The organism is Anaerozeibacter quisquiliarum, from assembly GCF_051162045.1.
Taxonomy (GTDB): Bacteria; Bacillota; Clostridia; order Christensenellales; family Aristaeellaceae; genus Anaerozeibacter; species Anaerozeibacter quisquiliarum.
This window is the reverse complement of the sequence record NZ_JBISDI010000015.1, coordinates 1-57,671: the sequence shown is the minus strand read 5'-3', so window position 1 is coordinate 57,671 and position 57,671 is coordinate 1. Positions and strand designations below refer to the sequence as shown.

General features: G+C 65.4%; 50 protein-coding genes (1 of these 50 running past the window's edge). 29 read left to right on the top strand and 21 right to left on the bottom strand.

Annotated elements, in window-relative coordinates; translation table 11 throughout:
* The 16 genes from ACH6CV_RS08560 to ACH6CV_RS08485 form a co-directional block, all read left to right on the top strand.
* A protein-coding gene (locus ACH6CV_RS08560; protein ID WP_456357762.1) for an Hsp70 family protein crosses the window boundary here: on the top strand, positions 1-1,609 show its 3' portion. It extends 329 nt beyond the left edge of the window; 1,609 of the gene's 1,938 nt are visible here — the last part of the coding sequence; its start codon lies off the left edge, out of view; the stop codon is at positions 1,607-1,609.
* A 177-nt stretch (positions 1,610-1,786) separates the two neighbouring features.
* Complete coding sequence (locus tag ACH6CV_RS08555; protein WP_456357761.1) at positions 1,787-3,298, top strand: helicase HerA-like domain-containing protein; 1,512 nt, start codon at positions 1,787-1,789, stop codon at positions 3,296-3,298.
* Between the two features lie 189 nt (positions 3,299-3,487).
* Positions 3,488-4,543 (top strand): ABC transporter substrate-binding protein, encoded by a 1,056-nt coding sequence (locus ACH6CV_RS08550; RefSeq protein WP_456357760.1) that lies wholly within the window; start codon positions 3,488-3,490, stop codon positions 4,541-4,543.
* A 107-nt stretch (positions 4,544-4,650) separates the two neighbouring features.
* On the top strand, positions 4,651-6,666 hold the full coding sequence (locus tag ACH6CV_RS08545) for an ABC transporter permease (protein WP_456357785.1): 2,016 nt from the start codon (positions 4,651-4,653) through the stop codon (positions 6,664-6,666).
* A gap of 10 nt (positions 6,667-6,676) precedes the next feature.
* Entirely contained in the window at positions 6,677-7,756 is a 1,080-nt protein-coding gene (locus tag ACH6CV_RS08540; protein WP_456357759.1) for an ABC transporter ATP-binding protein, read from the top strand.
* 141 nt (positions 7,757-7,897) lie between these two features.
* The gene (locus ACH6CV_RS08535; protein ID WP_456357758.1) at positions 7,898-8,965 is read left to right on the top strand and encodes a M24 family metallopeptidase; all 1,068 of its coding nucleotides are present in this window, start codon (positions 7,898-7,900) and stop codon (positions 8,963-8,965) included.
* A gap of 14 nt (positions 8,966-8,979) precedes the next feature.
* Positions 8,980-9,537 (top strand): elongation factor P, encoded by a 558-nt coding sequence (efp, locus tag ACH6CV_RS08530; RefSeq protein WP_456357757.1) that lies wholly within the window; start codon positions 8,980-8,982, stop codon positions 9,535-9,537.
* 185 nt (positions 9,538-9,722) lie between these two features.
* Positions 9,723-10,265: a CD1247 N-terminal domain-containing protein gene (locus ACH6CV_RS08525; RefSeq protein ID WP_456357756.1), complete on the top strand. Its 543-nt coding sequence runs from the start codon at positions 9,723-9,725 to the stop codon at positions 10,263-10,265.
* 18 nt (positions 10,266-10,283) lie between these two features.
* Positions 10,284-10,631, top strand: coding sequence for a YbaB/EbfC family nucleoid-associated protein (locus ACH6CV_RS08520; RefSeq protein ID WP_456357755.1), 348 nt, complete (start codon positions 10,284-10,286; stop codon positions 10,629-10,631).
* The gene (gene recR, locus ACH6CV_RS08515; RefSeq protein WP_456357754.1) at positions 10,631-11,230 is read left to right on the top strand and encodes a recombination mediator RecR; all 600 of its coding nucleotides are present in this window, start codon (positions 10,631-10,633) and stop codon (positions 11,228-11,230) included. The genes ACH6CV_RS08520 and recR overlap by 1 nt, the downstream gene beginning before the upstream one ends.
* A 1-nt stretch (position 11,231) precedes the next feature.
* Positions 11,232-12,140: an NAD(P)/FAD-dependent oxidoreductase gene (locus tag ACH6CV_RS08510; RefSeq protein WP_456357753.1), complete on the top strand. Its 909-nt coding sequence runs from the start codon at positions 11,232-11,234 to the stop codon at positions 12,138-12,140.
* A gap of 38 nt (positions 12,141-12,178) precedes the next feature.
* Complete coding sequence (locus ACH6CV_RS08505) at positions 12,179-13,966, top strand: ABC transporter ATP-binding protein (protein ID WP_456357752.1); 1,788 nt, start codon at positions 12,179-12,181, stop codon at positions 13,964-13,966.
* 230 nt (positions 13,967-14,196) lie between these two features.
* Positions 14,197-14,715 (top strand): glycosyl-4,4'-diaponeurosporenoate acyltransferase CrtO family protein, encoded by a 519-nt coding sequence (locus ACH6CV_RS08500; RefSeq protein ID WP_456357751.1) that lies wholly within the window; start codon positions 14,197-14,199, stop codon positions 14,713-14,715.
* Positions 14,716-14,796: 81 nt separating this feature from the next.
* Positions 14,797-16,068 (top strand): glycosyltransferase family 2 protein, encoded by a 1,272-nt coding sequence (locus ACH6CV_RS08495; RefSeq protein ID WP_456357750.1) that lies wholly within the window; start codon positions 14,797-14,799, stop codon positions 16,066-16,068.
* A 564-nt stretch (positions 16,069-16,632) separates the two neighbouring features.
* Positions 16,633-17,355: a TetR/AcrR family transcriptional regulator gene (locus ACH6CV_RS08490; RefSeq protein ID WP_456357749.1), complete on the top strand. Its 723-nt coding sequence runs from the start codon at positions 16,633-16,635 to the stop codon at positions 17,353-17,355.
* Between the two features lie 70 nt (positions 17,356-17,425).
* Entirely contained in the window at positions 17,426-18,328 is a 903-nt protein-coding gene (locus ACH6CV_RS08485) for an N-acetylmuramoyl-L-alanine amidase family protein (protein WP_456357748.1), read from the top strand.
* Positions 18,329-18,426: 98 nt separating this feature from the next.
* Here the strand turns inward: ACH6CV_RS08485 and ACH6CV_RS08480 are convergent, their stop codons facing one another.
* From ACH6CV_RS08480 to gdhA, 4 genes are all read right to left on the bottom strand, one after another.
* Positions 18,427-18,987, bottom strand: coding sequence for a histidine phosphatase family protein (locus ACH6CV_RS08480; protein ID WP_456357747.1), 561 nt, complete (start codon positions 18,985-18,987; stop codon positions 18,427-18,429).
* The gene (locus ACH6CV_RS08475) at positions 18,981-19,736 is read right to left on the bottom strand and encodes an adenosylcobinamide-GDP ribazoletransferase (RefSeq protein WP_456357746.1); all 756 of its coding nucleotides are present in this window, start codon (positions 19,734-19,736) and stop codon (positions 18,981-18,983) included. The genes ACH6CV_RS08480 and ACH6CV_RS08475 overlap by 7 nt, the downstream gene beginning before the upstream one ends.
* Before the next feature lie 21 nt (positions 19,737-19,757).
* Positions 19,758-20,801 carry a nicotinate-nucleotide--dimethylbenzimidazole phosphoribosyltransferase gene (gene cobT, locus ACH6CV_RS08470; protein ID WP_456357745.1) on the bottom strand — a complete coding sequence of 348 codons (1,044 nt, stop codon included), beginning with the start codon at positions 20,799-20,801 and terminating at the stop codon, positions 19,758-19,760.
* Positions 20,802-20,880: 79 nt separating this feature from the next.
* Entirely contained in the window at positions 20,881-22,212 is a 1,332-nt protein-coding gene (gdhA, locus tag ACH6CV_RS08465; protein WP_456357744.1) for an NADP-specific glutamate dehydrogenase, read from the bottom strand.
* Positions 22,213-22,495: 283 nt separating this feature from the next.
* Here gdhA and ACH6CV_RS08460 point away from each other — a divergent pair, with 283 nt between their 5' ends.
* The 9 genes from ACH6CV_RS08460 to ACH6CV_RS08420 all read left to right on the top strand — a co-directional run bounded on the left by ACH6CV_RS08460 (position 22,496) and on the right by ACH6CV_RS08420 (position 34,870).
* Positions 22,496-24,304 carry a TIGR03960 family B12-binding radical SAM protein gene (locus ACH6CV_RS08460; protein WP_456357784.1) on the top strand — a complete coding sequence of 603 codons (1,809 nt, stop codon included), beginning with the start codon at positions 22,496-22,498 and terminating at the stop codon, positions 24,302-24,304.
* On the top strand, positions 24,301-24,999 hold the full coding sequence (locus ACH6CV_RS08455) for a TIGR03936 family radical SAM-associated protein (protein ID WP_456357743.1): 699 nt from the start codon (positions 24,301-24,303) through the stop codon (positions 24,997-24,999). Before ACH6CV_RS08460 ends, ACH6CV_RS08455 begins: the two co-directional genes overlap by 4 nt.
* Positions 24,996-26,303, top strand: coding sequence for an Rne/Rng family ribonuclease (locus tag ACH6CV_RS08450; RefSeq protein ID WP_456357742.1), 1,308 nt, complete (start codon positions 24,996-24,998; stop codon positions 26,301-26,303). Before ACH6CV_RS08455 ends, ACH6CV_RS08450 begins: the two co-directional genes overlap by 4 nt.
* A 46-nt stretch (positions 26,304-26,349) precedes the next feature.
* Positions 26,350-27,693: a tRNA (N6-isopentenyl adenosine(37)-C2)-methylthiotransferase MiaB gene (gene miaB, locus ACH6CV_RS08445; RefSeq protein WP_456357783.1), complete on the top strand. Its 1,344-nt coding sequence runs from the start codon at positions 26,350-26,352 to the stop codon at positions 27,691-27,693.
* Between the two features lie 9 nt (positions 27,694-27,702).
* On the top strand, positions 27,703-28,131 hold the full coding sequence (locus ACH6CV_RS08440) for a YlbF family regulator (RefSeq protein WP_456357741.1): 429 nt from the start codon (positions 27,703-27,705) through the stop codon (positions 28,129-28,131).
* Between the two features lie 73 nt (positions 28,132-28,204).
* On the top strand, positions 28,205-30,790 hold the full coding sequence (mutS, locus tag ACH6CV_RS08435) for a DNA mismatch repair protein MutS (protein WP_456357740.1): 2,586 nt from the start codon (positions 28,205-28,207) through the stop codon (positions 30,788-30,790).
* A 1-nt stretch (position 30,791) separates the two neighbouring features.
* Positions 30,792-32,714 carry a DNA mismatch repair endonuclease MutL gene (mutL, locus tag ACH6CV_RS08430; protein WP_456357739.1) on the top strand — a complete coding sequence of 641 codons (1,923 nt, stop codon included), beginning with the start codon at positions 30,792-30,794 and terminating at the stop codon, positions 32,712-32,714.
* A 1-nt stretch (position 32,715) separates the two neighbouring features.
* A complete protein-coding gene (gene miaA, locus ACH6CV_RS08425; protein WP_456357782.1) occupies positions 32,716-33,648 on the top strand; it encodes a tRNA (adenosine(37)-N6)-dimethylallyltransferase MiaA in 933 nt (310 codons plus the stop codon).
* Positions 33,629-34,870: a methionine gamma-lyase family protein gene (locus ACH6CV_RS08420; protein WP_456357738.1), complete on the top strand. Its 1,242-nt coding sequence runs from the start codon at positions 33,629-33,631 to the stop codon at positions 34,868-34,870. Before miaA ends, ACH6CV_RS08420 begins: the two co-directional genes overlap by 20 nt.
* Here ACH6CV_RS08420 and lexA read toward each other — a convergent pair.
* Positions 34,862-35,464, bottom strand: a complete 603-nt coding sequence (gene lexA, locus ACH6CV_RS08415) for a transcriptional repressor LexA (protein ID WP_456357737.1) — start codon at positions 35,462-35,464, stop codon at positions 34,862-34,864. The genes ACH6CV_RS08420 and lexA overlap by 9 nt on opposite strands.
* 291 nt (positions 35,465-35,755) lie before the next feature.
* On the opposite strand from lexA, the gene ACH6CV_RS08410 reads away from it, so the two are divergent.
* The 3 genes from ACH6CV_RS08410 (at position 35,756) to ACH6CV_RS08400 (ending at position 38,428) form a co-directional block, all read left to right on the top strand.
* Complete coding sequence (locus tag ACH6CV_RS08410; RefSeq protein ID WP_456357736.1) at positions 35,756-35,935, top strand: hypothetical protein; 180 nt, start codon at positions 35,756-35,758, stop codon at positions 35,933-35,935.
* Positions 35,936-36,344: 409 nt separating this feature from the next.
* Positions 36,345-37,430 (top strand): tyrosine-type recombinase/integrase, encoded by a 1,086-nt coding sequence (locus ACH6CV_RS08405; protein ID WP_456357735.1) that lies wholly within the window; start codon positions 36,345-36,347, stop codon positions 37,428-37,430.
* Positions 37,427-38,428: an asparaginase gene (locus ACH6CV_RS08400; protein ID WP_456357734.1), complete on the top strand. Its 1,002-nt coding sequence runs from the start codon at positions 37,427-37,429 to the stop codon at positions 38,426-38,428. The genes ACH6CV_RS08405 and ACH6CV_RS08400 overlap by 4 nt, the downstream gene beginning before the upstream one ends.
* On the opposite strand, the gene rpe is transcribed toward ACH6CV_RS08400, so the two are convergent.
* From rpe to ACH6CV_RS08320, 16 genes are all read right to left on the bottom strand, one after another.
* Positions 38,425-39,072 carry a ribulose-phosphate 3-epimerase gene (gene rpe / locus ACH6CV_RS08395; protein ID WP_456357733.1) on the bottom strand — a complete coding sequence of 216 codons (648 nt, stop codon included), beginning with the start codon at positions 39,070-39,072 and terminating at the stop codon, positions 38,425-38,427. The genes ACH6CV_RS08400 and rpe overlap by 4 nt on opposite strands.
* Positions 39,065-39,943: a ribosome small subunit-dependent GTPase A gene (gene rsgA / locus ACH6CV_RS08390; protein WP_456357732.1), complete on the bottom strand. Its 879-nt coding sequence runs from the start codon at positions 39,941-39,943 to the stop codon at positions 39,065-39,067. Before rsgA ends, rpe begins: the two co-directional genes overlap by 8 nt.
* Before the next feature lie 9 nt (positions 39,944-39,952).
* Complete coding sequence (locus tag ACH6CV_RS08385; RefSeq protein WP_456357731.1) at positions 39,953-41,794, bottom strand: protein kinase domain-containing protein; 1,842 nt, start codon at positions 41,792-41,794, stop codon at positions 39,953-39,955.
* A complete protein-coding gene (locus tag ACH6CV_RS08380) occupies positions 41,787-42,518 on the bottom strand; it encodes a Stp1/IreP family PP2C-type Ser/Thr phosphatase (RefSeq protein ID WP_456357730.1) in 732 nt (243 codons plus the stop codon). Before ACH6CV_RS08380 ends, ACH6CV_RS08385 begins: the two co-directional genes overlap by 8 nt.
* Positions 42,515-43,567, bottom strand: coding sequence for a 23S rRNA (adenine(2503)-C(2))-methyltransferase RlmN (gene rlmN / locus ACH6CV_RS08375; protein WP_456357729.1), 1,053 nt, complete (start codon positions 43,565-43,567; stop codon positions 42,515-42,517). Before rlmN ends, ACH6CV_RS08380 begins: the two co-directional genes overlap by 4 nt.
* Positions 43,564-45,147: a 16S rRNA (cytosine(967)-C(5))-methyltransferase RsmB gene (gene rsmB / locus ACH6CV_RS08370; RefSeq protein WP_456357728.1), complete on the bottom strand. Its 1,584-nt coding sequence runs from the start codon at positions 45,145-45,147 to the stop codon at positions 43,564-43,566. The genes rlmN and rsmB overlap by 4 nt, the downstream gene beginning before the upstream one ends.
* Positions 45,140-46,075 carry a methionyl-tRNA formyltransferase gene (gene fmt, locus ACH6CV_RS08365; RefSeq protein WP_456357727.1) on the bottom strand — a complete coding sequence of 312 codons (936 nt, stop codon included), beginning with the start codon at positions 46,073-46,075 and terminating at the stop codon, positions 45,140-45,142. Before fmt ends, rsmB begins: the two co-directional genes overlap by 8 nt.
* On the bottom strand, positions 46,075-46,551 hold the full coding sequence (gene def, locus ACH6CV_RS08360; RefSeq protein ID WP_456357726.1) for a peptide deformylase: 477 nt from the start codon (positions 46,549-46,551) through the stop codon (positions 46,075-46,077). The genes fmt and def overlap by 1 nt, the downstream gene beginning before the upstream one ends.
* An 11-nt stretch (positions 46,552-46,562) precedes the next feature.
* Positions 46,563-48,806, bottom strand: coding sequence for a replication restart helicase PriA (gene priA, locus ACH6CV_RS08355; RefSeq protein ID WP_456357725.1), 2,244 nt, complete (start codon positions 48,804-48,806; stop codon positions 46,563-46,565).
* Positions 48,803-49,993, bottom strand: coding sequence for a bifunctional phosphopantothenoylcysteine decarboxylase/phosphopantothenate--cysteine ligase CoaBC (coaBC, locus tag ACH6CV_RS08350; protein WP_456357724.1), 1,191 nt, complete (start codon positions 49,991-49,993; stop codon positions 48,803-48,805). The genes priA and coaBC overlap by 4 nt, the downstream gene beginning before the upstream one ends.
* Before the next feature lie 164 nt (positions 49,994-50,157).
* Complete coding sequence (gene rpoZ / locus ACH6CV_RS08345; RefSeq protein WP_456357723.1) at positions 50,158-50,364, bottom strand: DNA-directed RNA polymerase subunit omega; 207 nt, start codon at positions 50,362-50,364, stop codon at positions 50,158-50,160.
* A gap of 22 nt (positions 50,365-50,386) precedes the next feature.
* Positions 50,387-51,052 carry a guanylate kinase gene (gene gmk / locus ACH6CV_RS08340; RefSeq protein WP_456357722.1) on the bottom strand — a complete coding sequence of 222 codons (666 nt, stop codon included), beginning with the start codon at positions 51,050-51,052 and terminating at the stop codon, positions 50,387-50,389.
* 13 nt (positions 51,053-51,065) lie between these two features.
* Entirely contained in the window at positions 51,066-51,938 is an 873-nt protein-coding gene (locus ACH6CV_RS08335; protein ID WP_456357721.1) for a YicC/YloC family endoribonuclease, read from the bottom strand.
* Positions 51,939-51,971: 33 nt separating this feature from the next.
* Positions 51,972-53,948 carry an NAD-dependent DNA ligase LigA gene (ligA, locus tag ACH6CV_RS08330; RefSeq protein ID WP_456357781.1) on the bottom strand — a complete coding sequence of 659 codons (1,977 nt, stop codon included), beginning with the start codon at positions 53,946-53,948 and terminating at the stop codon, positions 51,972-51,974.
* A 20-nt stretch (positions 53,949-53,968) separates the two neighbouring features.
* Positions 53,969-56,236: a DNA helicase PcrA gene (gene pcrA / locus ACH6CV_RS08325; protein ID WP_456357720.1), complete on the bottom strand. Its 2,268-nt coding sequence runs from the start codon at positions 56,234-56,236 to the stop codon at positions 53,969-53,971.
* Positions 56,229-56,522 carry a YerC/YecD family TrpR-related protein gene (locus ACH6CV_RS08320; protein WP_456357719.1) on the bottom strand — a complete coding sequence of 98 codons (294 nt, stop codon included), beginning with the start codon at positions 56,520-56,522 and terminating at the stop codon, positions 56,229-56,231. The genes pcrA and ACH6CV_RS08320 overlap by 8 nt, the downstream gene beginning before the upstream one ends.
* Positions 56,523-56,654: 132 nt before the next feature.
* Between ACH6CV_RS08320 and ACH6CV_RS08315 the strand changes: the two genes are divergently transcribed.
* Positions 56,655-57,668, top strand: a complete 1,014-nt coding sequence (locus tag ACH6CV_RS08315) for a 5-bromo-4-chloroindolyl phosphate hydrolysis family protein (protein WP_456357718.1) — start codon at positions 56,655-56,657, stop codon at positions 57,666-57,668.
* The last annotated feature ends 3 nt before the right edge of the window (positions 57,669-57,671 follow it).

Here is a 57,671-nt window from a genome sequence, read left to right as displayed (position 1 = left end):
CTTCGTCGGCTGCCCTTCCGGCTGGCCCGAGGAGGCGCGCGCCGCCTACAGGCGGCTGTTCGAGCAGGCCGGCTTCCACAACGTGTCGGTGATTAGCGAGTCGCGCGCCGCCTTTTTGTACGCGCGCGAATCGGGCGAGCTGGGGCTGTCCGACCAGGCGCTCGCGCGCCCGGCGCTGGTGATCGACGCCGGTTCCTCCACCACCGACTTCACCTTCATCGACCGTCTGACCGCCCGCCCCGCCGTCGATTTCGGCGAGAACGCGTTGGGCGGCGGTCTGATCGACCGGATGCTGCTCAGACGCAACGTGGCGCGCCACCCGAAGCGCGATGGAATCGTCGCCATCTTCAAGGCCTGCCCGCAGTACGCGGCCCTCGCCGAGCTCGAGGCGCGCAAGGTCAAGGAGATGTACTTCACCCGGCGCGCGCAGGCGGGCGAGGGCGGCTACCCGCTGCCCTGCGAGTCGTCGGTCAAGCTGTACTATGACGACCCGCCGATCACGCTCGACATCCGGGCGGACGACGCGGACATGTACGCTGTTTTGAACCAGCCGATCGAGTCGCTCGGCGGCCAGAGCTACCTGTCGGCCTACCGCGCCGCGCTCGAGCGGGCGCAGGCGCAGCTGGCCGACGCCCCGCCCGAGCTGATCATGCTGACCGGCGGCGCGTCGCGCATGGATTTCATGGCGGAAATGGCGCAAAGGGCGTTCCCGCGCGCGCGGCTGGTTATCGGCGTGGAGCCCGAGTTCGCCATCGCGCGCGGGCTGTGCTACGCGTTGCGCGTCGACCGGCGCACCGAGCGGTTCGAGGAGGACGTGCGCGCGCTGATCGATTCGGACGCGGTGGAAGAGGCGGTGCGTGCGGCGCTGCCTCGGCTGATGCGCGCACTCGCGCCCGCAATCGCCGAGGAGATCGTCGCGCGCTGCGGGCCCGACGCGTTCGCGCGCTGGCGCTCGGGCGAGCTGCGCGCGATCGGCGACATCGGCGGGGCGATGACCGACGCGCTCAAGCGCAGCCTCGAGGACGGACCGCTGGGGCGCGCGGCGCAGGAGGTCACCGAGCGATGGATAGAGGGCCTGCGCCCGGTGCTCGAGGAGTTGACCGACCCGATCTGCGCGCGCAGCCAGCTGCCGCCCGCCTCGCTGCGCCTGCCCGGCGGCGCGCCCGAGGCGATCGGGGGCCTCGATGTCGGGCATGTGCCGCTGCTGAACTTGGATTGGGTACAGGCGGTGGTGGACGTGGTCGCGGCCTCGCTCGTGGCGGCGCTGCTGGGCGGCGGCGGCGTGGCGCTGGTCATGGCCGGGCCGATGGGGCTGGTCGTCGGATTTGCGGTGGGGCTGATCGCCAGCCGGATGGGCACGACGCTGGCCAAGAAGCACCTCGACAAGTTCGTGATGCCCGCGTTCATGCGGACGCTGTTCACGCGGCGCGCGTTTGAAAAGACGCTCGAGAAGCGCCGGGGCGAGATCGAGGGCAGCGCCTACGCCCAGCTCAAGGCGCAGTTGGAGGCCCCCGACGAGTCCGCGAAGCAGATGGTCGACCGGATCGCGCAGGCGATCGAGACGCAGCTCGGCGGGATGGCGCGCCAGGCCAGGCTGATGATACACTAGCTAGGTAAGCGCTGATCAAATCCCACGCGCGATGGCGGCTGCCTTTTCGCCATCTCGCGCCCGCAAAATCCTCGACGTAGCGCTGCTACGCCTTCGTCTTTTGCGAACACGATCTGACGAAAATTCAACTCGCCATCGCACGCGCGCTTCAATCAGCGATTACTAGGGGGGGATGGCATGATAGCCGAAGGGAAGTTGTGGATCGGACAGGGCGGGCAAAAGACGTTCCTGTTGCCGTCGATGGCCAACCGCCACGGGTTGATTACCGGCGCGAGCGGCACCGGCAAGACGGTCACGCTCAAGGTGATGGCCGAGTCGTTCAGCATGCTGGGCGTGCCGGTGTTCCTGGCCGACGTCAAGGGGGACCTCGCCGGCATGTGCCGTCCCGGCGACGCGACCGACGCGATCAGAAAGCGGCTCACCTCGATGGGCGTCACGGAGTTCACGCTGACCGATTTCCCCACCTGCTTCTTCGACGTGTACGGCGAGCGCGGCATCCCGGTGCGCACCACGATCAGCGAGATGGGGCCGATGCTGCTGTCGCGGCTGCTCAGGCTGACCGAGGCGCAGGCCGGCGTCATGAACATCGCCTTCCGCGCGGCCGACGAGGCAAGCCTTTTGCTGCTCGACCTCAAGGATCTGCGCGCGATGCTGACATGGGTCGGCGACAACCGCGCGGAGATCTCGCTGCGCTACGGCAATGTATCGGTGCAGTCGGTGGGCGCGATCCTGCGCGCGCTGATCGCGCTCGAGGATCAGGGCGGCGGCCAATTCTTCGGCGAGCCCGCGATCGACCTTAATGACTGGATGCGCGTGGACGGACGGGGCCGGGGCGCGATCAACGTGCTCGATTGCGTGAAGCTGTTCCTGAACCCCGAGCTGTACACGGCGTTCATGCTGTTTTTGCTGTCGGAGCTGTTCGAGCGGCTGCCCGAGGCGGGCGACCTCGACAAACCCAAGATGGTGTTCTTCTTCGACGAGGCGCACCTGCTGTTCTCGGACGCGCCGCAGGCGTTGGTGCGCGAGGTCGAGCGGGTAGCGAAGCTGATCCGCTCGAAGGGCGTGGGCGTCTACTTCATCTCGCAGAGCCCGTCGGACATCCCGAACAGCGTGCTTATGCAGCTGTCGAACCGCGTACAGCACGCGCTGCGCGCCTATACACCGTCCGACCAGAAGGCGGTGCGCGCCGCGGCGCAGAGCTTCCGACCGAATCCCGCGTTCGACACCGCCGAGGTCATCGGAAGCCTGGGCGTCGGCGAGGCGCTGGTGTCCTTCCTCGACGAGCGCGGCGCGCCCCAAATCGTGGAACGCGCGATGATCCTGCCGCCGCAGAGCCGGATGGGCACGATCGACGACGAACTGCGCCGGCAGGTGATCGCGCAAAGCCCGCTCGCCGGCAAGTACGACGCGCCGATCGATCGCTATTCGGCCTATGAACACCTGAATGCCCATGCCGAGGAAGCGGCGCGGGAGGAAGCGCGCAGGCTCGAGGAGGCGGAGGACGAGAAGCGCCGGATCGCCGAGGCCAAAGAAGAGGCGCTCAGGCAGCGGGAAGCGGCGAAGACCGCCCGCACCCGCGCGCAGGCCTTCAAGCCCATCGAGCGCGCCGCGAACAGCGCGATGAGCTCGATCGGGCGGGAACTGGGCAAACAGCTGATGCGCGGGCTATTTGGCACTGGACGGCGGTAGTACCCGCAAACAGGGGCCGCGGAAGCGACGGAAATCGCTCCCGCGGCCTTTTGACATCTCAGCCTAATATTTTCTGCCCGGATTTGGAAAATGATGGTTGACAATTACTTGATGTGTTGATAAACTATTGAAAGCAGTGGTGAAAACCGCTCGGCTTTTTTAGGATTATTTCAACAAGGAGATGTCGTTATGAGGAAACTGTTGGCTCTGGCGCTCATGGTGTTCATGGTGTTCGGTTCTGTGTCGGTGGCGCTGGCCGAGGAAATCGACTGGCGCGCGCAGGAGGGCAGCGAGCTGATGGTGTACGGCGGCAGCGACGAGGAGCATGTGGCCGCGGTTGTGAAGGCATTTGAGGCGAAGACCGGCATCAAGACTTCGTTCATCCGCATGAGCGGCAACGAGTGTTACACCCGCATCCTCGAGGAGCGCGAGAACCCGCAGGCCGACGTGTGGTTCGGCGGCACCTGGGATCCCTACATCGCCGCGGCGATGGAGGGCCTGCTTGAGCAGTATCCCGACTGCAAGAACGCGGCCCAGCTGAAGTCTGCGAAGTACAAGGACGCCGACAACTACTGGTTCGGCATCTACTCGGGCTACATCGGCTTCATCTGCAATAAGGAGATGCTCGACGAGTACGGGGCGCCGGTGCCCACCTCGTGGGAAGACCTGGCCAAGCCCGAATACAAGGGCCTCATCGTCATGGCCAATCCGGGTGCGACCGGCACGGGCGTGATGACCGTGTCCACGCTGTTCCAGGTGTTCGGCGAGGAGAAGGCGCTCGAGCTGATTAAGGCCTATGACCCCAACGTCACCCAGTACGTCAAGACCGGCTCGGCCACCAGCAACCAGGTGGCGCTGGGCGAAGGCGCTGTGGGCGTGGGCTTCCTGCACACGGGCCTGATGTTCATCGAGGACGGCTACGACAACATCGTGCTGAGCGCGCCCAGCGAGGGCACCGGCTACGAGGTGGGCGGCACCGCGATCATCAAGGGCTGCAAGAACCCCGAGGCGGCGAAGCTGTTCATCGAGTTCGCGCTGACCCCCGAGGCGCAAGAAATCGCCCAGACCGTGGGTTCGCTGCAGTTCCTGACCGTCGAAGGCGCGAAAGACCCCGAGGCGGCGCAGCAGCTGCTCGACATGGGCATCAAGCTGATCGACTACGACTCCCAGTGGACCGGGGCGAACAAGAACATGCTGATCGAGAAGTGGACCAAGGCCATTTCGGGCGATAAGATCGCGCAATAACATATTTTTGCCCGCGCAATTTGGGAAAAACCGCCTTGCGGCGGTTTTTCCCAAATTGCGAACCAAACGCAGAGAAATCGCAGAGATGGGGTGTTCGCAACGTGGCGATGACGGCAAAAAGCGCTCGGCTCGACCGCAAGAAGCTGTGGGGAGACCCGATTTTGATGCTCACGATCTTGCTGGTCCTGTTGTTTTTGGTTATGTTCATCCTGTATCCGCTGGGCACCGTGCTGACCCAAAGCATTTCGCGCTCCGAAATCCCGTACATGCAAGAGCTGTCGGACGCGGGTAAGCTGCTCACCGACGGCGCGGACGGCGTGGAGGCGCTCGCGGAGCACCCGGTCACCCTGCTCGGCCGGCGGGCGCTCGACTACCACCGCGAATACAACGTCCGGCGCAAGACCGCCGGACCCGAGATCGAGGCGATCCGGAACGAACTCAATCGCCTGATCGCCGAGGTCGGCGCCAACCCTGCCGTGGTCGCCGCCTACGCGCGGCAAAACGCAAACAAGCTCAGCGAATTCGATGCGATGGGCGCGATTCAGACGGTGGCCGATACCGTGCCGGAGCTCGGCAAGTTCGCGCTGTCGTTTGACGCCTACATGTCGCTGTTCGCCTCGCAGTCGTTCATGCACGTCGTCAAGAACACGCTGGTGCTGGGCGCGCTGAGCGGCCTGCTGTCCACGGCGATCGGCTTTTTGTTCGCCTACGTGCACATGTACACCCGCACGCGGCTCAACCCGATGTTTCAGGTGATTTCGGTGCTGCCGATCGTCGCGCCGCCGTTCGTGCTGTCGCTGTCGGCGATCATGCTGTTTGGCAAGAGCGGCATGATTACCAAGGGCCTGCTCGGCATACGCGGGGCCAACATCTACGGGCTGCATGGCGTGTTGCTGGTGCAGACATTGACCTTCTTCCCGGTGTGCTACCTGATGTTGAAGGGCCTCTTGCTCAACATCGACCCGTCGATCGAGGAGTCGGCGCGCAACATGGGCGCTTCGCGCTGGAAGGTGTTCACCACCGTGACGCTGCCGCTGCTGCTGCCGGGCCTGGGCAACGCCTTCCTCGTGACTTTCATCGAGTCGGTGGCGGACTTCACCAACCCGATGATGATCGGCGGCGACTACTCGACGCTCGCCAGCTACATATACGCCCAGGTCATGAGCAACTACGACATGCGCTCGTCGGCCGCGATGGCCGGCGTGATGCTGACGATCACGGTCATCCTGTTCATCATGGAGAAGTACTGGCTGGAGCGCAAGTCGGTGGCCACGCTGAGCGGCAAGGCTTCGCGTGCGCGGGTGCCGATCGACGATAAATCCGTGGTGGTGCCGCTGAACGCGCTGTGCCTGATCGTGTCGGTGATGGTCATCGGCATGTACGCGCTGGTGCCCATCGGCGCCTTCTTCAAGCAGTGGGGGCGCGACTTTACGCCGGTACTCACCCACTTCCAATATGTGCTCGACCGGGGCCTGCAGCCGTTCGGCGATTCGATGCGCATGTCGCTGATCGCGGCCCCGCTGACCGCGCTTTTGTCGATGGTCATCGCCTACCTCGTGGTCAAGCGCCGCTTCTGGGGGCGCGGACTGATCGAATTTGTGACCATGTTTGCCATGGCGGTGCCGGGCACGGTGCTGGGCATCGCGCTGCTGCGCGGCTACGTGACCGGCATCGGCGGCGGCGGCTTCATGGTGCTCGTGGGCACGAGCGCGATCATCATCATCGCCTTCATCGTGCGCAGCCTGCCGATCGGCACGCGCTCGGGCATCGCGGCGCTTCGGCAGATCGACAAGTCGATCGAGGAGAGCGCCTACGACATGGGCGCGGGCAGCGGCAAGGTGTTCACTTCGATCACGCTGCCGCTCATAAAGGACTCGTTCTTCAGCGGCCTGGTGACCACCTTCGCGCGCAGCGTGACGGCTACCAGCGCGGTCATCTTCCTGATCTCGGCGCGTCACCAGCTGATTACGCCGCAGATCATGACGGTGGTTGACCGCGGCCGGTTCAGCGTCGCCTGCGCCTACGCCACGCTGATGATCGTCATGGTGTACGGCTCCATCGCGGTCATGAACCTGCTGATGCGCTTCTTCGGGGTCAGCCGCCGGCGCAAGGAAGTGATTTGAAGGAGTGAGTATGATGCAATCGAAAAAGGGCGTGCGCCTCGAGCGCGTCAGCAAGATCTATCTGGATCCGAAGACCCACAAACAGTTCAAGGCCGTGGACGCGGTCGATCTCACGATCGAGCCGGGCGAGTTCGTGACGCTGCTCGGCCCGTCGGGCTGCGGCAAGACCACGACACTTCGGATGATCGCCGGGTTTGAAAGCCCCGACGAGGGCGAAATCTACCTGGGCGGGGAGGCGATCAACGCGCTCACGCCCAACAAGCGCGACACGGCGATGGTGTTCCAGAGTTACGCGCTGTTCCCGCATATGAACATCTTCGACAACGTGGCCTACGGGCTCAAACTGCGCAAGGTGCCGCGCGATGAGATCGAGCGCAAGGTGACCGCGATGCTCGACTTGGTAGGCCTGTCCGGCATGGAAAACCGCTACACCAACCAGATGTCGGGTGGTCAGCAGCAGCGGGTGGCGCTGGCGCGCGCGCTGATCGTGGAGCCGGGCGTGCTGCTGTTCGACGAACCGCTCAGCAACCTCGACGCGAAACTGCGCGTCTACATGCGCACCGAAATCCGGCGCATACAGCAGCAGTTCGGGATCACGGCGATCTACGTGACGCACGACCAGTCGGAGGCCATGTCAATCTCCGACCGGATCATCATCATGAACAGGGGCGTGATCGCGCAGGCGGGTACGCCGCGCGAAATCTACTACCATCCGATCAGCGAGTTTGTGGCCGACTTCATCGGCGAGGCCAACTTCCTGCGCGGGCGGGTGGCCGATGTCTCCCAAGGCGTCGTAACCGTGGAGGTGCAGGGCGTCAAGGTGCCGGTCGCCGCGCCCAAGTCGGGCCTCGCGGTCGGCCAGGATGCCACGCTGATGCTGCGCCCCGAGGCCGCGCAGGTGCGCGAGTCGGGCGCGGTGCCCTGTAAGGTGGTGCTCAGCTGCTTCATGGGCTCTTACCAGAGCTACCACGTCACAGTCGGCGACACGCTGCTGCGCATCGCCGACAACTACCCGGTCGGCCGACGCGTGTTCGAGGTCGGGGAAGAGGCCTGCCTCGATTTCGGCCTGCACGACGTGCATGTGATTTGACCGGCGCCTGGCGGCCCCGTTCCCTTATTCACGCGCATGTGGCCGCAGCCAGATGCGCGTGACCCGTTTTCACAATCTTCTCTGGCATTTTCGGGTATCGCGTGCTATAATTGTTTGGATGCTTGTAGGTGGGGGATATTAATGAACGACAGATTGAAGCGGTTTGCGCTGGCGCTGGCTGCGCAGGGGCACGAGGCGGCGCTGATCGCAAGGCCGGAGAACATCCGGTACCTGACCGGCTATACGGGCGAGGGCATGCTGCTGACGGTCGGCATGCAGCCCACGATCCTGACCGATTTTCGCTACGTGGAGCAAGCCGCGCGCCAAGCGCCCGGTTGCTGCTGCGTACGCACCTCCGATCAGAAGAAGCCGCCCGCCTGGGTGGCCGAGCTGATGCGCGAGGCGGATGCGCGCACGCTGGCCTTCGAGGCCGACTACATGACCGTGAGCGCGTTCGAGGCGCTGCAAAGCGCGCTGTTCGGCGTTGCCGTCAAGCCCATGGGCCCGCTGATCGAGGGGCTGCGCCGCGTCAAGGATCAAACGGAACTCGATTCGATCGCGCGCGCGTGCGCCATCGCCGATCAGGCGTTCGAGCAACTGCTGTCCACCATCGCCCTCGGCATGACCGAGCGCGAGGTGGCGATCGAGCTCGACGAGCGGATGCGCCGGTTGGGCTCAGAGGGGCCGGCGTTCGACACGATTGCCGCGGCGGGCGTGAACGGCTCGCTGCCGCACGCGACGCCGTCGGATCATGTGCTTTCGAAGGGCGAGCTGCTCACGCTCGACTTCGGCGCGCGCATCGACGGCTATTGCTCCGACATGACGCGCACCGTCGCGATCGGGCGGCCGGAAGCAAGGCTCGTCGAGCTCTACGACGCGGTGCTCGAGGCGCACGAGGCGGCGCTCCGGGCGGTTGTGGCGGGAGCGAAGGGCCGGACGCTCGACGGCATCGCGCGCAAAATGCTCGACGCGCGCTACCCGGGCGCGTTCGGGCACAGCCTTGGGCATGGCGTGGGGCTGCAAATCCACGAGTCGCCGCGGCTGTCGCAAGCGTCAAGCGACGTGCTCGAAGCGGGCCATGTGGTGACGGTGGAACCGGGCGTATACATCGAAGGCTTGGGCGGATGCCGGATCGAGGATACTGTATTCGTCACCGAGGATGGCTGCATCGATCCGATCAAATCCCCCAAGCGCCTGATTATTTTGTAAGAGGAGGACGGCCCATGATTACGGCAGGAGATTTTCGCAAGGGCATTACGGTGGAGTGGGACAACGGTGTGTGGACGATCGTGGACTTCCAGCACGTCAAGCCGGGCAAGGGCGCGGCATTCGTGCGCACCAAGATCAAGAACATCATGACCGGCGCGGTGCTCGAGCGCACCTTCAATCCCACCGACAAGATGCCCAAGGCCATGATCGAGACCAAGGAGATGCAGTATACCTACTCCGACGGCGACATGTACCACTTCATGGACCTGGAGACCTTCGACGACCTGATGCTGACCGAGGAGCAGTTCGAGGACGCCAAGCCCTTCGTCAAGGAGAACACCAATGTGACGATCCGCTTTTTCAAAGGCTTGCCGTTCTCGGTGGCCGCGCCCAACTTCGTCGAGCTCGAGGTGATCCACACCGAGCCCGGCTTCAAGGGCGACACCGCCTCCAACACCACCAAGCCGGCCACCGTGGAGACCGGCTACACGCTGCAGGTGCCGCTGTTCATCGAGATCGGCGACCGGCTGCAAATCGACACGCGCAACGGCGAATACCTGTCGCGCGCTTGAGGGAAACGATGGCCTATTCTGACGCCGTCTGGCGGGTGCTTTTCCGCCCGCCCGTCCCTGTTCAACCCTTGACGTAGCGCCGCCACGCCTGCGGGTTTCACAGGGGCGACCGGACGAAAAGTTCCCTCGCCAACCGACGTCCGAGCAGACCAACGCTTCCCAACTATTTTCAGGAGGATTCAATCATGAGCGGTTTGAGCGACAAAGTTTCTTACTTGCGGGGCCTGGCGGAGGGTATGAAGCTGGATGAGACGACCAACGAGGGCAAGCTGCTCAGCCAGATCATCGCGGTGCTGGGCGAGGTCAGCGAGAAGATCGACGCGCTGGACGAGGCCTACGAGGAACTGAGCGACTACGTCGAGTGCATCGACGACGACCTCGAGGCGCTGGAACTGCGCGCCGAGGAAGACGACGAGGACGACGAGGACGACGACTTCGCCGGATTCGACGACGATGACGACGACGATGACGACGATGACGACGTCCCCCAGTTGTACCTCGAGGACAGCGAGGATGGAGAGGACGGCGAGGACGACGACGCGCTCGGCATGTACGCCGGCTGCCTGTGCTCGGAGTGCGGCGGCATGTTCAGCGTGGACGTGGGCTACAATGAGGATCAGCTGTTCATCTGCCCCCACTGCGGCAAGCGCGTCAAGGCGGTCGAGATGAACTGCCAGAACGTGCCGGTCGCCGAGGCCACGGGCGAGGATGAGGACGACGACGAATAGCGGTCAGGAGGATGCGATATGGCGAGGGGCGGCGGATTCCCCGGCATGATGGGCGGCGCGCAGATGCAGCAGTTGGCGCGCCAGGCGCAGAAGCTCCAGCAGAACATGGAAAAGCTGCAGGCGGAGCTGGACGCGCGCGAGTTTGAAGCCTCGTCGGGCGGCGGCATGGTGAATGTCAAGGTAAACGGCAAGCGGGAGCTGCTAAGCCTTGCCATCAAGCCCGAGGCGGTCGACCCGGACGACGTCGAAATGCTGCAGGATCTGGTGCTGGCGGCGATCAACGAGGCCATGCGCCAGGCGACCGAGACCGTCGAGCGCGAAATGGGCAAGGTGACCGGCGGGATGAGCATGCCGGGGCTGTTTTGATGGGCGGCGGTATCGAGCCGATACAAAAAATGGTCAACCAGCTCTCGAAGCTGCCCGGTATCGGGCAGAAGACGGCGCAGCGGTTGGCCTATTACATCGTGTCGCTGAATGAGGAGCAGGTGCGGGAACTCGCCGGGGCGATCTACAACGGCAAGAAGAACGTTCATTTTTGCCCGGTCTGCGGCAACTATACCGACAGGGATCCCTGCGCGCTGTGTGCCGACCCGGCGCGCGACGCGTCGATCCTGTGCGTGGTGCGCGATCCGCGCGACGTGGCCGCCATGGAGCGCATGCGCGACTACCGGGGCGCCTACCACGTGCTGCACGGCGTGATCTCGCCGATGGACGGCGTGGGGCCCGACGACATCCGCATACGCGAGCTGATGGCCAGGCTTTCGGACGGCGCGGTCAAGGAAGTGGTGCTGGCCACCAACCCCGACATCGAGGGCGAGGCCACCGCTTCTTACATCGCGCGCCTGATCCGTCCGATGGGCATCACCGTAACGCGCATCGCGCACGGCGTACCGGTCGGCGGCGATCTGGAGTATACCGATGAGGTGACGCTGGCGAAGGCCTTTGAAGGGCGAAGGGAGCTGTGACATGAACTACGACGTAATCATCGTGGGCGGCGGCGCGGCCGGGCTGACCGCCGCGCTGTACGCCGCGCGTGCGGGCGCGAGCACACTGCTGCTCGAGGGCACGCTGATCGGCGGGCAGACCTCCACCACCGACGTGCTGGAGAACTACCCGGGCTTTCTCAAGGTCGGCGGGCCCGAGCTCATGATGGAGATGGAGAAGCAGGCGATCGCCGCCGGGGCCGAGGTGCGCTACGAATCGGCGCGCGCGGTCGATCTCAACGCCAAGACCGTGTCTACGCGCAAGGTCACCTATCAGGCGCGCGCGATGATCCTGGCCACCGGGGCGCGGCGCAAGAAGCTGGGTGTGCCCGGCGAGGACGCGCTCACCGGGCGCGGCGTCTCCTACTGCGCCACCTGTGACGGCACACTCTACAAAAACAAGCGCGTCGCCATTGTCGGCGGCGGGCGCACCGCGGTCGAGGACGCGCTGTACCTGGCCAACATCTGCGAGCACGTCACGATCATCCACCGCCGCGACAGCCTGCGCGCCGAAGAGGCCATGATTCGGCGCGTGCTCAAGCACGACAAGATGACGGTGCTCTGGAACCACGTGGTCAGCTCGATGGAGGAGGCCGAAGGTGGGCTCAAGCTCAACCTGAACTCGACGGTCGGCGCTCCGGCTTCGTCGCTCGAGTGCGCCGGCTGCTTCCTGGCCGTGGGTACCGAGCCGGTCTCGACGCTCTACAAAGATCAGTTGACGCTGGACGAGGCCGGCTACGTACCGGCGGGCGAGGACACGCTGACGCAGGTGCCCGGCGTGTTTGTGGCGGGCGATTTGCGCGCGAAGCAGCTCCGGCAGGTGGTGACGGCGGCGTCCGACGGCGCGGTGGCGGCGTCGGAGGCCGCCAAGTACCTGAACACGCTCGGCTGAGCGACCTTAACTACCAATGAAATTTCGGAGTACGGTACATGCGGGCTGACAGAGGGAAAAAACGCAATGTGGGGCGCACGTTTGAGCTGACGCGGCGGTTCGCGCCCTACTTTAAGCCATATGTGGGGATCTTGGCGCTCGATTTGTTCTGTGCCGCGCTGACCAGCGTGTGCGAGATCGCGCTGCCCCTGATCGCGCGCTACGTGACCGACGCGGGTATGAACGACCCCGCGTCGCTGACGGTCACGCGCATCGTTCAAATTGGGACGCTGTACCTAACGCTGCGGCTGATCGACACCTTGGCGTATTACTACCAGATGAACCAGGGCCACGTGATGGGCGCGCGGATTGAAACCGACCTGCGCCGGGAACTGTTTGGCCATCTGCAGGAGCTGTCGCTGGGCTACTACGACAACGCCAAGGTGGGCCAGTTGATGTCGCGCATCACCACCGACCTCAACGAGGTCACCGAGTTCGCGCACCACTGCCCCGAAGAATTCTTCGTGGCGGCGATCAAGATCGGGGTATCGTTCGGCATCTTGATGTCGGTCGACGCTTTGCTGACGCTGGTCGTATACGCAGCGATCCCGCTGATGATTTTGAGCCTGTCGCGCTTCAACCGCAAGATGCGCGAATCGTTCCGCGCCTCGCGCGCGCAGTTGGGCGATCTGAACGCCCAGGTGGAGGACAGCCTGCTGGGCATCCGGGTGGTCAAGGCGTTCGGCAACGAGGGGATCGAGGAGGAAAAGTTCGAGCGCGGCAACGGCGGCTTTTTGCGGATCAAGCGCGCGATGTACAAGTGGATGTCCTGGTTCCACGCCACGGTCAGGCTGTTCGACGGGCTGATGTACCTGCTGGTGCTGGTGCTGGGGGCGCTGTCGATGCGCCTGGGTCGCATTACGCCGGCCGACCTCGTAGCGTATCTGATGTACGTCGCGATGCTGCTCAGCTCCGTGCGGCGCGTCGTGGAGTTCACCGAGCAGTTCCAGCGCGGCGTGACCGGGCTCGAGCGCTTCTTCGAGGTGATGGACGAGGAAGTCGCCATCCACGATACGCCGGGCGCGAAGCCGATCGAGCATGTGCGCGGCGATATCACATTCGAAGACGTCAGCTTCAGCTATGGCGGCTCGAGCGGCAATGTGCTGACAGGCATCAACCTGCACATGTCGGCGGGGCAGACGGTGGCGCTGGTCGGCCCGTCGGGCGGCGGTAAAACCACGCTGACCAACCTGATCCCGCGGCTGTACGAGGCGACCGGCGGGCGGATCCTGCTCGACGGGGTGGATACGAAGAACATCACGCTTAAGTCGCTACGCGCAAACATCGGCATGGTGCAGCAGGACGTATACTTGTTTGCGGGCAGCATCCGCGACAACATCGAGTACGGTCGGCCGGGCGCGAGCCAGGCGGATGTGGTCAGGGCCGCCCGGATGGCCGGTGCGCATGAGTTCATCGAGCAGCTGAGCGATGGATATGACACCTTCGTGGGCGAGCGCGGGGTCAAGCTGTCGGGCGGACAGAAGCAGCGCGTCGCGATTGCGCGCGTGTTCCTGAAGAACCCGCCGGTGCTGATCCTGGACGAGGCGACGAGCGCGCTCGACAACGAGAGCGAGCTGCTCGTGCAGCGCTCGCTTGAGGCGCTGATGGCCGGGCGCACCACCTTCACGATCGCGCACCGGTTGACCACGATCCGCAACGCCGACCGCATCCTGGTGCTGACCGAGCGAGGCATCGAGGAGCAGGGCACGCGCGAGGAACTGCTCAACTTGGACGGGCTGTACGCCTCGCTCGAGCGCGCGTACGGTGTGCTCGATCGGGTGGAGTGACCCTCGCAATCCGGCTGCGGCCGCATGCGAGGGAGGGGGTTGCGGGGGAACCGGATTGCTGAAGAGCCTGCGGGGTTTTCCGGACGCGACATGGAGAGGGCTCCGGCCCTTCGAACCTCCCGGGGTCTTGTGGGCGATTGTGCAGCGGAGTTTCCCCAAACGGCACAATTGTGCCATTGCGCCCGGTCGCGGGCTGTGTTACAATGAACATGGAGGGGGCTGGTTGGCGCTTGTTTACTCGTTTCCTGTTGTCGCTGCCAGCACTCATAGGCCAGTTTTTCAAGTTTGCGTTCATCGTTGCGGTGATCGGCTCGATGGCGTTCGCGTTCGGACAGCTGCTGCCCCGCAAGAATTTCGAATACCGCAAGTATCCCTACGCGTCTCTCGCCTGGGAAAAGGACGGTATGCTCTACCAGCGGATTCGCATCCAGCGCTGGAAGGACAAGGTGCCCGACATGAGCCAGTACGTCAAGAGCGCGGTTCGCAAGAAGATCACGGTCTTCCGCAGCGCCGAGTACATCGAGACGCTGATCCTCGAAACCTGCGTAGCTGAGTTTGTGCACTGGGTGCTGATCTTAGTCAGCCCGCTGTTCCTGATCTTCATGGACAGCCCTGGCAACTGGGGATGGACGGCGTTTTACGCGGTGGGCAACGTGCCCTTCATCCTGATCCAGCGCTACAACCGACCGAGGTTGGTCGGTCTGCTCGACCGGCAGCAACCTCGGCAGTCCGAGGTATGCCCCGCCTAGCGGGGCTGTGGGTACGCGCTCGCCGGGTCACGCCCAAAGCCCCGCGGACCAGCAAATAACTTGACTGAGAGGAACACCTTGATGGAATGGATCATCCTGGCGATCAGCGCAATCAGCGCGATCTATATACTCTACCACGCCTACATCGGCGTCGTAGGCAACCTCAAGGAACTCGAGCCGATCCCCTATGCCGCGCCCGGCAAGCGTCTCGCGTTGGTCATCCCGGCGCGCAACGAGGCGCGCGTGGTAGGCCTCTTGATCGACAGCCTTAACAAGCAGCGCTACCCGCGCGAGTTGTTTGACATCTACGTCATCCCCAACAACTGCATCGACGACACCGAGCAGGAGGCGCGGCGCGCCGGCGCGCACATCTTGTATTGCCCGGAGGAGACGCACTCGAAGGGCGAGGTGCTTCACCATACTTTCGCGCAGTTGCTCGAGTCTGAGCGCGCCTACGACGGCTTTGTGATCTTCGACGCCGACAACATCGCCGACAGCGGCTTCTTGCAGGTGGTCAACAACGCGATGGCGGCCGGCTACCAGGTGGGCCAGGCCTACCGCGACAGCAAGAACCCCGACGACAGCTGGATCGCGGGCTGCACTTCGATGTTCTTCTGGTTTATGAACCGCTTCTTCAATCACCCGCGCGCCGCGCTCGGGCTGTCGGCGTCGCTCAACGGTACCGGCGTCATGGTGGGCGCCGATTTTTTGCGGCGCCACGGCTACAACACCACTACGCTGACTGAGGACCTGGAGTTCAGCGCCCAGTGCGCGCTGGCCGGCGAGAAGATCGCGTGGATGGAAGAGGCCATTTTCTACGACGAACAGCCGCTGAAGTTAAAAGACTCGTTCATCCAGCGCCGGCGCTGGGCCGCGGGTTCCCGCCAATGCGCGCAAAAATACCTGTGGTCGCTCTTTGCGCGCGCGCCCAAAAGCAAGCTGTGCCTGGACGTGGCGATGCACTTTCTAAGCGTATACACCGTCATATTGGGCCTGGTGCCCGTCGTGCTGACGATCGCCACGCTGGTGCGCCGCATGGCGACGAACTTCGGGCAGGGCATCGAGGAGGCGCTGTACCTGATAGCCGTGCTGTTTGCCAGCAGCTTCTTCAGCGGCGCGCTGATTACGCTGATCGTGTGCTCGCTCGAGACGAAGCTGCGCAAGCAGCGCATGACCGAAGTGATGACTTTGGGTTGGTTCATGATGACCTGGTTGCCCATCAATCTGATCGGTTTTTTGTGGCGGCCGCCGACGTGGACGGCCATCCCGCACACCAACGACATCGGCATTGAGGACTGTGAGCGACAGAACGTGCCGATCCGGCCGCTGGCAAAAAAGGAAACGTCGCTATAGGGGCGGATGTAAAGGAATCGCAGCACCAAACCCGCGCATGGTGACGGGGTTTGTGACGCGCCCGACCGCGCCCGGCGGGCGAGGAAAGGAGGGCGTCAGCCCGATGAGCACGCGATGCCGAAGGGCATCACGCGGGCACCGCTTCCGAAGGGCCGGGGCGGCGTTGCGAATGGAGAAGGCCCCACCGTATCCCGTTCCCCGCGCCGCCGCATCGGTGGCCCAGGCAATCGGAGCGCGCTGAGTCCGAGCCAAGGCGCGCGGCGTCCTGGATGTTCTGCAAGTGAAGGCGTCGCCCGACGGGCGGCGTTTTTTCCTTGGCCGCACCGTGCGGTGCCGAACCGCCGCCCGGCGCTAAGGTTTCCCTTGGCCGCACCGTGCGGTGCCGAACCGCCGCCCGGCGCTAAGGTTTCCCTTGGCCGCACCGCAGGCAGCGCGGCGGGCCTTTACGCGCGCTTGACAATCGCCTGCGCGCACGGTATAATGTTGCAAACAGACCGGTTTCTAGTAACGAGAAAAGACCGAAGCAGGTTTTTTAGGATTTGGAACCGACCGGAGGTGTGCGCGGTGAAGAAGGGCGATGCGCGGCGGCAGGCCATCCTGCAAACGGCTGAACGGCTGTTCTTCGACAGGGGCTACGAGGAGGTCTCGGTGCAGGACATTCTCGACGAGACGCAACTGTCGAAGGGCGGGTTTTACCACCATTTTGAATCGAAGCTCACGCTGCTCGAGGAGATCTGCGAGGAGCGGGCGCAGGCGGCCTGCGCGCGCGGCGAACAGGCGGCGCGCGAGGCGGGCGAGGATGCGGTCGCCCAGTTCAACGCGCTGTTTCGGCACGGCGCGTTCTTCGCCGAGGATAACGTCCGCTACATCGCGCTGATGATGCGCACCGCCTACGGTACCTCGCTGAGCCAACTGCGCGAGCGCATGCGCATGACCCAGCTCAAGGAGTTCGAACCGGTGCTGCGAAACATCCTGATCGCCGGCATGGAGCAGCAGGTGTTCTACCTGTCCACGCCCGACAGCATGGCGCGGCTGATTATCCTGCTGGCCGGCAATGTCACCGATGAGGTGGCTTTCATCCTGGCGCGGCCCCAGCCGAAGCCGGGCGACATGGCGCAAATCATGGAACTGCTGCATGCCTACCGCACCGCGGTCGAGCTGATGCTCAACGCGCCGCACGGCTCGATCGAGCTGATCGATATGGTGCGCGTGGCCGAGGTGGTCAAGTCGCTGTATGTGCTGGCCGGTCGGCCGTTGCCCAGTGAGGCGCTCGTGCCGTTGGGATAGATGGAACCGATTGACAGGGCCGCCAGTCTATGCTGGTGAGCCATCCTCCGGATGGACGAGAGGAGAGCACATGTTTCAAAAGATGACGCGCGCGTTGCTTTTGCTGATGCTGGTTCTGATGCTCGGCGCGATCGCCATGGCACGGCCGGCCGACGCGCCGGTCTCAACGCCGAACACGACGCCCACAGAGGCGGATGTCATCCGCCCGGACCTGCCGGAAGCGACGCCGGCATCGACGCCGAGCGCGACGCCGAGCGAAGCGGCGATTGCGCCCCATCTGGCCGGCGCGGGGGCGGGCGCGATGGCGGCTGCGCTGATCGACGGCGCCGACGCGGCCGAGGCCACGGGCAGGCTCACGGGGCTCAAGATCGGCATCGATCCGGGGCATCAGTTGCACGCCAACAATGCGTATGAGCCGATCGCACCGGGCAGCAAGCATACCAAACCCAAGGTCTCCTCGGGCACCCAGGGCGTCAAGACCCGCGCGAGCGAGCATGCGGTCAACTTGCAGGTGTCGCTCAAGCTCAAGGAGGCGCTGCTCGCCGAGGGGGCCGAGGTGCTGATGACGCGCGAGACCGAAGACGTGGACATCTCCAACATCGAGCGCGCCGTGATGATGAACGAGGCCGGCGCCGACTTGGTGCTGCGCATCCACTGCAACGGCTCCGAAGGGCCGGGGGCCAAGGGAACGGAGCTGTTTGTGCGCAAGACCGGCTCGCGCGCGGACGAGTGCGATGCCGCGGCGCAGGTGCTGCTGAAGGCGATGGTCGAGGCCACGGGCGCGAAGAAGCGCGGCGTGACGCATAACGACAGCTACACCGGCCTCAACTGGTCGGAAGTGCCCAGCATTTTGGTCGAGATGGGCTTCATGAGCAACCCCGCGGAGGATGTGCTGCTGAGCGATCCGGAATATCAGGATAAACTGGTGAGCGGCATGGTGGAGGGGATCGCGGAGTACTTCGGGCGAAACTGATATCAAATGGGACGGCAGGCCAACGTGTATGGCGTGTTTTTGAGGGCAATTCATAGGGGCGACCACAGGTCGCCCCTAAATCTGTACGCGTTGCATGTTCATGCGCAAACGGGTCGGACGACGCGCAATACGCCTTGCTCGAACGCGCACAGGTAGCCGCTGCCGCTCGGTACGCGCCAATCGAAATAATCGCGCCGCGGCAGCGCGCGCTCGGACAAAAGCGCCATCAGCGTGCCTCCGTGCGCTACGATCGCGGTGTTTTCGTGCTCGGGAAAAGCGGGCAGCGCGTCGAACGCGCGCAGCGTGCGCCGCACGAAGGCCTCGCGCGATTCGCCGCCCGGAAAGGGCGACATGCCGCCCGAGTCGATCCAGGCCTGATAGCGCGCGTCGCCCTCGAGCTCGGCGTGATTATGGTATTCGAACGCACCGAAGTCGCACTCGCGGAAGCCTTCAACCGGCGTGAGCGGCGCGCATGGGTAGATCAGCCGCGCCGTCTCCAGCGCGCGGCGCATCGGGCTTACGTAGACGAGCGCGGCGGGCGGGAACTGAAGCGCCGCGAGCGCCGCGCGTCCCTCGGCCGACAGGGGCTCGTCGGTTCGACCCACGTAGCGGCCCTCGAGGTTGCCCAATGTCGCGCCGTGGCGCAGCAAGATCACCATCCGATCACCGCTGCGGCCATCGCCGCCAACTCGCAGATTTGCAGGAAGAACCCGGCCAGGTCGCCGGTGATGCCGCCGAACTGGCGGTAGGCCATGAAGCGGTAGTACAGCAGCATAAGCGCCGAGGCGATCAGCGCCCGCGCGCCGCGCGCAGGGCTTGAAAGCAGCATCAGCGCGGCGGCCAGCAGCGCCCACAGCGCGAGCGTCAGGCGCACAGCGCCGGTTTGCGCGCTGCCCTTGAATGTGGCCAGCAGCCCGGTAGGCCTCGCGCTTTTCAGCGTGAGCAGCATCAATCCGCTAAGCGCGCGCGACAGCACGAACGACAGCGCGACCACATACGCCGTGCCGCCGGCCATCGGCTCGGCCAGTACGCCGAGCATAAGCAACAGATAGGCGGCGCAGCCCATAATGCCGAACGCGCCCACGTGCGGATCGCGGAGGATTTCAAGTTTCCGCTCGCGCGGTTGGCGCGACGACAGCGCGTCCATCGCGTCGATGAACCCGTCCATGTGGATGCCGCCGGAAATCAAAAGCGGCGCGACGGTGAGCAACGCGCCGGTCAGCAGCGCGCCCATCGACAGCGCCGCCGCCGCGTACCGCAAGAGCAGCAAGGACGCGCCGATCAGCGCGCCCACGGCGGGGAAGAAGCATAGGCTGTAGCGCAGGTTGTCCTCGGTGAACGCGCACTGCGGCATGGGAATTTTCGAATAGGTCGAAAACGCCAGGGCCAGCGATCGCAAGAGGCGCATGGGTGTTTCCTTTCATGCCGATTATTGGGGCGTATAGGCGGGCAGGTGAATCTCGTCGAAGGTGCTGTTCTGCCGGTAGACGTTAAGCGCCATGTCGATCAGCGGCAGCAGCGCCACCGCGCCGGTGCCCTCGCCGAGCGCCATTTGCGCGTGCAGCACGGGCGGCGGAAGGCCCAGCGCCTCGAGCACGCACTGCCCGGCGAGCTCCCGGCTGAGGTGCGAGGTCAGCATGTAGTCGCGCGCCGCCGGCAGCAGCCGCGCCGCGATCAGCGCCGCGACGCCCGAGATCAGCCCGTCGATCACGACCGGCAGGCCGCGCCGCGCGCCGCCCAGAAATACGCCCGCCATCGCCGCCAGATCGAACCCGCCGAGCTTCGACAGCACGTCGATCGGATCGCCCGGGTCGGGGCGATTGAGCGCAATCGCGCGCTCGATCGCCGAGCGCTTGAGCATGAGGCCCGCCTCCGACAGCCCCGCGCCCCGGCCGGTCACCGCCTCGGGTGACAGCCCCAATAGCGCGGCGGCCACCGCACCCGAGGTGGTGGTGTTGCCGATGCCCATTTCGCCGGTGAGCAGGAGCTGATAGCCCTGATCGGCGCAAGTCTCCGCCAGCTCGATGCCGATTTCGATCATCGCCTGCGCCTCGCCGCGCGTCATGGCGGGCCCGGCCGCGATGTTGCCGGTCCCGTAGGCCAGCTTGCGGCGCAGCAAGGCGGGGCAGTCGACGTCCGTCGCCAGCCCCGAGTCCACCGCGACCACATCGGCGCGCGCCGCGCGCGCCATGGCGTTCACGCTGGCCGCGCCGCGCGCGATGTTTTCAGCCACCAGGGCGCTCACCTCGCGCCCGACCTGGCTCACGCCCTCGCACACCACGCCGTTGTCGGCGCACAGCACCAGCACACAGCGCCGGTCGATTGACACATCACAGCTCTGTTGCATGCCCGCGATGCGTACCACCATCTGCTCGAGCAGCCCCAGTCCGTTGAGCGGCTTGGCGATGCCGTCCCAGCGCTTTTGCGCCATGCGCATGGCGGCTTCGTCGAGCGGCCTGATCTCCCGGATCACGAAACCCCTCCCTTATGGATGAACGCGTCAACACCGCTCGCAGACTGTTCCCTGCGATGGGAATGCGGCGTTGTGGAAACTATACCACCCCGTGGGCGACCATCGAGTCGGCCACCTTGGTAAAGCCCGCGATGTTCGCGCCCACGATGAAGTTGTCCTTATGGCCGTACTTTTCGGCCGCGGCGCTCATCTGGCGGTAGATGCCCGCCATGATGCCCTTGAGGCGCTGATCGACCTCCTCGAACGTCCAGCTCAGCCGCAGGCTGTTCTGGCTCATTTCGAGCGCGCTCGTGGCCACGCCGCCGGCGTTGGCGGCCTTGCCGGGCGCGAAAAGCACGCCGGCCTTGAGGAAGGCGTGCGCGGCGTCGGGCGTAGTGGGCATATTGGCCCCCTCGCCGACCGCGACGACGCCGTTTTTAATCAGCGCCTCGGCGTGGTTCAGGCGCAGCTCGTTCTGAGTGGCGCAGGGCAGCGCCACGTCGCAGGCCACGTCCCAGATCGAGCCGTCCTCGTGGTACTCGGCCTGCGGGCGGTAGGAAGCATAGGCCGACAGCCGGCCGCGGTTGACTTCCTTGATTTCTTTCACGGCGTCGAGGTCGACGCCCCGGGCGTCGTAGATCCAGCCGGTGGAATCGCACATCGCCACCACGATCGCGCCGTGCTGCGCGGCCTTCTCGGCGGCGTAGATCGCCACATTGCCCGAACCCGACACCACGACGCGCTTGCCTTTCAGGCTCATGCCGCGCGCGCCCAGCATCTCGTTCATCAGGTAGACCAGACCGTAGCCGGTGGCCTCCTTGCGCGCGAGCGAGCCGCCGTAGGTGAGGCCCTTGCCGGTCAGCACGCCCTCGTACAGGCCCGTGATGCGCTTGTATTGGCCGTAGAGGAAGCCGATCTCGCGCGCGCCGGTGCCGATGTCGCCCGCCGGCACGTCCACGTCCGCGCCCAGATATTTGTAGAGCTCGGTCATGAAGCTCTGGCAGAACGCCATCACCTCGCGGTCCGACTTGCCCTTGGGGTCAAAGTCGCAACCGCCCTTGCCGCCGCCGATCGGCAGGCCCGTCAGGCTGTTCTTGAAGGTCTGTTCGAAGCCCAAGAACTTGAGTATGCTCAGGTTGACCGAGGGGTGCAGCCGAAGGCCGCCCTTGTACGGGCCGATCGCGTTGTTGTACTGCACGCGATACCCCTTGTTCACGCGTACCGCGCCGCCGTCGTCTACCCAGGGCACCCGAAACAGGATCACGCGGTCGGGCTCGACCATTCGCTCGAGGATGCCGTGCTTGCGGTAGAGCGGGTTCACATCGACGACCGATTCGAGCGACTCGAGCACCTCGGTAGCGGCTTGGTGGAATTCCACCTCGCCCGGATTGCGGCGGATCAGATCCTGAAGAACTTCCTGAACGTACGGCATGTGCAGTTGTCCCCTCTCCGTTGAGTGAATTATGCAGGATAGAATTCGAAATCCTGCACAAATTTGATATTATTGTAGGGGAATTGGCCGCAACTGTCAATCCCGTAGATCAAAGTGTTCAAAAAGATTATGTAAAACCCGACAAGGACGCGCCTCCAGAAATCTTAAATATCATGTTCGGCGGCGCGCTTGTTTGCATAGGGAAGGCGTGGTATAATAAAATGGTTTATCCCATAAGGAGGACGGTGCTTTGAACCTTTCCGATCGAATCGACGCGCTGTTGATGCGGGTGGAAAAACCGGTGCGCTACATGGGCGCGGAGTTTGGCGCTGTGATAAAGGATGCGCGCGCGGTGGACGTGCGGTACGCATTTTTGTTTCCCGACACCTACGAGGTCGGCATGTCCCACCTCGGGATGAAGATCCTGTACGACGCGATCAACCGGCGGGACGACGCCTGGTGCGAGCGGGTGTTCTCGCCCTGGGTGGATATGGAGGACGCGATGCGCGAGGCGGGGGTGCCGCTTTTTTCGCTTGAGTCGCGCACGCCGGTAAAGGAATTCGATCTATTGGGCATCACGCTCCAGTATGAAATGAGCTATACCAACATCCTGTCGGCGCTGTCGCTGTCCGGCATTGCGCCGAGGGCAGCCGAGCGCGCGGACGGCCCGTTCGTGATCTGCGGCGGCCCGTGTGCATTCAACCCCGAGCCGCTCGCCGACTTCGTCGATCTGTTCGTGCTGGGCGACGGCGAGCAGTCGACGCTTGAGACGATCGACGTCTACAAGGCGTGGAAGGCGTCGGGCGCGCCCCGAAGCGAATATCTGAGGCAGGCGGCACAGATCCAGGGGGTGTACGTGCCCTCGCTCTACGACGTTTCCTATCATGAGGACGGCACCATAAAGGCGATTTCGCCCAAGAGCGGTTCCAACGCGCCCGCGCAGGTCAAGAAGGCGCTGGTGACCGACTTGAACGCCGCCGTTTATCCCGAGGGGCTGGTCGTGCCCTACGGCGACGTGGTGCACAACCGCATCATGCTCGAAATCTTCCGCGGGTGCACGCGCGGCTGCCGATTCTGTCAGGCCGGCATGATCTACCGCCCGGTGCGCGAGCGAGGCCGCGAGCAGCTGCTTAAGATGGCCGAACGGCTGGTGAATGCGACCGGCTACGACGAAATCTCGCTGATGAGCCTGTCGAGCGGCGACTATTCCTGCCTGCCGGAGCTGGCGCGCGACATGATTGAGAAGTTCCACGACCGGCGCGTCAAGGTGTCGCTGCCCTCGCTGCGCATCGACTCGGTGGTCAAGGACGCGCTCAAGGAGACGCAGAAGGTGCGCAAGACCGCGCTGACGCTGGCCCCCGAGGCCGGTACGCAGCGGCTGCGCGACGTGATAAACAAGGGCGTGACCGAGGACGACCTGCTGCGCGCGGTGAATGACGCGTTCGAGGCGGGCTGGTCGCAGGTGAAACTGTACTTCATGCTGGGCCTGCCCACCGAGACCGACGAGGACGTGGACGGCATCGCCGACCTCGCGCGCAAGGTGCAGCGCTGCTACTTTGCCCGGCCCAAGGCCGAGCGCGCGCCGGGTCTTCGGATCACCGTGAGCGCGTCGGTGTTCGTGCCCAAGCCGTTCACCCCGTTCCAGTGGTCGGGCCAGCTCGACCGCGAGGCGGTGATCGCGCGCCAGCAGCGGCTCAGGGCACAGCTGAAAAGTATCAAGGGCGTGGAGTTCAAGTACCACGCGCCCGATTTGAGCCTGGTCGAAGCGGTGTTTGCGCGGGGCGACCGGCGGCTGGGCTCGGCACTCGAACGGGCCTGGCAATTGGGCTGCCGTTTCGACGGTTGGAGCGACCAATTCCGGTTCGACCTGTGGATGCGGGCGTTCGAAGAAACGGGGCTCGATCCGCTGTTCTACGCCGAGCGCGAGCGGCAAGTGGGCGAGGTGTTCCCCTGGAGCCACTTGGACGCCGGGGTAACCGAAGCCTTTTTGCGCGTCGAATGGGCGCGCGCGCAGCGCGCCGAGGTCACGCCCGACTGTCGGCTTCATTGCGTGGGCTGCGGTATGAACCGCTACGAGGGGGCGTGCGTATGAGGGCCATCTATCGGTTCGGCAAGGCGCGGCGGCTGATGTGCGTGTCGCACCTGGATCTACAGCGCTTTATGCAGATGGCGCTTCGGCGCACCCAATTGCCCGTGGCCTACTCGCAGGGCTTCAACCCGCACCCGCTGTTATCGTTCGCGTCGGCGCTGGCGATGGGCTGGACCAGCGAGTGCGAGCTGATGGACATCAAGATGGATAAGCCAATCGACGAGGATTTCGCGTTCGGGCAAATGCGCGCGGCGCTTCCGCCCGATTTGCCGCTGTACGCGGTCCGTCTGGTGGACGACCGCCACCCGGCGCTGATGGCGCGCCTGAATATGGCCGATTATCGGGTGTCCGTTGCCGGGGAAGGCGCGGACGAGGTCGCCGCGGCGTTGCCCGGGTATCTGGCCGAGCGCGAGGTCGTCGCGCTGCGTAAAACCAAGTCGGGCGAGAAACCGACCGATATCCGACCGATGTCGGTTTCTGTCGAAACGCATAGAACCGAGGAGGGATACGACTTCTCGATGCGGCTGATGCTGACCGAGCGCGCCACGCTCAAGCCCGACCTGCTGCTCAAGGTGCTGGCCGAGCGCGCGGGGGTCGCGCCCCCCGCCGCCCGCATCCACCGCACCGCGCTGCTGGCCGCAGACGGACAGGGCCGGCCGGTCGACCTGTTCAGCCTCGAAGGGGTGGACGGCGCATGAAGCAATTGCTGCTCGAATCGCGCGCGGGCCAGACCCGACTGGCACTGCTCGAGGACGGCTCTCTGTCGGAGCTATACGTCGAGCGCGAGGGCCGCGAAAAGCTCGTGGGCAATCTGTACCTCGGGCGGGCGATGAACGTGCTGCCGGGTATGCAGGCGGCGTTCGTGGACATCGGCCTTTCCAAGAACGGTTTTTTGTACGCGGGCGACATACAGCTCGACAGGCGAAGCCTCGGGCCGGACGCCGCGGCGCTGGAGCAGGCGCTCTCCGGGCAGTCGATCAGCAAGCTGATCCGGCCCGGCCAGGAAGTGCTGGTGCAGGTGGTCAAGGAGCCGGGCGGGGATAAGGGCCCGCGCCTGTCGATGAACGCCACGCTGCCGGGGCGCATGGCGGTGCTGCTGCCCACGCTGAGCTACGTCGGGGTGTCGCGGCGCATCGAGTCGCCCGCCGAGCGCGACCGGCTGCGCGCGCTGGCAGAGCGGCTGAAACCCCAAGGCATGGGGCTGATCGTGCGCACCGCGGCGGACGGCGCGGGCGAGGAAGCGCTCGCGCGCGACATCGCCTACCTGGTCCGGCTGTGGGATTCGATCGTGGAGCGCGCCCGATACGCGATCGCGCCCAGCCTTGTCCACCGCGATTTGTCGCTCACGCATCGCGCGGTGCGCGACATGCTGCTGCCGGACGTGGAATCGCTGACGGTGGACGGTGAATCGGCGCTTACGGCGGCGCGCGCGCACGCCGCGATGCTGTCGGATGAGTTGCCCGCCAAGATCAGACCGCATTCGGATTCGTATCCGCTGTTCGAAGCCCACCGCATAGACGCGCAGACGGAAAAGGCGCTGGGGCGCAAGGTATGGCTCAAAAGCGGCGGGTACCTGGTGTTCGACTACGCCGAGGCGCTGACCGTGATCGACGTGAACACCGGTCGGTATGTGGGCAGGAAGACGCTGTCGGATACGGTGTTTGAGATCAACCGCGAGGCGGCCTCCGAGATCGCGCGCCAGCTTCGGCTGCGCGACATCGGCGGCATCATCGTGATCGACTTCATCGACATGGACTTGGACGAGCACCGCGAAGCGCTGCTCGCCCATTTCGCCCAGGCGCTGAAGCGCGACCGCACCAAGACCAACCTGGTGGGGCTGACCGGCCTGGGCTTGGTCGAAATGACGCGCAAGAAGGTACACCAGCCGCTGCACACGATCCTGACCGAGACCTGCCCGACCTGCCAGGGCAGCGGCCGGGTGGTCAACGGACAGGCGCATAAGGCGCGCAAACGGACAGGAGAAAATCATGAAACGAAGTGATCCCCCGGTCATCGCCCGCGAGCAGTTGGACGAGCAGCGCGCATACATGGACAGCGTGCGCGCGATCGTGCCCGCCGGGTGCAGATACATGATCGTGACGATGGGCTGTCAGATGAACGTGCGTGATTCCGAATCGCTTTCCGGCATGCTGGATCAGATGGGCTATGAGGCCTGCGCGTCGCGCGAGGACGCCGACCTGATCCTGTACAACACCTGCTGCGTGCGCGAAAACGCCGAAAACAAGGCGCTGGGCAATGTGATCTGGCTCAAGGAGCTCAAGAAGGACAAACCCGAGCTGATGATCGCGGTCGGCGGCTGCATGATGCAGGAAGCCGGCATGGCCGAGCGGCTGAAGAAACAGTACCCGTTCATCGACCTGATGTTCGGCACCCACAATCTTTATAGGTTCCCGGAGCTGCTCCACCGCGCGCTGAGCGAGCGAGCGCCGATCGCCGAGGTGCTGCCCGAGGGCGCGATCGTCGAGGGCTTGCCCGCCGCGCGCTCCAATCGCCACAGCGCGTTTCTGTCGATCATGCAGGGCTGCAACAACTTCTGCTCCTACTGCATCGTGCCCTATGTGCGCGGCCGGGAGCGCTCGCGGCGGGTGGACGACATACTGGACGAGGCGAAGGGGCTGCTGGACGCGGGCGTAAAGGAGATCACGCTGCTCGGCCAGAACGTCAATTCCTACGGCGGCGGCGGGCGCGCGTTCGCCGAGCTGCTGTACCGGCTCGACGCGCTCGGCGTGCCGCGCATCCGCTTCATGACCTCCCACCCGAAGGATTTGTCGGACGAGGTCATCGCGGCCTACGGCGAGCTTAAGCGCCTGGCCCCTCAACTGCACCTGCCGGTGCAGGCCGGAAACGACCGGATTCTGTCCTTGATGAACCGGGGGTATACGCGGGAACGCTATCTCGATCTGGTCGGGAAGCTGCGCGCCGTGTGCCCGGATGTGGGGCTGACCAGCGACATCATCGTGGGCTTCCCGGGCGAGACCGAGGCGCAGTTCGAGGACACGATGTCCTTGGTGCGCGAGGTGCGCTTCGACGCGGCGTTCACCTTCATCTACTCGCCGAGAACCGGCACCGCGGCGGCCGACATGCCCGACCCAACGCCGCCCGAGCAAAAGACGCTGCGCATCGAGCGGCTGATCGCGCTCCAGCAGTCGATCGGCGGCGAGGTGCTGGGGGGGCTCGTGGGCACGCGCCAGACGGTGCTGGTCGAGGGCGCGTCGCAGCGCGATCAAGCCTTCATGTGCGGCAAGACCGGCCGCGGCCACATGGTCAATTTCCCGGGAAATACCGCGCTCGAAGGGCAATTTGTGGACGTAGTCATCACCTCCGCCGGGCGCAACACGCTGCGCGGGGAGTTGGCGGATCAAAAATCTTAGGAGGCCATCATGAATCAGGTGTTTTTGAAGACCCGGGAACTCGGCGAGGCGCTGCTGCTCAGCAGCGAATTTCAGCAGATGAAGGAAGCCGAGGCAGTCGCCATGAAGAACCCCGAGGCGGCGCTGAACATGGGCCGCTTCATTGAATGCAGAAACCGCATCCAGGAACTGCTCGAGCAGGAGAACGCCGACAGCGAGCAGCTCAAAGCGCTGTCGGAGCAGATGGACGCCTACCAGGAGAAGCTGCAGTCGCTTCCTGACATCGCAAAGCTCAACGAGGCGCGCGAGTCGTTCTCTAACCTGATCGAGCAGGTGAACAGCGTGCTGCGCTTCATCGTGACCGGCGAAATGAACGACCAGTCCGAGTCCGAAGGCGATGGCTGCGGCGGCTCGTGCGGCTCTTGCGGCGGCTGCGGGCATCAGCATCATTTGAATTAAGGCCGCAAATTCCGTAGGGGCCGATGCCCGCATCGACCCGTCCCGTTGGCCGCACAAGAGGGAGGCACAAGCGATGGCCATCACGCCGATGATGCAGCAGTACCTTACGATCAAGGAGGAACACAAGGACGCCATCCTGTTCTTCCGGCTGGGCGACTTCTACGAGATGTTCTTCGAGGACGCCGTGCTTACTTCCCGCGAACTCGAACTGACGCTGACCGGCAAAGACTGCGGGTTGGCGGAGCGCGCCCCGATGTGCGGCGTGCCCTACCACGCGGTCGATACCTACCTCGGTCGGTTGATCCAGAAGGGGTACAAGGTCGCCATCTGCGAGCAGATGACCGATCCGGACGGCAAGGGGCTGGTGGAGCGCGCCGTCACCCGCGTGGTGACGCCTGGCACCGTAATCGAGCAGAGCATGCTTGAGGACCGCGAGCCCAGCTACATCCTGTGCCTGTCGATCAAGGGCGACCGCGCGGGCGCGGCGTTCTGCGACCTGTCCACCGGCGAGTTCTGGGTCTACCCGATCGCCTCCATAAAAAACAGGCTGGCCGAGGAACTGTCGCGGCTGAACCCGCGCGAACTGCTGGTCGCAAGCCGGGCGCAGCTCATGGGCATCAGCGCGCAGATCGGCTGCCCGGTCACCGAGGGCGATCCCGGTTCCTTTGTCTACAAAAACGCGCTCGCGGCGCTCAATGCGCACTTCGCGGCGCTCGAAACAGGCTCGCCGGGCCTTAAGGGCGAGAAGCTGCTCGTCGAGGCCGCGGGCGCGCTGATGCGCTACCTGACCGACACGCAAAAGAACGCGCTCGGCCACATCCTTAAGATCAAGCGCTTTGAAAGCGCGCGCTACATGACGATCGACCGCGCGGCCTCGACGAGCCTGGAACTCGTCGAGGCCGGGCGCGCGCGCACCCGCAAGGGGTCGCTTTTGTGGACCCTCGACAAGACGGTCACCGCGATGGGCGGGCGCATGCTGCGCAGCTGGATCGAGCAGCCGTTGCTCGATAAAGCGGAGATCGAGGCGCGGCTGGACGCGGTCGCGCACCTCAAGGGCAACGCGATCGGGGCCGAGTCGCTGCGCGAGCAGCTGCGAGGTGTGTACGACGTCGAACGGCTGCTGTCGCGCATCGCCTACGACAGCGTTACCCCCCGCGAATGCCTGTCGCTGGCCCGCTCGCTGTCGGCCGTGCCCTACGTGAAGGACCTGCTGCGGGACATGGACGCGGGCGCGCTCAGCGCCGTCGACGCGCTGCTCGACCCGATGGAAGCGTTGGTCGCGCTGCTCGACCGCGCCATTTCGCCTGACGCACCCGTGTCGGTCAAGGAGGGCGGCATCTTCCGCGCCGGGTACGAAGAGAGGCTCGACCGCCTGCGCTCGGCGGCTACCGACGGCAAGAACTGGATCGCCCAGCTCGAGCAGCAGGAGCGCGACGAGACCGGCATCAAGAACCTCAAGATCGGTTTCAACCGGGTGTTCGGCTATTACATCGAGGTGACCCGCTCGTTCTACGATCTGGTGCCCTACCGCTACGTGCGCAAGCAGACGCTGGCGGGCTGCGAGCGGTTCGTGACGCAGGAGCTCAAGGAGATCGAGAAGACGGTGCTCGGGGCCGACGATCAGGCGATGCGCCTCGAGTACGAGCTGTTTTCCGCGATACGCTCCCGGCTCAAGGAGGCGCTGCCCGGCCTGCAGGCGACCGCCCAGGGCTTGAAGACGCTCGACGCACTGCTATCGCTCGCGCAGGCCGCGCTCGAAAACGACTATGTGCGCCCGGATATCCATGAGGACGGCCCGATCGAGATCGAGGACGGCCGGCACCCGGTCGTCGAACAGGCGATCGGGCGCGAGCGGTTCGTGCCCAACGACACGCGCATAACGGACGAAAGCCGGCTCATGATCATCACCGGGCCCAACATGGCGGGCAAGAGCACTTACATGCGCCAGGTGGCGCTGATCGCGCTGATGGCGCAGGTGGGCTCGTTCGTGCCCGCCCGCACGGCGCGGCTGCCGATCGTCGACCGCATCTTCACGCGGATCGGCGCGTCGGACGACCTCTACGGCGGCCAGTCGACCTTCATGGTCGAGATGACCGAGATGGCGAACATCCTAAAGCACATGACCGACCGGAGTCTGTTGATTTTGGACGAGGTGGGGCGCGGCACCAGCACGTTTGACGGGCTGTCGATCGCCTGGGCGGCGGTGGAGCACATCGCGGGAAAGCGCGCCAAGACGCTGTTTGCCACCCACTACCACGAGTTGAGCGAGCTCGAAGGGCGGCTGGACGGCGTGGCCAACTACCGGATCACCGCGCGCGAGCAGGGGGAGGATGTGATCTTCCTGCGCAAGATCGTGCCGGGCGGCGCCGACCGCAGCTTCGGCGTGGCGGTGGCCTCGCTGGCGGGCCTGCCCTCTTCGCTGATCGCGCGCGCGCGGCAGATCATGGCCCGGCTCGAGGTGGAGGGCGAGTTGGGCGGTTCGATCGGACGCAGCATCCTCGACAAGCGCAAGAATGCGGGCGACCGTCAGATCCGGCTCAACGACTACGGCGCGGCGGAGCTGGCCGAGGAGCTCAAAAAAGTGGACGTGATGGCGCTGACGCCGGTGGACGCGCTGAATATGCTGTACACGCTGGTCGAAAAGGCGAGAAGGGTATAAAATGGGCATTCGGATATTGGACGCCGCCACGGTCGGGCGGATCGCGGCGGGCGAGGTGGTGGAGCGGCCCGGCAGCGCCTGCAAGGAGCTGATGGAGAACGCGCTCGACGCCGGGGCGACCTCGATCACGGTCGAGCTGCGCGGCGGCGGCATCGAGTACCTGCGCGTGACCGACAACGGACATGGGATCGCGCCCGAGGAGGTGCGGCTGGCGTTTGAAAACCACGCCACCAGCAAGCTTATGGACGCTTCCGATTTGATGGACGTGCGCACGCTGGGCTTTCGCGGCGAGGCGCTGCCGTCGATCGCGGCGGTCGCCAAGGTCGGCTGCGTGACGCGCCGCCGCGCCGCCGCCAGCGGCGCGAAGCTCCGAGTCGAGGGCGGGCGTTTTGTGTCGCTCGACGAGGCCGGCTGCCCCGAGGGCACCACGGTCACGGTGGAAGATCTGTTCTACAATGTGCCCGCGCGCCGCGCGTTTCTCAAGAAGCCGGCTTACGAAGCGGCCGCGGTTTCCGAGGCGGTGGCGGCGCTGGCGCTGGCCAATCCCGGCGTGGCGGTGCGGCTGATCGCAAACGGCAAGACCACGCTGCATTCGTTCGGCGACGGCAACCTGCGCCACGCGGCGCTGGCGGTATACGGCAAGGAAGTGGCGGCCGCGCTGACCGACGTCGATCAGATGGAGGGGGCGCTGCGCATATCGGGGCTGGTCGGCGTGGGCGACTGCGCGCGCCCCACCCGCTCCGCCCAGTACTTCTTCATCAACGCGCGCGTGGTCAAGTGTCCGCTGCTCTCGCAGGCGCTTGGGGCCGCGTGCGCCGGGCGCGTGACGATCGGCATGCACCCGATGGCCATGTTAAGCCTTCAGTTGCCGCCCCACGCGGTCGACGTCAACGTCCACCCCAACAAGCTCGAGGTGCGCTTCCGCGACGAGGCGGGCGTGCGCGCAGCCGTCGATCAGATGCTGCGCCGCGCGTTCGAGGGCGAGCGCCTGCTCGACGTCGAGGCCGCCACCCGCCGCGCGGAGCCGCTGATCCAGCCGTCGACGCTAAAGATCGAGCGCGTCGAGGTGCCCGGCGAACAGACCGAAGTCGATGCCAAGCAGGTTCGAGCCTACGCCAGACAGACCGAAGTCGAGACGTTTGGAGCGTCGCGCAACCCCGAGGGCCGGGGCGGATATTCTCCGCCCGCCCCCGCGCCGGCTGAGGCCCCGCCGCTCGCCCCGCGCGATTTGCGGCTGAACGAGGCGGCGCGCGCCTGGCCGATGACCGTGTCTCAGGTACCGTCGCGCCCGGAGCCGGTTGCCCAACAGGCGGAGCAGCTCTCCGCGGTGCCCCCGCCCGAAGAGACCGGCGCGCCCCGGTACCGGGTGATCGGCGTGGCGCTCGACACCTACCTGCTGGTGGAGGCGAAGGGCAGCCTGATCCTGATCGACCAGCACGCGGCGCACGAGCGCATCCTGTACGAGCAATACGCCCCGCGCCTCGACGGGCCGGGCGCGTCTCAGCCGCTGCTGACCCCGGCGGTGGTGCCGGCCTCGCCGCGCGAGATCGCGCTGGTGCAGGAAAACATAGATTTGCTTGCCGAGGCCGGGTTCGAGGCGGAGCCGTTCGGCGAGCGCGCGCTGGCGGTGCGCGCGGTGCCGTTCATCTTGGGCAAGGCCGACGTGCCCGCCTTCTTCCTCGAGATGGTATCGCGGCTCGACCAGCTCAAATACGCCGCGCGCGACCGGCGCAAGGGCGAGCTGATTCAGATGGCCTGCAAGCACGCGGTCAAGGGCGGCGACCGGCTGAGTACAGACGAGATCGAGGCGCTGCTTCAAGCGATGGAGGACACGCGCTCGCCCGCGACCTGCCCGCACGGCCGGCCGGTGCTGCGCGTGCTTACGCAAAACGAACTGGAGAGGATGTTCAAACGTCAGCAGTAATCTGATCGTCATCTGCGGCCCGACCGCGTCGGGCAAGAGCGCCGTCGCGGTCGAGCTGTGCAGGCTCATCGGGGGCGAGGTGGTGTCCTGCGACTCGATGCAGTTGTACCGCGGCATGGACGTGGGCACCGCGACGCCGACCGAGGCTGAAATGGGCGGTGTTGCGCATCATTTATTGAATATCCTGGACCCATCGGAGTCGTTCTCGGCGGCGGCATACCGTGCGCGCGCGATTCCGGTGATCGAGGACATTCGCGCGCGCGGACGGATACCGGTGCTGTGCGGCGGCACCGGGCTGTACGTCAACGCGCTCACCAGGCCGCTCGGCTTTGCCGAGCCGGGCGACGAAGCGCTTCGGCAGGCGCTGCAGGCGGTGGCGGACGGCCCGGGTGGTCGGCGCATCCTGCACGACCGGCTGCGCGCAATCGATCCCGACCGCGCCGCGCGGCTGCACGAAAACGACGTGCGGCGGGTGATCCGGGCGATCGAGGCGCATCAACTGACCGGGCGCACGGCGGGCGAGCGCGCGGCGCTTGACCGCGAACGCGAGGGCGACTACCGGGGGCTGCTGTTCGCGCCTGACTGGCCGCGCGCTACGCTGTACGAGCGCATCGACCGGCGCGTCATGGAAATGATGCACCTCGGGCTGCCCGCCGAGGTGGACGCGCTGATTGCGGCCGGCGTGCCCATGACGGCCACCGCGATGCAGGCGATCGGCTACAAGGAGCTGATCCGGGCGCGCGAGGGTTTCATCACGCTGGACGAGGCGGTCGGCCTGATCCAGCAAGGCACGCGCCGCTACGCCAAACGCCAGCTGACCTGGTTTTACGCCGACCCGCGCGTACAATGGGTGCCGGCTGAGGAACGCTCAGCCCAGGATATTGCCCGGGAAATAAAGGAAAGGCTTCAAGTGAATGGGCATTCAGTTGGGTGAAATCAGCCCGGCGACGCGCGACTTCGTCGCGCGCTGCGCACGGGACTGCGAACCGGTCTTTGAAAAGCTGTTCGAGGTGGAGCGGCAGAACACGCGCAAGGTGCTCGCCGCCCTCCAGCGCCGGCGCGTGTCGGCGCGCCACTTCGCGCCCACGACCGGCTACGGTTACGACGACATCGGGCGCGAGGCGCTGTGCGAGATATTTGCCGACGTGATGGGCTGTGAGGCGGCGCTGGTGCGCCCCCAAATCGCCTCGGGCACCCACGCGCTGGCGCTGTGCCTGCAGGGGGTGCTGCGACCGGGCGATGTGCTGGTGTCGGCCACCGGCGCGCCCTACGACACGATGCGCCAGGTGATCGGCACCGAGGGCACGCCCGGCCAGGGCTCGCTGCTCGAATATGGCATAGAGTACCGCCAGGTAGAGCTTGAGGACGGCCGCATCGACGTGCCCGCGGTGCTCGCGCAGATGGACGATGCCGCGCGGCTGGTGCTGATCCAGCGCTCGCGCGGCTACGACTGGCGGCGCTCGCTGTCGGTCGCCGAGATCGACGAGGCCGCGCGAGCGATCCGCGCGGCGCGCCCGAACGCATGGGTCATGGTGGACAATTGCTACGGCGAGTTCACACAAACAAGCGAGCCCGCCGCCGACCTGATCGCGGGCTCGCTGATCAAGAACCCCGGGGGAGGGCTGGCCCCGACCGGCGGGTACATCGCGGGCCGCAAGGAGGCCGTCGAGCTCGTGGGTTACCGCCTGACCAGCCCGGGCATCGGCGCGGAGGTGGGCTCCTACGTCGGTGGCTACCTGCCGTTCTACCAGGGGCTGTTCTTGGCCCCGCACGTGACGATGCAGGCGGTCAAGACGGCCGTGCTGGCCGCGCGGGTGTTCGCAAAGCTCGGTTACGAGGTACACCCGGCCTACGACGCGCCGCGCGGCGACATCATCGAGGCCATCAAGTTTGGCGAGCCCGACAGGCTGATCGCGTTCGTGCGGTCGATTCAAAAAGCCTCGCCGGTCGACAGCGAGGCCATACCCGAGCCCTGGGCCATGCCCGGTTACGAGGACGAGGTCATCATGGCCGCCGGCACCTTCGTGGCCGGCGCGTCGATCGAGCTCAGCGCCGATGCGCCGATCCGCACGCCCTACATCGGCTACCTGCAAGGCGGTTTAACGTATGCCCACGGCTACACCGCGATCGAGAGCGCGGTGGAAGCGCTAAAATAACCTGAACAACGCCGCCACGCGCCCGAGCACCGTCACTTCTTCGGCATAGATCGGCTCCATGTGGCGGTTCTCGGGCTGCAGCCGAACGCGCTTTTTCTCAAAATAGATGCGCTTGACCGTGGCCTCGTCCTCGATCATGGCCACCACGATGTCGCCGTTCTCGGCATCGGGCTGCTTGCGCACCACCACGATGTCGCCGCTCAGGATACCGGCGTCGATCATGCTCTCGCCTTCGACGCGCAGCGCGAACAGGTCGTCGCCGCGCGCGCTCATGTGCTGCGGCAGCACCAGGTAGTCCTCGATGTTCTCCTGCGCCAGGATGGGCAGCCCCGCCGTCACCTTGCCCAAGAGCGGCACCGCGCGCCCGCGCGGATTGTCGAGCACCTCCATCGCGCGCGGCTTGGTGGCGTCGCGCCGGATATAGCCCTGCCGCTCGAGCTCGTTGAGATGCCCGTGCACCGTGGCGGTCGACTTCAGCCCCACCGCCTTGCCGATTTCGCGCACCGACGGGGGATAGCCCCGCTGTTCGATCTCCTGCTTGATGAATTCCAGGATCTTGCCCTGATTTTCCAAGCCGCGCCCGCGCGTACGCATATGCATCAACCTCCCCGTATATGCAGCCAGTATAGCACAAACAAGGACGTTTGGCAAACGTCCGTTTGTCCTGTTTGGCGTGAATGGCGATAATTCACCATCAATTAACACGCAAAGGCGCACAGGGGAGAGGCCCCGCGCGGCACCGGCCCGGCGTTTGGCCCTTTACACGCAGGGGGAATTGACATCGCACGAGCCGGGCGGTATACTAATGCAGGGGCCGTCTGGGGCGTATCGCAAAGCGCCGCCCACGCCGGCCCGTGCCTTTGCCTGAATCGGGAGGATTTTTGAATGCGACGCTTGTGCGTACTGGATGAAACCATGGTGTGCAATGAATGCGGCGAATGCAGCCGCTGCGACTTGGACCCGGATAAGGTTTGCGATAACTGCATGCGCTGCATCAAGAGCGACGCCGATTACCTGGCCGTCGAAATCGATGAGATCATCGAGGGCGAGGGTACGGGGGAGTAGGAAGTGAGGCCCTTCCTCGCACCCGAATCTATTCGCAAAAGACAGCTTTTGCGAATAGATTGAGGGGATTCGCGCCTGGAAGGCGCGCAAATCCCCTCAATCTACCGCTTCGCTTCGCTCCGCTTTCGCAAAAGCTGGGCGCCCGTTTGGGGTGACGACAAGGTCGCGGGGGCTCGCGCTTCGCGCATTGCCTTGGGGTTTTTGGGGCTCGCGCTTCGCGCATTGCCTTGGGGTTTTTGGGGCTCGCGCTTCGCGCATTGCCTTGGGGTTTTTGGGGCTCGCGCTTCGCGCATTGCCTTGGGGTTTTTGGGGCTCGCGCTTCGCGCATCGCCTGCTGGGTTTTTTTGGGGCTCGCGCTTCGCGCATCGCTATAATAAATACAATAGCAAGAGTATTGGGAGGTTCTTCCTTGGCTGAGCATTTGTCCTACCGCGAACAGCTGACGCGTGAGTGTGTGCAGCTCGTCCGCCAGACCGCGCGCGAGTTGCCGCGCGTTTGCGGGCAGTTCTTGGTCGCCATCGAGCCCACCACCACGCCGCTGACGCGGCTTGGGTATGCGCGCGATTTGCGGCTGTTCTTCCATTTTTTGAAAAGCGAGATTCCGGCCTTCGGCGCTCTGTCCGCCGATGATTGGACGAGCGAGCGGCTGGCCGAAATCAGCGCCGACCACCTGGCGCAGTTCATGGAATACTTGACTTACTACCAAAATGAGCAGGACGCCGAGTTCGTCAACAGCGAGGCCGGCAAGATGCGCAAGCTTTCTGCTTTACGTTCATTTTACAAATACTTATTCAAAAATGACAAGGTGCCCGCCGATATAAGCGCGTTGGTTGACATGCCCAAGCGCCGTCAGAAGCCCATTTTGCGGCTGGAGATCGACGAGGTGGCGCGGTTATTGGACATGGCCGAGCAGGGTTCGGCGCTGAGCGAGCGCCAGAAAAAGTTCCACGAGATCACGCGGATGCGCGATTTGACCATGCTGACGCTGTTCCTCGGCACCGGCATCCGCGTCAGCGAGTGCGTGGGGCTCAATGTCGAGGACATCGACCTTGAGACAGGCGGTTTCCTGATTACCCGCAAGGGCGGGCATCAGGTGATCCTGTACATGCCCGAGGAGGTCGAGGATCAGATGCGGCGCTACCTCGCCTGGCGCGCCAATGTAACGCCGCTGCCGGGCCATGAATCGGCCTTGTTCCTGTCGATCCAGCAAAGGCGCATGGGCGTACGCGCGGTCGAAAACATGGTCAAAAAGTACGCTCTGCTGATCGCCCCGCTCAAGAAGCGCATGAGCCCGCACAAACTGCGCGCAACCTTTGGCACCAATCTGTACGGCGAGACCGGCGACATCTACCTGGTGGCCGACGTGCTCGGCCATGCCGATGTCAACACCACCCGCCGCCACTACGCCGCCATGGCCGACGACCGACGCCGACAGGCCGCGCGCAGCGTGGTGCTGCGGGAAAAACGGGTTGAAAAGAAGGAAGATCGCGAATGAAGAGAATTCTCCTGATCGCCACCGGCGGCACCATCGCTTCGGTCCCCTCGAGCCAGGGGCTCTTCCCTGCCCTCGCGCCCGAACAGCTGCTCGCCCACGTGCCCGAAATCGCCGAGCTGTGCGAGGTGCGCGCGGTCGCTCTGATGAACATCGACTCCACCAACATCCGCCCGGCCGACTGGCTCGCGATGGCCGGCTGCGTTCAGGCGCACTATGGCGATTACGACGGGTTCGTGATTACCCACGGCACCGATACCATGGCCTACACCGCCGCCGCCCTGACTTACCTGATCCAGCGCACCGGCGTGCCCGTGGTGCTGACCGGCTCGCAGCAGTCGATCTCCACGCTCAACACCGACGCGCGCATCAACCTTATCAGCGCCTTCCGCTACGCGGCGGACGACCGCTCGCATGGGGTTGTGCTGGTGTTCGATGGGCGCGTGATCGCGGGGCCGCGCGCGCGCAAGATGCGCACCAAGAGCTTCGACGCTTTCCGCAGCATCGACTACCCGGAGCTGGCCGTGATTCAGGACGGGCGTATCCTGCGCTATATCAACGAGCCGAAGCCGCGTGAGGGGGTCGCTTTCTTTGACTCGCTCGACGAGCGCGTGTCGGTGGTCAAGCTGATCCCCGGTATGGACGCAGGGCTGCTCGACTACCTGCGCGAGCGCGGGCGCGCGCTGGTAATCGAGAGCTTCGGCGTGGGCGGACTGCCCGCTTACGGCGACGAGGCCTTCCTGTCGGCCTGCGGGCGCTGGCTTTCTGACGGTAAGCCGGTGGTCATGACCACGCAGGTGCCCCATGAGGGCAGCGACCTGCCCAAGTATCAGGTGGGCGGCCGCGTGCTCGGACAGGGCGGCGTGCTCGAGGCCTACAACATGACGCTCGAGGCCGTAGTCACGAAACTGATGTGGATTCTCCCTCAAACGCGGGATGCCGCGCAGGTGCGCGCGCTGTTCTACGCGCCGGTGGCGCATGATTTGTTGACCTTTGATTAAAGCGCTTTCAACCTGTTCACAAAACCCACCGGATCGGAACTGCCGTAGAACGCGCTGCCCGCGACCAGCACGGTCGCGCCTTGGCGGATCATCTTGGGGGCGGTGTCGAGCGTCACGTTGCCGTCTACCTCGATTTCGGCCCGAGCGCCCGCTTCATCGAGCATCCGCTTCAAATCGCCGATCTTCTTGACCGCGGCCGGGATCAGGCTCTGCCCGCCGAAGCCGGGGTTGACCGTCATGACCAGCGCCAGATCGAAATCATGCAGCACGTATTTGAGCGCCTCGGGCGGCGTGGCCGGGTTGAGCGCCACGCCGGCCAGGCAGCCGCAGCCGCGAATCTGCTGGAGTACCCGCTGCAGATGCATGGTGGACTCTTGGTGCACGGTGATTATGCGCGCGCCCGCTTTGGCGAAGCGCTCGATGTAGCGCTCCGGGCGCTCGATCATCAGGTGCACGTCGCAGGGCAACTGTGTACCCGACGACACCGCCTGCAAGACCGGAAACCCGAACGAGATGTTTGGCACAAAGGCGCCGTCCATCACATCGAAGTGCAGGTAGTCGGCTCCGGCGCGCTCGGCCAGAGCGATCCCCTCGTTTAGCTTCAAAAAGTTGGCCGACAGAATCGACGGCGCGAATTTAATCATAGCGTTCCCTCCACCTTTCGTTCATCGTCTCGTACAGTTCCGCGTAGCGCTCGTAGCGCGCGCGCGCGATCAGGCCCTCGCGGGCCGCCCGGCACACCGCGCAGTCGGGCTCTTCGACATGCGCGCAAGGGCTGAACCGGCACAGGCCCTCATAGGGCGCGAACTCCGGATACAGATCCTTGAGCGTGAGCGGCGGGGCGAGATCCAGCTCCAGCAGGCTGAAGCCGGGCGTGTCCAGCACCATGCCGCCGCCCTCAACCGCGATCAGCTCGGTGTGGCGGGTGGTGTGCTTGCCGCGCTCCGTTTTATCGGACAGGTCGCCGGTCGACAGCGTCAGGCCGTAGAGCGCGTTGATGAGCGTGGACTTGCCCACGCCCGACTGCCCGCCGAATGCGTGCACCGTGCCGCGGAGCAGCGCGCGCAGCTCGTCCACGCCGCCGCCGTCCTCGGCCGACACCATCGCGATATGCGCGCCCGCACCCGCGTACTCGGCGGCCAGTTCCTCGGCGGCTCGCCCGTCCTGATCGCGCTTGTTGATCGCCAGCACCGGCTCGATGCCGGAGAGACGGCACAGCATCAGCAGTCGGTCGGCCAGCAAGAGGTCGGGGCTGGGCTTAACCGCCGCCAGCGTGATGACCAACCGGTCGATGTTGGCGACCGGCGGTCGAATCAGGCTGTTCTTGCGCTCGCGCACCGCGTTCAGCCAGCCGTGCGCCTCGCCCTCGCCCGCTTCAAACGACACCCGGTCGCCCACCAGCGGCGTGATCCTCTGGCGGCGAAGCTTGCCCTGCGCGCGCAGCGTGTGCGTGCGCCCGCCTTCATCGATCACATAGTAGAACCCGCCCACGCCTTTAACAATCAGACCATCCATGCCAGAGAGCTACTCCTCCTCAACAAACTCAATTTGCTTTTCGATCGACAGCGCGCCGTCCAGATACACCCGCACCGTATGCGTACCCGGCTCGAGCGTGTCCAGATTGAGCAGGATCTCCTGCCGCCCGGCCTCGAGCTCGCGGCTCAACACCTCGCGCTCGCCCGCGGCCTCCTCAATCCGGCAGGACAGCATCACCCCGGCCTGGGTCGCCTCGACCACCACCGCGGTCTGCGCGCGGTAGGTCGTCGGCTGCTGCTGGCTGATGGTGATGCCGATCTTCGTGTCGAGCAACGCCAGATCGCCCTCGGCGATCGTCTGAGCAATCACGAGGCCGGGCTTCTGTGTGCTGATCTGCTCGGTGATGTCGCCCAGCGGGAACCCGCTGGCGATCAGCAAGGTCCGGGCTTCGTCCACCGTGTAGCCGATCAGGCTGGGCACCACGGCGTATTCGCCGCTGATGTGCAGCGTGACCTCGTCGCCCGGCTTCACCCATTCGTTGGGCGCGGGAATTTGGGACACCACTTGGCCCGGCGGCTGCTTGCTGATGTCAAGGATCACGTCCTTGAGTATCAGGTCGTGCTCCTCGATCAGCTTAACCGCCTTCGAGCGGGTCATGTAGAGGAGCTTGGGCATCATCAGCTTTTCCTTGCCCTTGGACATGGTCAGCTGCACCCGGTCGCCCGGCCAGACGCTCTCCCCCGCCGCCGGATACTGATCGATCACGTAGCCCAGGCGCACGTCGTCGTTGTGGCGCTCCTGTATGACGTGCTCAAGTCCCAGCGCCTCGACATTGGCCACCGCGTGTTCGATGTCGTACATCTTCAGGTTGGGCATTTCGATGCGCAAAAACAGCTGCCTGTACAGCTGCGAGCCGTAGTAAACCAGCAAAAACAGCAGCGCCCCGCTGGCGACCGCGATCACCCAAACCCGCGCCTTGGCCCAGAACCCCGGCTTGCCGAGGCTTGCCATCTGCTGGCGGATCAGCCGCTCGCGCCCGTAGATGTTGGGCTTATCGACAAAGCCGCCGCGCGGCGTGCGGATTGCGCGCTTGAGGTCGGCGGCCATCTCGGCCGCGCCTTGGTAACGGCAGCTGGCTTCCTTGTCGAGCGACTTGAGGATCACCTCGTCCAGGCCCTTCGAAACCGACGGCTCGATCGAGCGGGCGCTGCGCGGGGCCTCCTGCACATGCTTGAGCGCGATCGAAATCGGCGTCTCGCCGTCGAAGGGCACTTCGCCCGTCACCATCTCGTAGAGCACCACGCCCACCGAGTACAGGTCGCTCTTCTCGTCGGCCACCTGTCCGGACGCCTGCTCGGGCGAGAAGTAGTGCACCGAGCCCAGCACATTGCCGTCGGCGTAGGTCTGGGTGGCCGCGTTGGTGGCGCGCGCGATGCCAAAATCGGCCACCTTGACGTTGCCCTCGACGTCCACCAAAATGTTTTGCGGCTTGATATCGCGGTGCACCACATGGCTGCGGTGCGCGCAATCGACCGCGGCCAGGATCTTGAGCGCGATTTGCACCGCGCGCTCGGGCTTGATGCGCCCGCTCTGGCGGATGACCTCCTTGAGCGTCTTGCCGCGCACGTACTCCATCACGATGTAGCGCACGTCGCCGTCCTGTCCCACGCCGTAGATGGCCACGATGTTCGGATGGCTCATCTTGGAGGCCGCCTGCGCCTCCATGTCGAACCGGCGCACAAACTCGGCGTCCTCGTTGAACTCGCTGCGCAGCGCCTTGATCGCCACCACACGGTCCTTTACGCGGTCATAAGCCTCGAACACCACGGCCATGCCGCCTGTGCCGATCTGTTCGCCCAGCTCGTAGCGGTCCGACAGTACCCTATCCATCTGACCGCCCCTCCTCCGGCCCGAGGGCGACCAGCGCCGTGACGTTGTCGGGGGCCCCGCGCGTCAGCGCCAGATCGACGATTTTTTGAAGCTTCTCGGGCCAGGTGCCCCCGCCCTGCATGAGCTTTGTAAGCTCTGAATCCCGCACCAGGTTGCTGAGCCCGTCGGTGCACAACAGCCACACGTCGCCCGGCAGGCGGTCGACCGTCGTGAAGTCGGGCATTACGTGGCGGTCGGTACCCAGCGCCTTGGTGATGACGTTGCGCCTGGGGTGGCTTCGCGCCTGGCTCGGGGTCAGCTCGCCCTGCGCGACCAGCTGGCCCACCAGCGAGTGGTCGTTGGTCAGCTGCATCAGCGCCCGGTTGCGCAGCAGGTAGGCGCGGCTGTCGCCCACATGCGACAGGTGCGCGCAGCTTGCGTCAAACCACAGCGCGGTCAGCGTGGTGCCCATGCCGCGCTTGTCGGCATCGGCCGCCGCCGCCTCGTAGATGGCGCGGTTGGCGCGCTCGACCGCCGCGCGCAGCGCGTCTTCGCCGGGCTGCGCGGCCTCGCGCAGGCACCTCGACAGGATCTCGATCGCCAGCGCGCTTGCGACCTCGCCCGCGCGGTGGCCGCCCATGCCGTCGGCGACCGCGCAAAAGCGCTCGCCGCCCTTCGGCAGATAGTAGGCGTCCTCATTACCGGTGCGCACCTTGCCAACGTGCGTCAATGCGTAGGCTTTCATGGCTGTTTCTCCTGTTGTTCATCGATCAAGGCGGCGCGCCTGAGTTGGCCACACGCGCCCTCGATGTCGTCGCCCATCTCGCGCCGGCGGGTGGCCGAGATGTTCCGCTCGATCAGGCGGTCCAAAAACCGCTTGACCCCGGCCTCGGTCGGCGCGCCAAGCGCTGTCTCTTTGACCGCATTGAGCGCGATCAGGTTCACATGGCACTGCATGCCGCGAAGGCGCCTCGCCAGCTCGTCCGCGCAGCTCAGATCGTCGTTGACGCCCTGAACCAGCGTGTATTCGATGATAACGCGCCGGCCGGTCTTTTCGATGTAATACCTTAAAGCCGCGAGCGTCTCCTCGACCGTGTGGACGCGCGCGATCGGCATCAGCTTTGCTCGGATCGCGTCGTTCGGCGCGTGCAGCGACAGCGACAGCGTGACCGGCAGCCCCTCTTCGGCGAACCTGCGCATCTGTTTGACCAGCCCGCAGGTCGATAGCGATATGCCGCGCGCGGACAGGTTGGAAAGTTTCTCGTGGGTGATTACGCGCAGGAACTTCACCACATTGTCGTAGTTGTCGAGCGGCTCGCCGCTGCCCATCAGCACGAGGTTGTGCACCCGCGCGCCCTCGGCCGCGAGGCGTTCGTTCGCGCAGATCACCTGGCCGGCCATCTCGCCCGCCGTCAGGTTGCGCACGCAGCCGCCGAGCGTCGAGGCGCAGAACGCGCAGCCCATCTTGCAGCCCACCTGGGTGGACAGACAGAGCGTCGCGCCGTGCTTGTAGCGCATCAGCACACCCTCGATCAGGTTGCCGTCTTCCAGCAAATACAGGTACTTCTCGGTGCCGTCGAGCTTTGAGATGCGCACTTCGCGGATCGACACCGGATTGGTCACCGCCTCGCGCGCCATGCGCTCGCGCAGCGCGGCGGGCAGGTTGCTCATCTTGTCGATCGGTGCGCCCCGGCCCACCCAGGGAGCCAACTGCCGCGCGCGGAATGGCTTTTCGCCAAGCGACAGCGCGTAGGCCTCGAGTTCCTCGGGCAGCATGCCGCCAAGCTCAATCATAGCCGCTTCCTCGTCATGCGCGCGATGAAGAATCCTTCCATGCCGTCGATGTGCGCTTGCAGTTGCAGCATGCCGCCCTCAAGGCGCGGCCGCAGCGCCTCCGGCAGCCAGTCGTCCGACGGGTCGAGCGCGTATTCGCCGTGGCGATCCAGAAAGGCGCGCACCTGCCGTTCGTTCTCGTCCTTGAGCACGGTGCAGGTGGCGTACACCAGCCGCCCGCCCACGCGCGGATAGCCGGCGCAGGCCTCGAGGATTCTCGCCTGCAGCGCGGTCAGGCTTTGGATGTCGTCTTCGGTCACGCGGTACTTGATGTCGGGCTTGTTGATCATGACGCCCAGCCCCGAGCAGGGCGCGTCGATCAGCACACTGTCAAACGCCGTGTCGCAGTCGGGCCGGTGGATCGACGAATCGCGCGCCATTGCTCGCAGGTTGTCCAACCGCAGCCGATCCTTGGTGGCGCGCAGCAGCTCCACGCGGTGCTCGTGCACCTCCCAAGCCTGCACCCGGCCGGTCAGGCCCATGAGCTCGCAGATCAGCGCCGACTTGCCGCCCGGCGCGGCGCAGGCGTCCAGGATGTTCTGGCCGCGTTCGGGCGCGACGGCCAGCGCCGCCAGCATCGAACCCTCGCCCTGGATCGAGAACACGCCGTTCTTGTAGTCGGGGTCGTGACCCAGGTCGCCCGCGCCCGTGAGGTGGAACGCGTGGGGCACCGTGCCCCGCTCGTGGGGCAGCCGGCGCGCGTCGAGATACGACGCGAACGCCTTGTCGGTGTAGCGCAGCAGGTTGGGGCGGATCACCTGCGTGCGCTCGCCCGGGCGGTAGGCGGCCATGCGCTCGGCCTCCTCGAGCCCGTAGTCCTCGATCAGCTTCGTCGCCAGCACCAGCGGCAGCGAGTTCATGACGCTCAGGTACTTGATCGGGTCGTCCTCGCGCTCGGGGTAGTGCAGCTCGCCCGCGTCGCGCGCGCGGATCAGGCTGCGCAGCGCGCCGTTGACCAGCGGCGCGAACCGCTCGCGCCCGAGCGACTTGACCTGCCCCACCGCCTCGTTGACCGCGGCGTGGTCGGGTACGCGGTCGAGGAACAAAATCTGAGCCGCCGCGATGTGCAAAATGTCCTCGATCACCTTCTCGGGCATCGACTGCACAAATTGCTTGAGGATCCAGGCGATCTGGATCCGATTTTCGAGCGCCGCGTAGAAGATTACCGTCGCGAGCCGCTTGTCCTCCGGCGTCAGGTGCGAAGCTGCGCGCAGATGCTCGCTCAGCGCCAGCGTCGAATAGGCCTTGACGCGCACCACCTCGCCCAGCGCGTTCAGGGCCAGCCGCCGTGCGTCGATGCCGCCGCGGCGCGGCGCGGGCGATTCGGGGCGATGGTCGCCCCCCTGGCGACGGTCGCCCTCCTTAAGGGGCTTCTTGTCGAAGGAACGGCGCGCTTCGCCCGGCTTGGCCGGTCCGGATCCTCCCGGGCCACCCGGCCTGCCGCCCCGGTTGGGCGCGCCCGGCTTGCCTGGGCTCGCAGGTCTACGGGGCCCACCGGGCCCGCCGGGACGCCTGGGTCCGCCTCGCCCTTGCCTATCCATTGAGCACCAACCCTTCCTGAATCGCCTTGCCGCGCAGGTACGCGCGCGCGTCCATGCGCTTGGCATTGGGCGCTTGAATCTCGGTCAGTTCCAGCGCGCCCTGCCCGCACATCACGATCAGGCCGTGCTTGGCGTCGGCCGCCACCACCTGGCCGGGCACGCCGCGCCAGTCGCCTTCGGTCGCTTTCGCGCGCCACACCTTGAGCGGCCCCTCGGGCAGCATCGCGAACGCGCCCGGCCAGGGGTCGAGCGCGCGCGCCTTAAGCGCAAGCTCTTCGGGCGGCTTGTGAAAATCCATCCGCCCCATTTCCTTGGTCAGCAACGGCTCGTAGCTGGCGAGCGACGCGTCTTGCCGTTCGCGCGGGCAATTGCCGGTCTCGATCGCGCGCAGCGTGTCGATCAGCACGCGCGCGCCCAGCGCAGACAGCCGCTGCGTAAGCTCGCCCGCGCTCTCCTGCGCGCCGATCTCGGTCTCGGCCTTCAGGATCATGTCGCCGGTGTCGAGCCCCTCGTCTGTGAACATCGTGGTCACGCCGGTCACCCGGTCGCCCAGTAGGATCGCCCAGTTGATCGGGGCAGCGCCCCGGTGCCGGGGCAGCAGCGAGGCATGCACGTTGACCGTGCCGAGCTTGGGCACCGCCAGGTTTTCCTTCGACAGCAACTGCCCGAACGCCGCGGTCACACACAGGTCGGGCGAGAGCGCCTTCAGCATCTCAAGGCCGTCCGCGCGCTTGATGCGCTCGGGCTGGAATACGGGTACGCCGCGCGCCTCGGCCAACCGCTTGACCGGGCAGGCGATGACCTTCTTGCCGCGTCCGGCCGGTCGGTCAGGCTGGGTGAACGCGCCCACCACCTCGTAGCCAGCGTCGAGCAGCGCCCTGAGCGAGGGTACGGCGAACTCGGGTGTGCCCATGAATACGATACGCATCAGGTTTCAGTTTCCTCCTGGTTTTGATCGGTCACGTCCTCGATCATCTTGTCGATGTACAAAATGCCGTCCAGGTGGTCGAGCTCGTGGGCGACCGCGACGGCCAGAAAGTCCTCGCCGGTCAGCGCAATCGGCTTGCCGTACCGGTCGAACGCGTGAACTGTAACCACGGCCGGACGCTCCACCATGCCGCGCCGGCCGGGGATGCTCAGGCAGCCCTCGGCGCAGGTCTGGCTGCCCGAGGTCTCGACGATCTCGGGGTTGACCAACTCGATCAGCCCCTCGCCCACGTCGATCACCACCGCGCGGCGCAGGATGCCCACCTGCGGCGCGGCCAGCCCCGCGCCGTCGGCTTTGTACATGGTCTCCTTCATGTCGTCGAGCAGCTCGCGCAGCCGCCGGTCGAACTTCTCAACCGGGCGCGAGCGCTTTCTCAGGGTCTCGTCCCCCTCAATCAGTATTTTTCGAACCGCCATCGTACTTCACCTCAAAACATGTTGGCCGGATTGATCTCCAACTGGGCGATAACGCCCTCGATCGGCACATAGGTGTAGGCGTCCATCTCGCTTAGCACCTCGTCTACGCGCCCGCGTGCGTACAGCTTGATGAACAGCTGCCAGCGGCTCTCGCCGCGCAATTTCGCGATCGGCGCTTCCAGCGCGCGCATCGTAATCACGCTGTCCCGGAGCTGATATTTGTCCAAAAACTCGTTCAGTTGAACCTCGAACGCCTCGGCCGCGCGCCGCGCGCGCTCGGGCTCCCTGCTCGTCACCAACAGCCGCGCCATGACCGTGAACGGCGGGTACAGCGCGCGCTTGCGCATGCTGACCTCGCGGTGGTAGAACGCGCGGTAGTCGGCCTTGGCCGCCAGTTCGATCGCGTAGTGATCGACGTCGTAGCTCTGTACGACCACCTGACCCGGTCGGTCCGCGCGCCCGGCGCGCCCGGCCGCCTGCGTGATAAGTTGGAACGTGCGCTCGGCGCTGCGGTAGTCGGGCAGGTTCAGCGTCAGGTCGGCCGCGATCACGCCGACCAGCGTCACATTCGGAAAGTCGAGCCCCTTGGCGATCATCTGCGTGCCGATCAGAATATCGGTCTCGCCCCGCCGGAACGCCGACAATATCTTCGCGTGGGCGTCCTTGGCGCGCGTGGTATCCATGTCCATGCGGGACAGGCGCGCCTTGGGCCAGCGCTTTGCGACTTCGTCCTCCACCCTCTGCGTGCCCACGCCGAAGAACTTGATGTAGGGGCTGGCGCACGCCGGGCATTTCGCGGGCGGGTTGCGCACCGCGCCGCAGTAGTGGCACTTAAGCAGGCCCTCGGCCTGGTGGTAGGTCATCGACACGTCGCAGGCGTCGCACTTCTCGACGTAGCCGCAGGCGCGGCAGGACACGAAGGTGGCGTAGCCGCGGCGGTTGAGCATCAGCATGGCCTGCTCGCCGCGCGCAAGCACAGAGTCCATCGCCTGTTGCAGCGCGGCGCTGAAGATCGAGTGGTTGCCCTTCTCAAGCTCGCGGCACATGTCGACCAGCGTAACCTCCGGCATCGGCCGTCCGTTCACCCGTTCGCCGAGCTCGAGCAGTTGATAGCGGTTCTCCGGCCTGACGCCCGGCATCGCGCGCATGTAGCTGGCGATTTGCGGCGTGGCGCTGCCCAGTACGAGCGCGCCGCCTGCCTGTTCACAGCGGTAGCGCGCCACCTCGCGCGCGTCGTATCGCGGGCGCTTTTCGGACTGGTAGGTGTGCTCGTGCTCCTCGTCCACCGCGATCAGCCCGAGGCGTTCGACCGGCGCGAACACCGCCGAGCGCGCACCCACCACCACCCGCGCCTCGCCGTCCCGGATGCGCCGCCACTCGTCGTAGCGCTCGCCCGGCGACAGCCGCGAATGCAGCACCGCCGCGCACTCGCCGAAGCGCGCGCGGAACCAGTCGGTCATCTGCGGCGTCAGCGCGATCTCGGGCACCAGCACGATCGCGCCCTTGTTTTGCTTAAGCGCGTGGCGGATCAGCGCGATGTACACCTCGGTCTTGCCGCTGCCGGTCACGCCGGCCAGCAGGAACCGCCCTCCGCCATCGTCCATGGCGCCCGTCACCCGCCGCGCCGCGTCCCGCTGGGCGTTTGTCAGCTCGGGATCGCGCGCACTGCGGCTGGGCGGTTGGCTGAACGGATTGCGCCGCTCGGTGACCGTCGTGACTTCGACCAGGCCCGCCGATTCGAGCGCGCGCACCACCCGATGCGCGCCGTCCACCCGGGTGTTCAGGTAGGCCACATATTGCGGCCCGCCTTCCAGCAATTCCATCACGGCCAACTGCCGGGGCGCGCGGGCGCGGGCGCGCCGAGCTTCATCCAAGGCCTCGCCCGCGACCAGCAGCCGCGCGGCGTTGCGCGTCTTTTCGGCGACCCGCTCGCCGCGCAACTGGGCCGGGATCATCAGCCTGAGCGCTGCGGCCAACGTGCAGCGGTAGCGCTCGCGCATCCACGCGGCCAGCTCCATGAGCTCGGGCAGGATCAGCGGATAATCTTCCAGCGCGCGCACGATCGGCTTCACGCGCGCGGTATCGACATCCGGCTCGCCCAACAGATCCACCACGAAGCCCTCGAGCCGCCGTCCTCCGAACGGCGCCAGCACCCGCTGGCCGGGACTGAGCCGCATGCCCTCGGGCACCGAATAGGTGTAGGGGCGATCGACCTCGGAAACTGACAGGTCGATCACCACATGCGCGTACGTCATGGCAACAGCGCCGCCACCCGATCCAGTATGCGGCCCGCCACGTACAGCTTGTCCATCAGCGGGATATGCGTCTCCCGCTCCGCTTCGACCAGCGTCACGCGGTTGGTATCGACGGCAAAGCCCGCGCCCGGCTCGGTCACGTCGTTAAACACGATCAGGTCGCAGTTCTTTTTCGCAAGTTTCCCGCGCGCGTTTTCGATCCTGTCCCCGGTCTCGGCGGCGAAGCCTACGAGCACCTGCCCGGCCCGCTTGCGCTTGCCGAGCGCCAGGGCGACGTCGGGCGTGGGCGCAAGTTCGAGAGCCATCCCCTGCCCGTCCTTCTTGATCTTGTCATGGCTGTAGCTGGCGGGCGTAAAGTCGGCGGGCGCGGCCGCCTGGATTATCGCGTCCGCGGTCTGCGCGCGCAGCATCATCGCCTCGTACAGGTCCTGAGTGCTGGTGATCTCTACGAGTTCCACGCCGATCGGCGGCGTCAGCGCCGTAGGCCCGCTGACCAGCGTGACGGTCGCGCCGCGCCGCTTCGCGGCCTCGGCCAGCGCATAGCCCATCTTGCCGGTCGAGCGGTTCGACAGAAAGCGCACCGGGTCGATCATCTCGCGCGTGGGCCCGGCGGTGACCACGATGCGTCGGCCCTCCAGGTCGCGCTGCCGCGTCAACAGCTCGAGCACCGCGCGCACGATGTCCTCGGGCTCGCTCATGCGGCCCTCCACATTTTCGTCGCCGCAGGCCAGGTGCCCGACGCCCGGCCCGACAAAGTGAACGCCGCGCGCTTTAAGCACCTCGACGTTCTGCCTGACCGCGTCCGCGCGCCACATGGCGTTGTTCATCGCGGGCGCGACGAGCACCGGGCAGGTCGTCGCCAGAAATACCGTGGTCAGCAGATCATCGGCGATGCCGCAGGCGATCTTGCCGATCACGTTGGCGGTGGCCGGCGCGATCAGGAAGAGGTCGGCGGATTTCGCGAGAGAGATGTGTTCGATCTCAAAGCTGCGGTCGAACTGGTCGACGTAGGCCGGTTCGCCCGACAGCGTCTCAAAGGTGATCGGCGTGACAAAACGGCAGGCGTGTTCGGTCAGCACCACGCGCACGCGCGCGCCCAACTTCTTCAGCCGGCTGACGATGTCCGCGGCCTTGTAGGCGGCAATGCCGCCGCTCACGCCCAGCACCACGCACTTGCCGCTCAGCATCTGCTTGGCCTGCCAACCACAGCAATCGCGCAATCTTGCGGATCTTTTTCCGCTCGGCCGCGTCGCTCGTAGCTTTCCGTAGCGCTGCCATGCCGCAGCGAAGGCTCCTTGCCGGACGACAAAATCTCTCGCAATCTCCCACGCCTCCTGTGATTGTCAGGCCACTAAATTTCGACCTCGTCGCGCGAGTAGGTAATCAGGCCGCGGTTGACCTCGTCGATCGCAATCGCCAGCGGCTTGACCTCGCGGGTGTCCACCATGGGCTGCGCACCCGCGATGATATCCCGGGCGCGCTTGCTGGTCTCGACCGCCAGCGTGTAGCGGCAGTCCACCTTCGAAAGCAGTTCGTTGATGGGGGGCTCGATCATCATGGCATTGTCCTCCAAAAATTCATCAAATCCGGGCTCGGTTGAAATAGTCGGCCAACGCCGCAAGCGCTTCGTCCATGTCGGCAAACTGCGCTGTCAAGTCCGCGAGCAACGCGCGCTCGGTGTCTCCGGTCCGGTACGTACCGTCGAACACCTGCATCAGCCGCGCGGTCGCGGCCTCTAGGTCGTCGTTCAGGATCAGGTGGCTGTAATGCCGGGCGGCTTCAAGCTCGCTGGGCACCTTGCGGATGCGGGCGGTCAGCCGTTCGAGATCCTCGGTGCCCCGGTCGACCAACCGCTTGATCAGCGACGCGCGGCTGGGCGGCAAAATAAATACGCTGACCGTCTCGGGGTACCGCTCGATCACCTGCTGCGCGCCGGTGTTCTCGATCTCGAGAAGCACGCTCTTGCCCTCGTTAAGCTTTTTCCGCACCACGTCCTTGGGCGTTCCGTACCAGGTGCCGTTGTTGATCCGGGCGGACTCAAGCAGGTCGCCCCGCGCGCGCTTTTCGAGGAACTCGGCCTCGGAGATAAAGTAATAGTGCTCGCCGTGGACCTCGCCCGGCCGTGCCGCGCGCGTGGCGCAGGACACCGACAGCTCGATCTCAGGCCGGATATCCAGCAGCCGCTTGCACAGCGTGCCCTTGCCCGCGCCCGAAGGACCCGACACCACGTACAGCTTCCCCTTCATCGTACTTCTCCCGTCACTCGACATTCTGTACCTGCTCGCGCATCTTCTCGATCTCGGCCTTGGCCTCGACCACCGCCTGCGTGATCGGGATGTCCTGCGACTTGCTGGACACCGTGTTGACCTCGCGGTTGAGCTCCTGCACGATGAAGTCCAGCTTGCGCCCCACGCCGCACGGCATCGAAATCGCCTCGCGCAGCTGCGCTGCGTGGCTCTTAAGGCGCACCAACTCCTCGCTGACCGCGCTGCGGTCGGCCATCAGCGCCACCTCGGTCAGCAGCCGCTGCTGGTCGATGTTCGCGCCAATCAGCTCCTCGATGCGCTCGCGCAGCCGGGCCTCGTAGGCCGCGACCGTCTCAGGGTAACGCTCGGCGATGCGCTCGGTCAGCGCTTCGAGCCGGTCGAGCCGCTCCTTAAGGTCGCCCGCGAGCGCGCGCCCCTCCCGCTCCCGCATGGCGGTGAGGCCGTTAAGCGCCTCGCCGAGCGCCTTCGCCACGAGCGCGCGCAGCGCGTCCTGATCCTCCTCGGCTTCGGTCACTTGAAGCACGTCGGGCAGTCGGGCCAGTTCCATCAGCGACCGGTCGTCGCGCGCGTCCGAAAGATTGCACAGCTCGGTGAGCGCCTTATCGTAGGCCGCGGCCAGCGCCGCGTCGACCGACACCGCGCGCGAGTCGGAGCGCCCGTTGCGGTAGGTGGCGAACACGTCCACATGCCCGCGCGAAATCGCGGCGCCGATCTGCCGGCGCATGTCGTCCTCCAGAAATGAAAACGAGCGCGGCATGCGGAATGCCACGTCCAGAAAGCGGTGGTTGACCGACTTGACTTCGATCGTGAGGCGGCGTCCGTCCACTTCAACCGAGGAACGGCCGTAACCGGTCATGCTGTTCATGCGCGCGCCCTGCCCTTTCCGTTATCTAATCTATTATACCATAGTTTCGTCGTGCCCAACGTTAATTCTCGCAAGGAAGGCCGCCTCATCCAGCACCGGGATGCCCAGCTGTTCGGCCTTTGTAAGCTTGCTGCCCGCGTTTTCGCCGGCCACCACGAACGCGGTCTTTTTCGACACCGACTGGGCGGGCTTGCCGCCGTGGCGGGTGATGAGCCGCTCGGCCTGCTGGCGGGACAGGCTTGGCAGCGTACCGGTGACCACCACGCTGAGCCCATCGAGCGCTCCGCCGACCGGCCCGGCCTCAAACACCGGGGTCACCCCGGCATGGCTCAACCGCTCAATCTCCCGCCGGTTGGCCTCGTCCAGGAAGAAGTCGCGCACGCTCTGCGCCACGACCGGCCCCACGTCGGGGATCGCGGTCAGATCTTCGATCGCCGCCGCGGCGAGCGCCTCGAGCGAACCGAAGCGCTCGCACAGCGCGCGCGCCGTGCGCCGGCCCACGTTCGCAATGCCCAGCGCGAAGATGAACGCGTCGAGCGAAGGGGCCTTGCGCTTCTCAATCGCCGCGATCAGGTTTTCGGCCTTTTTATCGCCGAAGCGCTCGAGCGCGCTCAGCTGCCCGGCGGTCAGCGCGTACAGCGCGCTCGGCTCGGCCACGCCCAACTGCTCATACAGCTGGCGCGCCGTCTTGTCGGAAAGGCCCTCGATGTCCAGCGCGTCGCGGCTGGCGTAGTGGGTCAGCCGCATAACGATTTGAGGCACGCAGCCGTCGCGGTTCGGGCAGAACAAATGCGCGCCCTGCTCGACCAGGTCCGATCCGCAGGCCGGACAGCGTTCCGGCTTGTCGATCGCGCGCTCGCCGGGCACGTACTCGTCCACGCGGCCCATGATCTCGGGGATCACCTCATTGCTGCGCCGGATCCACACCCGCGCGCCGACGGCCACGCGCTTGCGCAGGATGTCGCCGTAATTGTTGAGCGTGGCGCGCTGAACCGTCGCGCCGGCCAGCTCCACCGGTTCGACATGCGCCAGCGGCGTCAGCTTGCCGGTGCGCCCCACCTCCCAGGTCACACCCCGCAAGGTCGAGGCCTGCTCCTCGGCCTCGAATTTGTAGGCCACCGCCCAGCGCGGGAACTTGTCGGTATATCCGAGCGCCTCGCGCGTTAAAAAGTCGCAGACCTTAATCACCGCGCCGTCGATCATGTAGTCGAGCTCGCCGCGCTCGCGCTCGATCTCCTCGACCGCCTCGAGCGCCTGAGCGATGTCATTGGCATAGATTTCGCACCCGCTGATCGGGAAGCGGTTGTCCTCGAGGAACTGAAGCATCTGCGCGTGGTCGCGGAACGCCTCGCCCTCGATGTAGCCCACATTGTAGAAGCAGGCGTCCAGCCGGCGGCTGGCCGCCACCTGCGGGTCGAGGCTGCGCAGCGCGCCCGCCGCGCTGTTGCGCGGGTTTTTGAGCGGCTCGGCCGCCCCTTTGTTATATGCCTCGAACGCCGACAGCCGCATGAACGCCTCGCCGTGCACCTCCACCCGGCCCCGGAAGGCGATCGACAGCGGCACGCGCCTGATCGTCATCACCTGCGGAAGGATCGCCTCGCCCACCTCGCCGTTGCCGCGCGTGGCGGCCTGGACGAGCCGCCCGTCCTCGTAAGTCAGGTTGATCGTCAGCCCGTCGAACTTGTGCTCCACCACGAACGCAAGCGGCGGCAGGCCCTCGGTCTGCACGCGCAGCTTCTCGGCCCGCGCGGCCCAGGAAAGCAACGCCTCGCGCGACTGCGCCTTGTCCATCGACCACAGCCGCGCCAGGTGCCGGTGCTGCGCGAAGGACGCAAGCGGGGCCGCGCCCACGCGGCGCGTCGGCGAATCGCCAAGCACGATGCCCGTTTCTGATTCCAGTACGACCAGCTCGTCGTAAAGCGCGTCCCACTCGGCGTCGGTGAGCGGCGATGTGCCCGATGTGTAATACCGATGTGCGGTCTCGTTCAGCCGTTTAACCAGCGCTTCCATACGCTCCACATCTCGCACCCCTATATTTTGATGATCGGCGCGGTGTCCGCCGGGAATATCTTTTCCCCGCGCCCGTCAAATTGAATCACCAGCCGCGCCTCGCGCCCGCCGCCCTTGAGCTCGGTCACCGTGCCCTCGCCGAACATCCGGTGGCGCACGCGATCGCCCACCGCGAACAATTGGGCCGGGCTGCCGGCGCGCGCCGCCGACGGCACGAAGCCCTTGCTGACGCCCGGGATGCCCAGCGCGCCCGGTTGAAAGGCGCGCGGTTCGCTCTTGCCGCCCGACGCAATGCCGTACCTGGGCGCGCCGCCCGGCCGCGGCCGCGCGCCGTAGGGGCTGCCCAGGCGCGTGGGGCCGGCTTGCGGCCTCGTCTCCTCGATCAGCCGCTGCGGGATTTCGTCCAGAAACCGCGACGGCGGGCCGGCCTGCCGGTTGCCGAACAGCATGCGCGACCTGGCGCTCGACAGGTACAAGCGACGCATCGCGCGGGTCAGCGCCACGTACATCAGCCGACGCTCCTCCTCGAGCTTGTCTTCGTCGAACAGCGCGCGGGTCGTCGGGAACAGCCCGTCCTCGAGCCCCACCACGAACACGCAGGGGAATTCGAGCCCCTTGGCCGCGTGCATCGTCATCAGCGTCAGCGCCTTGGCGCCCTCCTCCATCGAGTCGAGGTCGGTCACCAGCGCCACGTTTTCGAGGAAGCCCTCGAGCCCTCCGTCGGGGTTCTGCTGCTCGTACTGCTCGAGCGCGCCGATCAGCTCCTGGATGTTCTGCACGCGCGCGGTGTTTTCATCGCTCTTGACCGCTTCGTATTGCCTTTGATAGCCGGTCAGCTCGATCACCGACTTCAAGAACTCGCTCGGCCCTTGCTCGAAGCGCAGCTCGGTCAGCTTGTTCAAGAGCTCGGCAAACTGCTTAACCGCCGCGCGGGCGCGCCCGGACAGCTCGATCTGCCCGTGGTCGATCACGGCCACGAACAGCGGAATCTGATCGCGCGCGGCGAAGTCCGCGAGAATCTCGACGGTGGCGTCGCCGATCCCGCGCCGGGGCTCGTTGATGATGCGCCGAAGCGATACCTGGTCGTCGGGGTTGAAGACGGCGCGCAGGTAGGCGATGAGGTCCTTGACCTCCTTGCGGTCGTAGAACTTGAGCCCGCCGTACACGCGATAGGGCACGCCGGTGCGCACCAGCGCCTCTTCAATGACGCGCGACTGGGCGTTGGCGCGGTACAGCACCGCGCACGCGCCCGGATCGATCCCCTCGCGCTTCAGGCGGTTCAGCTCGCCGCACACCCAGGCCGCCTCGTCGCGCTCGTCCTGCGCCTCGTAGCGGCGAATCCGCTCGCCGTCGTCAGAATCGGTCCACAGCGCCTTTTCCTTGCGGCCGCGGTTGTGGGCGATCACCTGATTGGCGGCGTTCAATATGTTGCCGGTCGATCGGTAGTTCTGCTCGAGCTTGACCACCTTGGCGTCCGGATAATCCTTTTCGAAGCCCAAGATGATCCGGATGTCCGCGCCGCGCCAGCCGTAGATCGACTGGTCGTCGTCGCCCACCACACACAGGTTGCGCTTCTGGCCCACGATCAGCTTGACCAGCTCGTACTGCGCCGGGTTGGTGTCCTGGTACTCGTCGACCAGCACATAGTCGAAGCGGTGGCGGTAGTATTCGAGCACCGGCGGGTGCTCGGTGAACAGCACGAGCGTCTTGACCAGCAGGTCGTCGAAGTCGAGCGCGTTGCTCGCGGCCAGCCGCTTCTCGTAGGCCTTGTAGACTTCCGCGATCTTCTTGGCCTTGAAGTCGTCCTGCGCGGCCTCGGCCAGCCACTCGCTCGGCGACAGCAGCCGGTTCTTGGCGTCGGAGATGGCCGACTTGATCTGACGCGGCGGATAAAGCTTATCGTCGAGGTTCTGCTCCTTGAGCAGCGCCTTGATTACCGTCATCTGATCGTCGTCGTCGTAGATTGTGAACGAGCGCTTGTAGCCGAGCTTCTCGATATCTTTTCGCAAAATGCGCGCGCAGCAGGCGTGAAAGGTCATCACCCAGGCGTCGGCGGCCGCCCCTGCGCACAGCGATTCGACGCGCGACACCATCTCGCGCGCGGCCTTGTTGGTGAAGGTGATCGCCAGGATCTTCCATGCGGGCACGCCCTGTTCGATCAGCCGCGCGATGCGGTAAGTCAGCACGCGCGTCTTGCCCGAGCCCGCGCCCGCCAGCACCAGCAGCGGTCCCTCGGTGGTCGCCACCGCCTCGCGCTGCTCAGCGTTCAGTTTTTCGATGTCAATCATCCGATTCGTGAATCCTCCCCAGCACCATTTGGTAGCCGCCCGCGCCGTAGGCCAGGCAGCGGTTGACGCGGCTGATCGTCGCGGTGGACACGCCGGTCTTCTGCGCGATTTCATTGTAGGTGATCTTCTCGCGCAGCAGCTGCGCCACCTCGAGGCGCTGCGCCAGATCCTGCATCTCCTTGATCGTCAGCAGGTCCTCGAGCAGCGCGTAGCACTCCGCTTCGTTTGTAAGCGACAAAAATGCCCGCACCAGCCGGTCGGTGCCCGGGTTTTTGATCTTGTCCATGGAAGGCCCACCTTCCTCATCGATTTCTAATTGCTCCCAAATCACGCTTAATACTTTACCACAGGCAAGCGTATTGCGCAAGCGCGGGCAATGTGATAAAATGGTGTCAACTGATAGAGAGGATGTCTCGAAGTGTCCAAGAATAAGAAGGGATCGGGCCCGTCCTGGTTTGTGGTAATCCTTATGCTGAGCGTGTTTTGGCCGGTTGGGCTTTTTTTCTTGTGGCAGAAGCTGCAAGGCATGGAGGCCCCGCCCGTCGGCAAGCAGAAGGGGCGCGGCATGCGCACCGGCGGCATCGCCGTGATACTGGGCGCGCTGTTTCTGCGCGCGACGGGAGGCATCTCGTTTTTGTGGACGCTGTTCTGGATGCTGGGCGGCGCGGCGCTCGTGGGTTTTGACGCCCAGCAAAAAAAGCTGGAGAAGCGCCGCCAGCGCTACCTCGCGGTGGTGGGCGCCCAGCGTACGGCGTCCATCATGGCGATCGCGTCCACGCTGGGCGTCGACTACAACACCGCCTGTGACGACCTTCAGCGGCTGATCGACGACAAAGCCTTCCCCGAGGGCGCCTACCTTGACCTCGGCCAAGGGCTGTTCGTCGCGCACAGTCAGTATGCGTCCAGCACTGCGCGGCGCGCCGCGGAGAAGCAGCCGCCCAAGACCGCCGAGCGGCAGCCGGCCGCCGAAGCCCCCATCGAGGAAGAAAACGAATACGTGCGCTGGCTTACCCAGATTCGCGCCGCCAACGAAGCGATCAAGGACGAGAAGCTGTCGGAGCAGATCGAGGAGATTGAGCAGTACACCGCCAACATCTTCGAGTGCGTGGTGGAGCGCCCGGAAAAGAAGACCGAAATCCACACCTTCATGAACTACTACCTGCCCACCACGCTCAAACTGCTCAACGCCTACGCCCGGCTCGAACGGCAAAACGTCGCCGGCGGCAGCATCGAGGAGAGCAGGCGCAACATCGAGTCGATGGTAGACCAGCTGGTGTGGGCCTTCCGCCGCCAGAACGACCAGATGTTCGCCAAAGACGCGCTCGACATCTCCTCTGACATCAAGGTCATGGAGACCATGCTGGCTCGGGACGGCCTGTCGGACGGCGGACTGCCGAGGAACCCTTTCGCAGCGGCGGTGCAGCGCAAGTAAACG

Coding starts and splice junctions, on each gene's coding strand:
- lexA (WP_456357737.1), bottom strand. CDS start 35,464: ATGCGTACGCGCGGGCGCGGCTTGGAAAATCAGGGCAAGATCCTGGAA.
- rsmB (WP_456357728.1), bottom strand. CDS start 45,147: ATGGATAGGCAAGGGCGAGGCGGACCCAGGCGTCCCGGCGGGCCCGGT.
- rpe (WP_456357733.1), bottom strand. CDS start 39,072: ATGATTAAATTCGCGCCGTCGATTCTGTCGGCCAACTTTTTGAAGCTA.
- ACH6CV_RS08335 (WP_456357721.1), bottom strand. CDS start 51,938: ATGAACAGCATGACCGGTTACGGCCGTTCCTCGGTTGAAGTGGACGGA.
- ACH6CV_RS08480 (WP_456357747.1), bottom strand. CDS start 18,987: ATGGTGATCTTGCTGCGCCACGGCGCGACATTGGGCAACCTCGAGGGC.
- efp (WP_456357757.1), top strand. CDS start 8,980: ATGATTACGGCAGGAGATTTTCGCAAGGGCATTACGGTGGAGTGGGAC.
- recR (WP_456357754.1), top strand. CDS start 10,631: ATGGGCGGCGGTATCGAGCCGATACAAAAAATGGTCAACCAGCTCTCG.
- ACH6CV_RS08485 (WP_456357748.1), top strand. CDS start 17,426: ATGTTTCAAAAGATGACGCGCGCGTTGCTTTTGCTGATGCTGGTTCTG.
- ACH6CV_RS08320 (WP_456357719.1), bottom strand. CDS start 56,522: ATGGACAAGATCAAAAACCCGGGCACCGACCGGCTGGTGCGGGCATTT.
- ACH6CV_RS08440 (WP_456357741.1), top strand. CDS start 27,703: ATGAATCAGGTGTTTTTGAAGACCCGGGAACTCGGCGAGGCGCTGCTG.
- ligA (WP_456357781.1), bottom strand. CDS start 53,948: ATGGAAGCGCTGGTTAAACGGCTGAACGAGACCGCACATCGGTATTAC.
- ACH6CV_RS08455 (WP_456357743.1), top strand. CDS start 24,301: ATGAGGGCCATCTATCGGTTCGGCAAGGCGCGGCGGCTGATGTGCGTG.
- coaBC (WP_456357724.1), bottom strand. CDS start 49,993: ATGCTGAGCGGCAAGTGCGTGGTGCTGGGCGTGAGCGGCGGCATTGCC.
- pcrA (WP_456357720.1), bottom strand. CDS start 56,236: ATGATTGACATCGAAAAACTGAACGCTGAGCAGCGCGAGGCGGTGGCG.
- def (WP_456357726.1), bottom strand. CDS start 46,551: ATGGCGGTTCGAAAAATACTGATTGAGGGGGACGAGACCCTGAGAAAG.
- ACH6CV_RS08550 (WP_456357760.1), top strand. CDS start 3,488: ATGAGGAAACTGTTGGCTCTGGCGCTCATGGTGTTCATGGTGTTCGGT.
- ACH6CV_RS08525 (WP_456357756.1), top strand. CDS start 9,723: ATGAGCGGTTTGAGCGACAAAGTTTCTTACTTGCGGGGCCTGGCGGAG.
- ACH6CV_RS08460 (WP_456357784.1), top strand. CDS start 22,496: ATGCGGGTGGAAAAACCGGTGCGCTACATGGGCGCGGAGTTTGGCGCT.
- mutL (WP_456357739.1), top strand. CDS start 30,792: ATGGGCATTCGGATATTGGACGCCGCCACGGTCGGGCGGATCGCGGCG.
- ACH6CV_RS08520 (WP_456357755.1), top strand. CDS start 10,284: ATGGCGAGGGGCGGCGGATTCCCCGGCATGATGGGCGGCGCGCAGATG.
- ACH6CV_RS08410 (WP_456357736.1), top strand. CDS start 35,756: ATGCGACGCTTGTGCGTACTGGATGAAACCATGGTGTGCAATGAATGC.
- ACH6CV_RS08385 (WP_456357731.1), bottom strand. CDS start 41,794: ATGGATAGGGTACTGTCGGACCGCTACGAGCTGGGCGAACAGATCGGC.
- ACH6CV_RS08505 (WP_456357752.1), top strand. CDS start 12,179: ATGCGGGCTGACAGAGGGAAAAAACGCAATGTGGGGCGCACGTTTGAG.
- rsgA (WP_456357732.1), bottom strand. CDS start 39,943: ATGGATGGTCTGATTGTTAAAGGCGTGGGCGGGTTCTACTATGTGATC.
- ACH6CV_RS08535 (WP_456357758.1), top strand. CDS start 7,898: ATGAACGACAGATTGAAGCGGTTTGCGCTGGCGCTGGCTGCGCAGGGG.
- ACH6CV_RS08495 (WP_456357750.1), top strand. CDS start 14,797: ATGGAATGGATCATCCTGGCGATCAGCGCAATCAGCGCGATCTATATA.
- miaB (WP_456357783.1), top strand. CDS start 26,350: ATGGACAGCGTGCGCGCGATCGTGCCCGCCGGGTGCAGATACATGATC.
- priA (WP_456357725.1), bottom strand. CDS start 48,806: ATGACGTACGCGCATGTGGTGATCGACCTGTCAGTTTCCGAGGTCGAT.
- ACH6CV_RS08400 (WP_456357734.1), top strand. CDS start 37,427: ATGAAGAGAATTCTCCTGATCGCCACCGGCGGCACCATCGCTTCGGTC.
- rpoZ (WP_456357723.1), bottom strand. CDS start 50,364: ATGATGATCGAGCCCCCCATCAACGAACTGCTTTCGAAGGTGGACTGC.
- gdhA (WP_456357744.1), bottom strand. CDS start 22,212: ATGCCGTACGTTCAGGAAGTTCTTCAGGATCTGATCCGCCGCAATCCG.
- gmk (WP_456357722.1), bottom strand. CDS start 51,052: ATGAAGGGGAAGCTGTACGTGGTGTCGGGTCCTTCGGGCGCGGGCAAG.
- ACH6CV_RS08475 (WP_456357746.1), bottom strand. CDS start 19,736: ATGCGCCTCTTGCGATCGCTGGCCCTGGCGTTTTCGACCTATTCGAAA.
- rlmN (WP_456357729.1), bottom strand. CDS start 43,567: ATGATTGAGCTTGGCGGCATGCTGCCCGAGGAACTCGAGGCCTACGCG.
- ACH6CV_RS08380 (WP_456357730.1), bottom strand. CDS start 42,518: ATGAAAGCCTACGCATTGACGCACGTTGGCAAGGTGCGCACCGGTAAT.
- ACH6CV_RS08510 (WP_456357753.1), top strand. CDS start 11,232: ATGAACTACGACGTAATCATCGTGGGCGGCGGCGCGGCCGGGCTGACC.
- ACH6CV_RS08420 (WP_456357738.1), top strand. CDS start 33,629: ATGGGCATTCAGTTGGGTGAAATCAGCCCGGCGACGCGCGACTTCGTC.
- fmt (WP_456357727.1), bottom strand. CDS start 46,075: ATGCGTATCGTATTCATGGGCACACCCGAGTTCGCCGTACCCTCGCTC.
- ACH6CV_RS08450 (WP_456357742.1), top strand. CDS start 24,996: ATGAAGCAATTGCTGCTCGAATCGCGCGCGGGCCAGACCCGACTGGCA.
- ACH6CV_RS08540 (WP_456357759.1), top strand. CDS start 6,677: ATGATGCAATCGAAAAAGGGCGTGCGCCTCGAGCGCGTCAGCAAGATC.
- ACH6CV_RS08555 (WP_456357761.1), top strand. CDS start 1,787: ATGATAGCCGAAGGGAAGTTGTGGATCGGACAGGGCGGGCAAAAGACG.
- ACH6CV_RS08545 (WP_456357785.1), top strand. CDS start 4,651: ATGACGGCAAAAAGCGCTCGGCTCGACCGCAAGAAGCTGTGGGGAGAC.
- mutS (WP_456357740.1), top strand. CDS start 28,205: ATGGCCATCACGCCGATGATGCAGCAGTACCTTACGATCAAGGAGGAA.